51 protein-coding genes and 3 tRNA genes (1 of these 54 running past the window's edge) are annotated in these 57,671 nt (G+C 72.8%); 24 read left to right on the top strand and 30 right to left on the bottom strand.

What is annotated here, in order from left to right; translation table 11 throughout:
- The 4 genes in view from yidC to rpmH are tightly spaced (at most 22 nt apart) and all read right to left on the bottom strand, a layout consistent with a single transcriptional unit that may run on beyond the window.
- On the bottom strand, positions 1–529 hold the 5' end (the start) of the coding sequence (yidC, locus tag CBZ_RS01875; protein WP_246012956.1) for a membrane protein insertase YidC. Its footprint begins 551 nt before the window's first position; the window shows 529 of its 1,080 coding nt (coding positions 1–529); it begins with the start codon at positions 527–529; the stop codon falls past the left edge of the window.
- A gap of 22 nt (positions 530–551) precedes the next feature.
- Positions 552–863, bottom strand: coding sequence for a membrane protein insertion efficiency factor YidD (yidD, locus tag CBZ_RS01870; RefSeq protein WP_130779925.1), 312 nt, complete (start codon positions 861–863; stop codon positions 552–554).
- Between the two features lie 7 nt (positions 864–870).
- Positions 871–1,239, bottom strand: coding sequence for a ribonuclease P protein component (gene rnpA / locus CBZ_RS01865; protein WP_130779924.1), 369 nt, complete (start codon positions 1,237–1,239; stop codon positions 871–873).
- An 11-nt stretch (positions 1,240–1,250) separates the two neighbouring features.
- Positions 1,251–1,388: a 50S ribosomal protein L34 gene (gene rpmH / locus CBZ_RS01860; protein WP_010849920.1), complete on the bottom strand. Its 138-nt coding sequence runs from the start codon at positions 1,386–1,388 to the stop codon at positions 1,251–1,253.
- Positions 1,389–2,022: 634 nt separating this feature from the next.
- Between rpmH and dnaA the strand changes: the two genes are divergently transcribed.
- The 11 genes from dnaA to CBZ_RS01810 all read left to right on the top strand — a co-directional run bounded on the left by dnaA (position 2,023) and on the right by CBZ_RS01810 (position 14,902).
- Entirely contained in the window at positions 2,023–3,531 is a 1,509-nt protein-coding gene (gene dnaA / locus CBZ_RS01855; RefSeq protein ID WP_130779923.1) for a chromosomal replication initiator protein DnaA, read from the top strand.
- 809 nt (positions 3,532–4,340) lie between these two features.
- Entirely contained in the window at positions 4,341–5,471 is a 1,131-nt protein-coding gene (gene dnaN, locus CBZ_RS01850; protein ID WP_130779922.1) for a DNA polymerase III subunit beta, read from the top strand.
- Between the two features lie 181 nt (positions 5,472–5,652).
- Positions 5,653–6,600 (top strand): phosphogluconate dehydrogenase (NAD(+)-dependent, decarboxylating), encoded by a 948-nt coding sequence (gene gnd, locus CBZ_RS01845; RefSeq protein ID WP_130779921.1) that lies wholly within the window; start codon positions 5,653–5,655, stop codon positions 6,598–6,600.
- 84 nt (positions 6,601–6,684) lie between these two features.
- A complete protein-coding gene (gene recF / locus CBZ_RS01840) occupies positions 6,685–7,953 on the top strand; it encodes a DNA replication/repair protein RecF (protein ID WP_130779920.1) in 1,269 nt (422 codons plus the stop codon).
- Positions 7,943–8,581: a DciA family protein gene (locus CBZ_RS01835; protein WP_246012955.1), complete on the top strand. Its 639-nt coding sequence runs from the start codon at positions 7,943–7,945 to the stop codon at positions 8,579–8,581. Before recF ends, CBZ_RS01835 begins: the two co-directional genes overlap by 11 nt.
- 236 nt (positions 8,582–8,817) lie before the next feature.
- Entirely contained in the window at positions 8,818–10,866 is a 2,049-nt protein-coding gene (gene gyrB / locus CBZ_RS01830; protein WP_130779919.1) for a DNA topoisomerase (ATP-hydrolyzing) subunit B, read from the top strand.
- Between the two features lie 74 nt (positions 10,867–10,940).
- Positions 10,941–13,553, top strand: coding sequence for a DNA gyrase subunit A (gene gyrA, locus CBZ_RS01825; RefSeq protein ID WP_130779918.1), 2,613 nt, complete (start codon positions 10,941–10,943; stop codon positions 13,551–13,553).
- The gene (locus CBZ_RS01820) at positions 13,550–14,476 is read left to right on the top strand and encodes a DUF3566 domain-containing protein (protein WP_130779917.1); all 927 of its coding nucleotides are present in this window, start codon (positions 13,550–13,552) and stop codon (positions 14,474–14,476) included. The genes gyrA and CBZ_RS01820 overlap by 4 nt, the downstream gene beginning before the upstream one ends.
- Positions 14,477–14,570: 94 nt before the next feature.
- A tRNA-Ile gene (locus CBZ_RS01815) sits at positions 14,571–14,644 on the top strand.
- Between the two features lie 22 nt (positions 14,645–14,666).
- Positions 14,667–14,786: a DLW-39 family protein gene (locus tag CBZ_RS21455; protein ID WP_013769191.1), complete on the top strand. Its 120-nt coding sequence runs from the start codon at positions 14,667–14,669 to the stop codon at positions 14,784–14,786.
- 40 nt (positions 14,787–14,826) lie between these two features.
- A tRNA-Ala gene (locus tag CBZ_RS01810) sits at positions 14,827–14,902 on the top strand.
- Here the strand turns inward: CBZ_RS01810 and CBZ_RS01805 are convergent.
- The 7 genes from CBZ_RS01805 to CBZ_RS01775 form a co-directional block, all read right to left on the bottom strand.
- Positions 14,873–15,619 (bottom strand): hypothetical protein, encoded by a 747-nt coding sequence (locus CBZ_RS01805; protein ID WP_130779916.1) that lies wholly within the window; start codon positions 15,617–15,619, stop codon positions 14,873–14,875. The genes CBZ_RS01810 and CBZ_RS01805 overlap by 30 nt on opposite strands.
- 61 nt (positions 15,620–15,680) lie before the next feature.
- Positions 15,681–16,706: a hypothetical protein gene (locus CBZ_RS01800; RefSeq protein ID WP_130779915.1), complete on the bottom strand. Its 1,026-nt coding sequence runs from the start codon at positions 16,704–16,706 to the stop codon at positions 15,681–15,683.
- Between the two features lie 7 nt (positions 16,707–16,713).
- Entirely contained in the window at positions 16,714–17,586 is an 873-nt protein-coding gene (locus tag CBZ_RS01795; protein WP_130779914.1) for a hypothetical protein, read from the bottom strand.
- Between the two features lie 19 nt (positions 17,587–17,605).
- A complete protein-coding gene (locus CBZ_RS01790) occupies positions 17,606–18,784 on the bottom strand; it encodes a hypothetical protein (RefSeq protein WP_130779913.1) in 1,179 nt (392 codons plus the stop codon).
- Positions 18,781–19,941, bottom strand: coding sequence for a hypothetical protein (locus CBZ_RS01785; RefSeq protein ID WP_130779912.1), 1,161 nt, complete (start codon positions 19,939–19,941; stop codon positions 18,781–18,783). The genes CBZ_RS01790 and CBZ_RS01785 overlap by 4 nt, the downstream gene beginning before the upstream one ends.
- 201 nt (positions 19,942–20,142) lie before the next feature.
- Complete coding sequence (locus tag CBZ_RS01780; protein WP_130779911.1) at positions 20,143–20,889, bottom strand: GNAT family N-acetyltransferase; 747 nt, start codon at positions 20,887–20,889, stop codon at positions 20,143–20,145.
- An 82-nt stretch (positions 20,890–20,971) separates the two neighbouring features.
- Positions 20,972–21,535: a hypothetical protein gene (locus tag CBZ_RS01775; RefSeq protein WP_130779910.1), complete on the bottom strand. Its 564-nt coding sequence runs from the start codon at positions 21,533–21,535 to the stop codon at positions 20,972–20,974.
- A 191-nt stretch (positions 21,536–21,726) separates the two neighbouring features.
- Between CBZ_RS01775 and CBZ_RS01770 the strand changes: the two genes are divergently transcribed.
- Genes CBZ_RS01770 through CBZ_RS01760 form a run of 3 tightly spaced genes read left to right on the top strand, consistent with a single transcriptional unit; the run spans position 21,727 to position 24,328 of the window.
- Entirely contained in the window at positions 21,727–22,650 is a 924-nt protein-coding gene (locus CBZ_RS01770; RefSeq protein ID WP_130779909.1) for an ABC transporter ATP-binding protein, read from the top strand.
- Complete coding sequence (locus CBZ_RS01765) at positions 22,647–23,498, top strand: ABC transporter permease (protein WP_130779908.1); 852 nt, start codon at positions 22,647–22,649, stop codon at positions 23,496–23,498. Before CBZ_RS01770 ends, CBZ_RS01765 begins: the two co-directional genes overlap by 4 nt.
- On the top strand, positions 23,495–24,328 hold the full coding sequence (locus tag CBZ_RS01760) for an ABC transporter permease (RefSeq protein WP_130779907.1): 834 nt from the start codon (positions 23,495–23,497) through the stop codon (positions 24,326–24,328). The genes CBZ_RS01765 and CBZ_RS01760 overlap by 4 nt, the downstream gene beginning before the upstream one ends.
- Positions 24,329–24,422: 94 nt before the next feature.
- Here the strand turns inward: CBZ_RS01760 and CBZ_RS01755 are convergent, their stop codons facing one another.
- The gene (locus CBZ_RS01755) at positions 24,423–27,596 is read right to left on the bottom strand and encodes a glycoside hydrolase family 9 protein (RefSeq protein WP_130779906.1); all 3,174 of its coding nucleotides are present in this window, start codon (positions 27,594–27,596) and stop codon (positions 24,423–24,425) included.
- A 259-nt stretch (positions 27,597–27,855) separates the two neighbouring features.
- Entirely contained in the window at positions 27,856–28,845 is a 990-nt protein-coding gene (locus CBZ_RS01750) for a hypothetical protein (RefSeq protein WP_246012954.1), read from the bottom strand.
- 166 nt (positions 28,846–29,011) lie between these two features.
- Between CBZ_RS01750 and CBZ_RS01745 the strand changes: the two genes are divergently transcribed.
- The 3 genes from CBZ_RS01745 (at position 29,012) to CBZ_RS01735 (ending at position 31,914) form a co-directional block, all read left to right on the top strand.
- Entirely contained in the window at positions 29,012–29,551 is a 540-nt protein-coding gene (locus CBZ_RS01745; protein ID WP_130779905.1) for a peptidylprolyl isomerase, read from the top strand.
- A gap of 7 nt (positions 29,552–29,558) precedes the next feature.
- Positions 29,559–30,416, top strand: a complete 858-nt coding sequence (locus CBZ_RS01740) for a rhomboid family intramembrane serine protease (protein WP_130779904.1) — start codon at positions 29,559–29,561, stop codon at positions 30,414–30,416.
- Between the two features lie 793 nt (positions 30,417–31,209).
- Entirely contained in the window at positions 31,210–31,914 is a 705-nt protein-coding gene (locus CBZ_RS01735; protein ID WP_130779903.1) for a hypothetical protein, read from the top strand.
- Positions 31,915–32,063: 149 nt separating this feature from the next.
- On the opposite strand, the gene CBZ_RS01730 is transcribed toward CBZ_RS01735, so the two are convergent.
- Complete coding sequence (locus tag CBZ_RS01730; RefSeq protein WP_130779902.1) at positions 32,064–32,312, bottom strand: cell division protein CrgA; 249 nt, start codon at positions 32,310–32,312, stop codon at positions 32,064–32,066.
- A 177-nt stretch (positions 32,313–32,489) separates the two neighbouring features.
- On the opposite strand from CBZ_RS01730, the gene CBZ_RS01725 reads away from it, so the two are divergent.
- Genes CBZ_RS01725 through CBZ_RS01715 form a run of 4 tightly spaced genes read left to right on the top strand, consistent with a single transcriptional unit; the run spans position 32,490 to position 35,033 of the window.
- Positions 32,490–33,356: a DUF881 domain-containing protein gene (locus CBZ_RS01725; protein WP_130779901.1), complete on the top strand. Its 867-nt coding sequence runs from the start codon at positions 32,490–32,492 to the stop codon at positions 33,354–33,356.
- On the top strand, positions 33,349–34,194 hold the full coding sequence (locus tag CBZ_RS01720; protein WP_130779900.1) for a class E sortase: 846 nt from the start codon (positions 33,349–33,351) through the stop codon (positions 34,192–34,194). The genes CBZ_RS01725 and CBZ_RS01720 overlap by 8 nt, the downstream gene beginning before the upstream one ends.
- Positions 34,195–34,246: 52 nt before the next feature.
- Complete coding sequence (locus CBZ_RS20665) at positions 34,247–34,408, top strand: hypothetical protein (protein ID WP_165446605.1); 162 nt, start codon at positions 34,247–34,249, stop codon at positions 34,406–34,408.
- Position 34,409: 1 nt separating this feature from the next.
- Complete coding sequence (locus CBZ_RS01715) at positions 34,410–35,033, top strand: aminodeoxychorismate/anthranilate synthase component II (RefSeq protein WP_130779899.1); 624 nt, start codon at positions 34,410–34,412, stop codon at positions 35,031–35,033.
- Between the two features lie 94 nt (positions 35,034–35,127).
- On the opposite strand, the gene pknB is transcribed toward CBZ_RS01715, so the two are convergent.
- The 7 genes from pknB to CBZ_RS01680 are packed head-to-tail and all read right to left on the bottom strand — an operon-like array spanning position 35,128 to position 44,078.
- Positions 35,128–37,128: a Stk1 family PASTA domain-containing Ser/Thr kinase gene (pknB, locus tag CBZ_RS01710; RefSeq protein ID WP_130779898.1), complete on the bottom strand. Its 2,001-nt coding sequence runs from the start codon at positions 37,126–37,128 to the stop codon at positions 35,128–35,130.
- Entirely contained in the window at positions 37,128–38,438 is a 1,311-nt protein-coding gene (locus CBZ_RS01705) for a serine/threonine-protein kinase (RefSeq protein WP_130779897.1), read from the bottom strand. Before CBZ_RS01705 ends, pknB begins: the two co-directional genes overlap by 1 nt.
- A complete protein-coding gene (locus CBZ_RS01700) occupies positions 38,435–39,886 on the bottom strand; it encodes a peptidoglycan D,D-transpeptidase FtsI family protein (protein ID WP_130779896.1) in 1,452 nt (483 codons plus the stop codon). The genes CBZ_RS01705 and CBZ_RS01700 overlap by 4 nt, the downstream gene beginning before the upstream one ends.
- Positions 39,883–41,355, bottom strand: coding sequence for an FtsW/RodA/SpoVE family cell cycle protein (locus tag CBZ_RS01695; RefSeq protein ID WP_130779895.1), 1,473 nt, complete (start codon positions 41,353–41,355; stop codon positions 39,883–39,885). Before CBZ_RS01695 ends, CBZ_RS01700 begins: the two co-directional genes overlap by 4 nt.
- 10 nt (positions 41,356–41,365) lie before the next feature.
- Positions 41,366–42,790, bottom strand: coding sequence for a PP2C family protein-serine/threonine phosphatase (locus CBZ_RS01690; protein WP_130779894.1), 1,425 nt, complete (start codon positions 42,788–42,790; stop codon positions 41,366–41,368).
- 4 nt (positions 42,791–42,794) lie between these two features.
- A complete protein-coding gene (locus CBZ_RS01685; protein WP_130779893.1) occupies positions 42,795–43,361 on the bottom strand; it encodes an FHA domain-containing protein FhaB/FipA in 567 nt (188 codons plus the stop codon).
- A gap of 9 nt (positions 43,362–43,370) precedes the next feature.
- Positions 43,371–44,078, bottom strand: a complete 708-nt coding sequence (locus tag CBZ_RS01680; RefSeq protein WP_130779892.1) for an FHA domain-containing protein — start codon at positions 44,076–44,078, stop codon at positions 43,371–43,373.
- Positions 44,079–44,424: 346 nt separating this feature from the next.
- Here CBZ_RS01680 and CBZ_RS01675 point away from each other — a divergent pair.
- A tRNA-Leu gene (locus CBZ_RS01675) sits at positions 44,425–44,507 on the top strand.
- Between the two features lie 328 nt (positions 44,508–44,835).
- Here the strand turns inward: CBZ_RS01675 and CBZ_RS01670 are convergent.
- The 6 genes from CBZ_RS01670 to CBZ_RS01645 all read right to left on the bottom strand — a co-directional run bounded on the left by CBZ_RS01670 (position 44,836) and on the right by CBZ_RS01645 (position 50,172).
- A complete protein-coding gene (locus CBZ_RS01670; RefSeq protein WP_130779891.1) occupies positions 44,836–45,945 on the bottom strand; it encodes an ABC transporter permease in 1,110 nt (369 codons plus the stop codon).
- Between the two features lie 62 nt (positions 45,946–46,007).
- Positions 46,008–46,706 (bottom strand): ABC transporter ATP-binding protein, encoded by a 699-nt coding sequence (locus tag CBZ_RS01665; protein ID WP_130779890.1) that lies wholly within the window; start codon positions 46,704–46,706, stop codon positions 46,008–46,010.
- On the bottom strand, positions 46,703–48,166 hold the full coding sequence (locus CBZ_RS01660; RefSeq protein ID WP_130779889.1) for an efflux RND transporter periplasmic adaptor subunit: 1,464 nt from the start codon (positions 48,164–48,166) through the stop codon (positions 46,703–46,705). Before CBZ_RS01660 ends, CBZ_RS01665 begins: the two co-directional genes overlap by 4 nt.
- Positions 48,163–48,906: a hypothetical protein gene (locus CBZ_RS01655; protein ID WP_130779888.1), complete on the bottom strand. Its 744-nt coding sequence runs from the start codon at positions 48,904–48,906 to the stop codon at positions 48,163–48,165. The genes CBZ_RS01660 and CBZ_RS01655 overlap by 4 nt, the downstream gene beginning before the upstream one ends.
- Positions 48,903–49,787 carry a hypothetical protein gene (locus CBZ_RS01650; RefSeq protein WP_130779887.1) on the bottom strand — a complete coding sequence of 295 codons (885 nt, stop codon included), beginning with the start codon at positions 49,785–49,787 and terminating at the stop codon, positions 48,903–48,905. The genes CBZ_RS01655 and CBZ_RS01650 overlap by 4 nt, the downstream gene beginning before the upstream one ends.
- Before the next feature lie 16 nt (positions 49,788–49,803).
- The gene (locus tag CBZ_RS01645; protein WP_130779886.1) at positions 49,804–50,172 is read right to left on the bottom strand and encodes a peptidase inhibitor family I36 protein; all 369 of its coding nucleotides are present in this window, start codon (positions 50,170–50,172) and stop codon (positions 49,804–49,806) included.
- A gap of 557 nt (positions 50,173–50,729) precedes the next feature.
- Between CBZ_RS01645 and CBZ_RS01640 the strand changes: the two genes are divergently transcribed.
- A complete protein-coding gene (locus CBZ_RS01640) occupies positions 50,730–52,199 on the top strand; it encodes a non-reducing end alpha-L-arabinofuranosidase family hydrolase (RefSeq protein WP_130779885.1) in 1,470 nt (489 codons plus the stop codon).
- Between the two features lie 103 nt (positions 52,200–52,302).
- On the opposite strand, the gene CBZ_RS01635 is transcribed toward CBZ_RS01640, so the two are convergent.
- Positions 52,303–52,764, bottom strand: a complete 462-nt coding sequence (locus tag CBZ_RS01635; RefSeq protein WP_130779884.1) for an SRPBCC family protein — start codon at positions 52,762–52,764, stop codon at positions 52,303–52,305.
- 231 nt (positions 52,765–52,995) lie between these two features.
- On the opposite strand from CBZ_RS01635, the gene CBZ_RS01630 reads away from it, so the two are divergent.
- Entirely contained in the window at positions 52,996–54,687 is a 1,692-nt protein-coding gene (locus CBZ_RS01630; RefSeq protein ID WP_130779883.1) for a leucine-rich repeat domain-containing protein, read from the top strand.
- A gap of 79 nt (positions 54,688–54,766) precedes the next feature.
- Here CBZ_RS01630 and CBZ_RS01625 read toward each other — a convergent pair whose 3' ends face one another.
- Together CBZ_RS01625 and CBZ_RS01620 are read right to left on the bottom strand one after the other, a co-directional pair.
- Positions 54,767–57,178 carry a hypothetical protein gene (locus CBZ_RS01625; protein WP_130779882.1) on the bottom strand — a complete coding sequence of 804 codons (2,412 nt, stop codon included), beginning with the start codon at positions 57,176–57,178 and terminating at the stop codon, positions 54,767–54,769.
- Position 57,179: 1 nt separating this feature from the next.
- A partial coding sequence (locus CBZ_RS01620; RefSeq protein WP_130779881.1) for a hypothetical protein occupies positions 57,180–57,671 on the bottom strand: 492 nt, incomplete at its 5' end.

Below are 57,671 nucleotides of genomic sequence, written 5' to 3'. Positions count from 1 at the left end.
GCCAGTTGTCGCCGGACTGCGTGAACGTGCCGGACAGCGGGGCGCCGAAGATCGTGGCGGCCTCGGCCTGCGCGGCGAGCGCGGGGGTCATCGGACCGATGGGGTCGACCTCACCGCTCGCGATCTGCGGCAGCTGGATGAGGACGCGGAACAGCGCGAAGAAGATCGGGGACTGCAGCAGGATCGGCAGGCAGGACGCGAACGGGTTCGTGCCGTGCTTGCGGTACAGCTCCATGGTCTCGCGGCTCATGGCCTCGCGAGACGCGGGGTCGGTCTTCCCCTTGTACTTCTTCTGGATCGCCTGCATCTCGGGTGCGAGCATCTGCATCCCACGCGAGGCCTTGATCTGCTTGAAGAAGAGCGGGATCAGCAGGATTCGCATGACGATCACGAGCCCGACGATGGACAGCGCCCATGCCGCACCCCCGGCGGGGTCGAGTCCGAGTCCCTCGAACAGGCTGTGGAACTGGACCATGATCCAGGCCACGACCGTCATGATCGGCGCGAGCAGGCCGTCGAACCAGTTCATGCAGGGGCTCCTCGAGAGCGATTCAGTGCGTGGACGTAGCCACGTGGGGGTGGCGGTGAGGGCTGTGGTGGTGCGTCTCCCGCGCCGGTGGAACGTCGTCGACGCCGCCGGGGTTCCACGGGTGGCAGCGCAGGAGCCGGCGAGCGGCGAGCCACGTGCCGCGCAGGAGGCCGTGCCGGGTGACGGCGATGACCGCGTACTGCGAGCAGGACGGGTAGAACCGGCACGTCGGCGGCGTCATCGGCGAGATGAAGCGCTGGTACCCGCGGAGCAGCAGGAGGACGAGCCGTGCGGGCAGCCGCACGGCACCACGAGCCACCTTCGACCAGGTCATGGGACGACTACGCGTCGGCGGTCCGGCGGGTGGTCCGCCGCACCGCCGTCCCGAGGGCCGAGTCCAGGTCCGACGCGAGCTGCGCGTACGTGGCGGACGACGACGCGGGGAGCGCGCGGACGACGACCCGCGACCCTGCGGGCAGCCGGTCGAGCCGCGCACGCACGAGCTCGCGCAGACGCCGCTTGACGAGGTTGCGCCGCACGGCCGTCCCGACGGCCTTGGACACGACAAGACCGACCACGGGCCCGTCGGGGCCCGGGTCGGTCTTGGTCGTCAGGTGCACCACGAGGGTGTCCCGTCCGCTGCGCGCACCGCGGCGCACCGCCTGCTCGAAGTCGGCAGCGCGGCGCATCCGGTGCGCGGCGGGCAGCACCGGCGCTGGCGTCAGGCCGAGAGCTCCGCGCGACCCTTGCGGCGACGTGCCGCGAGGATCGCGCGGCCCGCGCGGGTACGCATCCGCAGACGGAAGCCGTGCGTCTTGGCGCGGCGCCGGTTGTTCGGCTGGAAGGTGCGCTTGCTCACGAGAGTCTCCAACTACTTCGGGTTGGGCCCCGCGCGAGACGCACGTGGCCGGGGTCTGTCTGCCGAGCTCGACTGCTCCAGGGACACGCACGCGTGCGTGTGGCGTCAGGGCGCGCCAGCAGGAGCCATCAGGAAGGCTGGATCACGGTACGCCGCCCCGTCGGGGCCGGTCAAATGCGTCGGGCCGGCACTGGGCCCGTCGGCACCCTACCCGGTCGTCCGCGCCGACGACGGGAGGCGCACCGGCACGCCGGCGCCACCGCGACCACCGCCACGACCACCCCGCGCGACGACGACCAGACCGCCGGTCGACCACCGTGCGACCAGGGTCGGACGCCGCGCGTCCGGGCGCCCGCGACCGTCCGAGAACGGGACGAGGTCACCCCCGGGACGCCTCCCCCGCCGACCCGTCCAGGGCTAGCATCGTTGGTCGTCACCGCCCGGCCTGTGGATCTGTGGAAGTGCTCGTGTGGACCGGGACCCCGCGGTGACCGGACGAGCGGGCGACGACGCCTGTCGTCGTCCTCACGGGACGGCTCGACGACCACCGCGCACAGGTGTGGACAACTATGTGGACAACGGGGGCCGTGCGAGACTCGACCACTCCACGCGATCGATCAGCTGAGGTAGGACGTTGTCACAGGACGAAGAACTCGCCCGGGTCTGGGGCCACGTCGTCGCGACCCTCGAGGCGAGCCCGGACATCACGCCCCGGCAGATCGCGTTCGTCCGGCTGGCCCGTCCGCTCGGTCTGCTCGACGGGACGCTGCTGCTGGCGGTGGGCAACGACCTGACCAAGGACTACCTTGAGACGCGGGTGCGCGCGGAGGTCACGGACGCGCTGAGCGACGCGCTCGACCGTGAGGCCCGCTTCGCGATCACGGTCGACCCGGACGTCGCGGCGGACGCCCCGCCGGCGCTGCGCGTGGTCCCGCAGTCGAGCCTGGACCGGCACGACCCTGCGGGGGTCGACGTCCTCACCGACCAGGAGCGTCCGGAGCTGTCGGTCGTCCACGACGACGACCACCTCGGTGGCGGCCGTGAGCGGCACGTCGCGGTCGAGGACCGCCGCCCGCTGACGTCGGGCGGGCGCAAGCCGGCGTCGGAGCCGGCCCGCCTGAACCCGAAGTACCAGTTCGAGACGTTCGTCATCGGCTCGTCGAACAGGTTCGCGCACGCGGCGGCGGTCGCGGTGGCCGAGGCGCCGGCGAAGGCGTACAACCCGCTGTTCATCTACGGCGACTCGGGGCTGGGCAAGACGCACCTGCTGCATGCGATCGGGCACTACGCGTACAACCTCTACCCGAGCGTGCGGGTGCGGTACGTGAACTCGGAGGAGTTCACGAACGACTTCATCAACTCGATCTCCGAGGGGAAGGCGGGCGCCTTCCAGCGCCGGTACCGCGAGGTCGACGTCCTCCTCATCGACGACATCCAGTTCCTGCAGGGCAAGGAACAGACGATGGAGGAGTTCTTCCACACGTTCAACACGCTGCACAACGCGAACAAGCAGGTCGTGATCACGTCCGACCTGCCGCCGAAGCAGCTGAACGGGTTCGAGGACCGGATGCGGTCGCGCTTCGAGTGGGGCCTCATCACGGACGTCCAGCCGCCGGACCTGGAGACGCGTATCGCGATCCTCCGCAAGAAGGCCGGCAGCGAGCGGCTGGAGGCGCCGCCGGACGTGCTGGAGTACATCGCGAGCAAGATCTCGACGAACATCCGTGAGCTCGAGGGTGCGCTGATCCGCGTGACGGCGTTCGCGAACCTCAACCGGCAGCAGGTCGACCTGTCGCTCGCGGAGATCGTGCTCAAGGACCTCATCACCGACGAGCAGACGGCGGAGATCACGGCGACGCAGGTGATCGGCCAGACGGCGGCGTACTTCGGGCTGTCGATCGACGACCTGTGCGGGTCGAGCCGTTCGCGCGTGCTGGTGACGGCCCGCCAGATCGCGATGTACCTGTGCCGTGAGCTCACGGACCTGTCGCTGCCGAAGATCGGCCAGGCGTTCGGGGGCCGGGACCACACGACGGTCATGCACGCGAACCGCAAGATCCGTGAGCTCATGGCGGAGCGCCGGTCGATCTACAACCAGGTGACCGAGCTGACGAACCGGATCAAGCAGCAGAGCCGCAGCTGAGCCGTCGCGTTCGTCCGTTTGATGGCGGATCCGTCCTCACGGTTATCCACAGTTTCCACAGGCGCCTGGGGATGTTTGTGACGCGGTTCACCCGTTCGGACCAAGAACGCGTCGCGGGCCCTCGCTCAGCGCGCTGACCTGCACTGACGTCCGCATGCGGCCCGGCGCGGCCGCCGTCCACACACGCCTGCCATGAGACGACTCTCATCGTCGAATCGATGCGATCGCCTTGACCGGAACCCTCACGTTCCGGATGAAACATGCATGGGACGAATGTTCACACCTGTGCACACACCTGTGGACGACGGTGGACGAGGACACCGTGTCGTGTGGAGAACCGGGTGCCGACCCGTGGACGCCGACGAGGGCCTCTCGGGGCGTCCACCGCCCTCCACCACCGGCACGGTGCTCCACGCACAGCGCGTCCACACGCCTCCTCGACGCTGACCAGCGCGGACGCCCGAAATCCACACCATGCACATGACCGATGACGACGACGAGACTTCTCTCTGCCGGGAATCCACACACCGTCGGAGTGCTGTGGCGGCGGCGGGCCGGGCCGCTCCGCGGGCCGCTGAGGCCCGGGCAGCCGTCCGACTCCCCGGACCACGCGACACCGTCCTCCACACCGCGCCTCCGACCCTGTACCGAGCGTCGGACCTGTCGCGTAGTGTTCGCGTGATGCCACGGGCTGGACGAGCCGACGCTCGTGCCGCCGCGCCACCCGCACCTGCTCCAGCGCAGGTCCCGCACGGCCGCGGACGGGCCGCTCGCCCGGGGGCAGCACTCGAACGACGAAGAGGTGACACATGAGGTTCCGGGTCGACCGTGACGTCCTCGCCGACGCGGTCACATGGACGGCTCGCAGCCTGCCCACCCGACCGCCGGTCCCGGTGCTCGCGGGTGTGCGGATCGAGGCGGACACCACCGGCACGATCCAGCTGTCGAGCTTCGACTACGAGGTCTCGGCCCGCTCGCAGATCCCGGCGGACGTCTCCGAGCCCGGCACCGTCCTCGTCTCCGGCCGGCTCCTCGCCGAGATCTCCCGGGCCCTGCCCGACAAGCCGGTCGACGTCGTGCTCGACGGCACGAAGGTCGTCGTCACGTGCGGCGCGAGCCGCTTCACGCTCCTGACGATGCCGGTCGAGGACTACCCGAGCCTGCCCGCGATGCCCGCCACGGCCGGCACGGTCGACGGTGACGAGCTCACCCACGCGGTCGCGCAGGTGTCGGTCGCCGCGAGCCGCGACGACACGCTCCCCCTGCTCACGGGTGTGCGCGTCGAGATCGAGGGCGAGAAGGTCACGCTGCTCGCGACGGACCGCTACCGCCTCGCGCTGCGCGAGCTCACGTGGAAGCCCTCGGCCCCCGACATCTCGACGGTCGCGCTCGTGCGCGCCCGCACGCTGTCCGACGCCGCGAAGTCGCTCGGCAGCGCCGGCTCGGTCACGGTCGCGCTCTCGACCGGCGCGGGCGTGGACCTCATCGGCTTCGAGGCCGGCGGCCGCCAGACGACGAGCCTGCTCGTCGACGGCGACTACCCGGCGGTCCGTCGCCTGTTCCCCGACGACACCCCGATCCACGCGATCGTCTCGACGCACGCGCTCGCCGAGGCCGCGAAGCGTGTGGCGCTCGTGGCGGAGCGCAATACCCCGATCCGTCTCGGCTTCTCGCAGGGCCAGGTCGTCCTCGACGCAGGCCAGGGCGACGACGCGCAGGCGTCCGAGGCGCTCGAGGCGACGCTCGTCGGCGACGACATCACGGTGGCGTTCAACCCGCAGTTCCTGCTCGACGGCCTCGGCGCGCTCGACACGACGTTCGTCCGGCTGTCGTTCACGCACCCGAACAAGCCGGTCGAGTTCACGGGGCAGGAGTCGCTCGACGGCGACGACAAGCAGGAGTACCGCTACCTGCTGGTGCCCATCCGCTTCGCGAGCTGACGCAGGGCGACGCGCGCCGCGTCGCCCGACGGACCAGGACGGCACCGGGCCACGACGGGCTCGCGGGGACCGGCCGGCCGCACCGCGCGACGAGCGGAGCGGTGCGGCAGAGTGACCGGGGACGCACCGGTCGGACGAGGTCCGGCACGCAGCCGGGCGGGACGCGGGAGAGGCGAGGGTCATGCACATCGGTCTGGTCGGGCTGGGCAAGATGGGCGCGAACATGCGTGAGCGCATCCGCGCCGCCGGGATCGAGGTCACGGGGTTCGACCGCAACCCGGACGTGACCGACGTGCCGACGCTCGAGGCCCTCGTCGAGGCGCTGCCCGCGGGTGAGCGGGTCGTCTGGGTGATGGTCCCGTCGGGGAAGATCACCGACGCGGTCATCCGTGACCTCGCCGGCCTGCTGACTGCGGGCGACGTCGTCATCGACGGCGGCAACTCGTACTACCAGGACGACCAGCCGCACGCCGAGCTCCTGGCGCAGACGGGGGTCGGCTTCCTCGACGTCGGCGTCTCGGGCGGCGTCTGGGGCCTGAAGAACGGCTACGGGCTCATGGTCGGCGGCGACCCGGCGCTCGTCGAGAGGGTGCTGCCGGTCTTCGACGCGCTCCGTCCCGAGGGGCCGCGTGACGAAGGATTCGTCCACGCGGGTGCCGTCGGCGCGGGCCACTACGCGAAGATGGTGCACAACGGCATCGAGTACGGCCTCATGCAGGCGTACGCCGAGGGCTACGAGCTCCTCGCCGCGAAGGACCTGGTCACGGACGTGCACGGCACGTTCAAGGCGTGGCAGCGCGGCACGGTCGTCCGGTCGTGGCTGCTGGACCTGCTGGTCGAGGCCCTCGCGCAGGACCCGGCGTTCGGGGAGATCGACGACTGGGTCGAGGACTCGGGCGAGGGCCGCTGGACTGTCGACGAGGCGATCGACCTGGCCGTGCCGGCGCCGGTGATCTCGGCGGCGCTGTTCGCCCGGTTCGCGTCGCGGCAGGAGGAGTCGCCCGCGATGAAGGCCGTCGCCGCGCTGCGCCAGCAGTTCGGCGGTCACGCCGTGAAGCCGGCCGGGACGACCGGGCCGGTGACCAACACGACGCCGGTGCCGGGAGCCGCGGTTCCCCCGTCGGCCTGACGCTCCCCCGCCCGACGGACGTCTCGCGGGCGTCCCGGAGGGGCGGGCTCGCCCCCGCCGCACGACCACCACGAAGAGACCCGGATGTACGTCGCCCACCTGTCGCTCACCGACTTCCGCTCGTACGCGCAGGTCGAGCTGCCCCTCGAGCCGGGCATCACCGCGCTCGTCGGGCCGAACGGCCAGGGCAAGACGAACCTGGTCGAGGCGATCGGGTACGTCGCGACGCTCGGCAGCCACCGGGTGCCGTCGGACGCGGCGCTCGTGCGCGCGGGCACGGGTCGGGCGGTCGTGCGGGCGCGCGTGGTCCGGGAGCTGGAGCCGGGGCGGCCGCGCACGACTCTCGTCGAGGTCGAGGTCACGCCGGGCAAGGCGAACCGGGCCCGCGTGAACGGTGGCTCGCCGGGGCGGGCGCGCGACATCCTCGGGATCCTGCGGACCGTGCTGTTCGCCCCCGAGGACCTGGCGCTCGTCAAGGGCGACCCGGACGGTCGCCGACGGTTCCTCGACGACCTGCTCGTGCAGCTCGTGCCGCGGTACGCGGGGACGGTGCAGGACTACGAGCGCGTGCTGCGACAGCGGTCGGCGCTGCTGAAGTCGGCGGGCGCGGCGATGCGCGGGGGCCGGGGCAGCGCGGACCTGCGCACGCTCGACGTCTGGGACGCGAAGCTCGCGCAGACGGGCGCGGAGCTGATCGTGGCGCGGCGCGCCCTGGTGGCGGCGCTCGCCCCGCACGTCGCGAGCGCGTACGCGCAGGTCAGCTCCGGTCAGGGCGAGGCGGTCATCACGTACCGCGCGTCGCTCGACGCGGCGATGCAGGACGAGGGGCGCGGCGGCCGAGACGCGGGCGACGCGCCCACGCCGGTGCCGCACGGCGACGTCCCCGCGACCGCGCACCTGGTCGAGGCACAGCTCCTCGAGGCGATGGGGCGGCTGCGGACCAAGGAGGTCGAGCGTGGGGTCTGCCTCGTCGGCCCGCACCGCGACGACCTGGTGCTGACGCTCGGCGGCCTGCCCGCGAAGGGGTACGCGAGCCACGGGGAGTCGTGGTCGTACGCGCTCGCGCTGCGGCTGGCGTCGTACGCGCTGCTCACGGACGACGGGTCGTCGACGCCCGACCCCGCCTCCGACCTGCTGAGCCAGGGCGCGGACTGGGGGCCGGACGGCGAGCCGGTGCTGGTCCTCGACGACGTCTTCGCCGAGCTCGACACCCGCCGGCGTGACCGGCTCGCGGAGCTCGTCGCCCCCGCACGCCAGGTCCTCATCACGGCGGCCGTCGCGGAGGACGTGCCGGAGCCGCTCGCGGGTGCCCGCGTCGACGTGATGGGGGGCGAGGTCGCCCGTGTCCTCTGACCGCCGTCCCCCTCGCGACTCCGACGGCCGCTCCCCTGGCGACCTGGACCGAGGGTTCGCCGCCGAGGACGACGCGCTGCTCCCGCCGCTGCGTCGCGCTCCCGCCGACGGCGCGCCGCTGCGCCAGGTCGTGGACCTGGTGCCGGAGCGTCAGGTCGCGGCGGCCGCGCTGAACCGCGCCCGTGAGGCGGCGCGGGCGAAGGGGATCCGCCCGGGCGACGCGCCGCGGCGCCGCCCGATGGTCGACACGACGGGCACGGCCGGGCCGGGTGCGCGGGACCCGCAGGCGGTCGCGGACACGCTCGGTGCGCTGGTCGGCCAGTTCAACTGGGGGTCGGGCCTGGTCTCGGGCACGGTGCAGCACCGCTGGGCGGACCTGGTGGGTCCGCAGGTCGCGGAGCACTGCGCGTACGTGTCGCTGGAGGCGGGGGTGCTGACGGTGCAGGCGGCGTCGACGAGCTGGGCGACGAACCTCACGTGGGCGGTGCCGACGATGCTGCGCCGCTTCGCGGAGGAGCTGGGCGAGGGCGTCGTGTCGGAGATCGCGGTGCTGGGGCCGTCGGGGCCCGGTTTCGGGCGGGGGAAGCGCCGCGTGGCGGGCCGCGGACCACGCGACACGTACGGCTGACGGCGGTCCGTGACGCAGCTGCGGGCCCGACTGCGCGACACGCGTCGACGAGTTCTCCACGGACCGCCCGTCCAACCCGGTGCAGGGCCGGGGGCCAGGTAGACTGGGAACGTCATTTCTGGCGCACCTGTGCCGGTTTCAGAGACGAGAACTCCGGTCGCCCGGGGTGATCTGCCCTCCGAGGTTCTTGGCGGGGCGCTCTGTCGCGTGTGAGAGCTTGAGGAGTACACCGGCCCGTGACCGACGAGAGCACGACCCCGCCCAGCACTCAGGACTCCGCCGGCGGGTACGACGCCAGCGCGATCACCGTCCTCGAGGGCCTGGAGGCCGTCCGCAAGCGGCCCGGCATGTACATCGGCTCGACCGGTGCGCGCGGCCTGCACCACCTCGTCTACGAGGTCGTCGACAACTCGGTCGACGAGGCCCTCGCGGGGTACTGCGACACGATCGAGGTGACGCTGCTCGCCGACGGCGGCGTGCGCGTCGTCGACAACGGCCGCGGCATCCCCGTCGCGATCCACCCCACCGAGGGCAAGCCGACGCTCGAGGTCGTCATGACGATCCTGCACGCGGGCGGCAAGTTCGGCGGCAGCGGGTACGCGGTGTCGGGCGGTCTGCACGGCGTCGGCATCTCGGTCGTCAACGCGCTGAGCAGCCGCGTGCAGTCGGTGGTCAAGCGTGACGGCTACACGTGGCGGATGGACTTCGAGGACGGCGGCAAGCCGGTCGGGGAGATCGAGCGGGGCGAGCCGACGACGGAGACGGGCACCAGCCAGACGTACTGGGCGGACGCGTCGATCTTCGAGACCGTCGACTACGACTTCGAGACGCTGCGCTCGCGCTTCCAGCAGACGGCGTTCCTCAACAAGGGCCTGCAGATCACGCTCACCGACGAGCGCCCGCAGCACACGGGCACCGAGGACGAGGTCACCGACGCCGCGACGAGCGAGCCCGGTGACGAGCCGGTCGACGCGCCGGCGCACCGCACCGTCACGTACAAGTACGACGGCGGGCTCGTCGACTACGTCAAGCACCTCAACGCGGCCAAGAAGGTCGAGCTCGTGCACCCCGACGTCATCGAGATCACCTCGGAGGACACCGAGCGGCGCATCTCGGTCGACATCGCGCTGCAGTGGACGAGCGCCTACAGCGAGTCGGTCCACACGTACGCGAACACCATCTCGACGACCGAGGGCGGCACGCACGAGGAGGGCTTCCGTGCGGCGATGACGTCGCTGGTCAACCGCTACGCGCGCGAGAAGAACATCATCAAGGAGAAGGACGAGAACCTCACGGGGGACGACATCCGCGAGGGCCTCACGGCCGTCATCTCCGTCAAGCTCGGCGAGCCGCAGTTCGAGGGCCAGACGAAGACGAAGCTCGGCAACACCGAGGCGAAGACGTTCGTGCAGAAGGTCGTCAACGAGCGGCTGGGCGACTGGCTGGACTCGCACCCGACCGAGGCGCGCGACGTCATCCGCAAGTCGATCCAGGCCGCCGCGGCGCGCATGGCGGCCCGCAAGGCCCGCGAGGCGACGCGACGCAAGGGCCTGCTCGAGTCGGGCGGCATGCCGGGCAAGCTCAAGGACTGCCAGAGCAACAACCCCGCCGAGTGCGAGGTCTTCATCGTCGAGGGCGACTCGGCCGGCGGCTCGGCGGTCCGGGGGCGCAACCCGCGGACCCAGGCGATCCTGCCGATCCGCGGCAAGATCCTCAACGTCGAGCGGGCCCGCCTGGACCGGGCGCTGGGCAACCAGGAGGTCCAGGCGCTCATCACGGCGTTCGGGACGGGCATCGGCGAGGACTTCGACATCGCCAAGCTGCGGTACCACAAGATCGTCCTGATGGCGGACGCCGACGTCGACGGCAAGCACATCTGCACGCTGCTGCTGACGCTGCTGTTCCGGTACATGCCGGAGCTCATCACGCAGGGCCACGTGTACCTCGCGCAGCCGCCGCTGTACCGGATCAAGTGGTCCAACGCCGACCACGACTACGTGTACTCGGACCGTGAGCGCGACGCGTACATCAAGGAGGGCCAGGCGAACGGCAAGCGGCTCCCGAAGGAGAACGCGATCCAGCGCTACAAGGGCCTCGGCGAGATGGACTACTCGGAGCTCTGGGAGACGACCATGTCGCCCGAGCACCGCACGCTGCTGCAGGTCTCGCTCGACGAGGCAGCCGCGGCGGACGAGATCTTCTCGGTGCTCATGGGCGAGGACGTCGAGTCCCGCCGCTCGTTCATCCAGCGGAACGCCAAGGACGTGCGCTTCCTCGACATCTGACCGCGGGCGCACGCGGACCGCCGCACGCGCCCCACCCACGTCCTCCCCCGAAGCACAGCCAGCGAAGGAACCTCGTGACCGAGACCCCGGACCAGATCGAGCACGGCCGCATCGAGCAGGTGGACCTGCAGCTCGAGATGCAGCGGTCGTACCTCGACTACGCGATGTCCGTCATCGTGGGTCGCGCCCTGCCCGACGTGCGCGACGGCCTCAAGCCGGTGCACCGCCGCGTGCTGTACGCGATGTACGACGGCGGCTACCGGCCGGACCGGCAGTTCTCCAAGTGCAGCCGCGTCGTCGGCGACGTCATGGGCAAGTACCACCCGCACGGCGACTCGGCGATCTACGACGCCCTGGTCCGCCTGGTGCAGGACTGGTCGCTGCGGTACCCGCTGGTCGCCGGCCAGGGCAACTTCGGCTCCCCCGGTGACGACCCGGCGGCCGCCCCGCGGTACACCGAGTGCAAGATGGCCCCCCTCTCGATGGAGATGGTGCGGGACATCGACGAGGACACCGTCGACTTCCAGGACAACTACGACGGCCGCACGCAGGAGCCCGCCGTCCTGCCCGCGCGCTTCCCGAACCTGCTGGTCAACGGCTCGGCGGGCATCGCGGTCGGCATGGCGACGAACATCCCGCCGCACAACCTGCGCGAGGTCGCCGACGGCGTCCAGTGGTACCTGGACCACCCGGAGGCGTCCAAGGAGGAGCTGCTCGCGGCGCTCCTGCTGCGCATCAAGGGCCCGGACTTCCCGACGGGCGCGACGATCCTCGGCCACCGTGGTATCGACGAGGCGTACCGCACGGGCCGCGGCTCGATCACGATGCGCGCGGTCGTCAACGTCGAGGAGATCCAGGGCCGGATCTGCCTCGTCGTCACCGAGCTGCCGTACCAGGTGAACCCCGACACGCTCGCGAAGAAGATCGCGGACCTCGTGAAGGAGAACCGGGTCTCCGGGATCGCGGACATCCGCGACGAGACGTCGGGCCGCACGGGCCAGCGCCTCGTCATCGTCCTCAAGCGGGACGCGGTCGCGAAGGTCGTGCTCAACAACCTCTACAAGCACACGCAGCTGCAGGACACGTTCGGCGCGAACATGCTCGCGCTCGTCGACGGCGTCCCCCGCACGCTGAGCATCGACGCATTCGTCCGGCACTGGACCGCGCACCAGCTCGAGGTCATCCAGCGCCGCACGCGCTTCCGGCTGCGCAAGGCCGAGGAGCAGATCCACATCTACCGCGGCTACCTCAAGGCGCTCGACGCGCTCGACGAGGTCATCGCGCTGATCCGTCGCTCCCCCGACGCCGACGAGGCCCGCACGGGCCTCATGGAGCTGCTGGGCGTCGACGAGGTCCAGGCGAACGCGATCCTCAACCTGCAGCTGCGCCGCCTCGCCGCGCTGCAGCGGCAGGAGATCACGCAGCGTCACGACGAGCTGCAGGAGCAGATCGTCGGGTTCAACGAGATCCTCGCGTCCGACGAGCGGCAGCGGACGATCGTGAGCGACGAGCTGCGCGAGGTCGTCGACAAGTACGGCGACGAGCGCCGCACGACGATCCTGCCGTTCGACGGCGAGGTGTCCGTCGAGGACCTCATCGCCGAGGAGGAGATGGTCGTCACCATCACCCGCGGCGGTTACGCGAAGCGCACGCGCAGCGACAACTACCGGGCGCAGCGTCGTGGCGGCAAGGGCGTGCGCGGCGCGCAGCTGCGCGAGGACGACATCGTCGACCACTTCTTCGTCACGACGACCCACCACTGGCTGCTGTTCTTCACGAACCTCGGCCGTGTGTACCGGGCGAAGGGCTACGAGCTGCCCGAGGGCGGCCGTGACGCGAAGGGCCAGCACGTCGCGAACCTGCTGGCGTTCCAGCCGGGCGAGACGATTGCGCAGGTCCTGGACGTGCGCAACTACGAGCAGGCCGAGCACCTGGTCCTCGCGACGCAGCGCGGCCTGGTGAAGAAGACCCGTCTGACGGAGTACGACTCGAACCGCTCGGGCGGCGTCATCGCGATCAACCTGCGCGAGGACGAGGAGGGCCGGCCCGACGAGCTCGTCGCCGCCCGCCTGGTCGACTCCGACCAGGACCTCATCCTCGTGTCCCGCAAGGGCCAGTCCGTGCGGTTCACGGCGTCCGACGAGTCGCTGCGGCCGATGGGCCGGGCGACGTCCGGCGTGACCGGCATGAAGTTCCGCGGCGATGACGAGCTGCTCGCGATGGACGTCGTGCGCGAGGACGCCTTCCTGTTCACGGTCACCGAGGGCGGCATCGCCAAGCGCACCGCCCTCACGGTCGAGAACTACCGGCAGCAGGGCCGCGGCGGCCTCGGGATCAAGGTGGCGAACCTCCCCGAGGCGAACGGCGACCTGGTCGGGGCCCTCGTGACCGACGCCGACGACGAGGTGCTCGTCATCATGGAGCGCGGCAAGATCGTGCGTTCGGCCACGTCGGAGGTCAACGCGACGGGTCGCACGACCCAGGGCGTGATCTTCGCGAAGCCCGACGCGGGCGACCGGATCATCGCCGTCGCGCGCAACACTGAGCGACACCTCGGTGAGGATGCCGGTACCGTGGGCGGCGAGAACGGCCAGGGTTCCGGCGAAGCGGACGCCTCGGGGAGCCCCGAGCCGGACGGCGTGAGCGGTGAGCAGGCCGTCGCCGACCAGTCCTCGGAGGACGCATGACCGATCCGACGCCCCCCACGATCCCGCCGCGGCTGAAGCCGACGACCCCGACGACCGCGCGTCCGGGGACCTCGTCGAGCGCGAACGGGTCGTCGGGTGCACGGAACGGCAGCGGCCGGTCCGACTCGTCCTCTCCGTACGGCCCGTTCCCGACGTCGGAGCCGCGGTCCGCGACCTCCGGCGGGAGCTCCTCCGGCAGCAAGCCCGCCGGCGGGAAGTCCTCCGGGGCGTCGTCGTCGGGCGGCAAGGACGCGTCGACCCGGACGGACGAGCCGCCGACCCGCGTGTCGACGGGCGTCCCGCCGCGCAGCGGCGACGATGAGCAGGAGCCCGCCTCCCCCCTCATGGTGGCGGTCGACACCGCGACCGTGTGGTTCAAGAAGGCGGCCGGCGCCACCAGCGCCGCGTTCGCCTCGGTCACCCGACCCCGTACCGAGGAACCGACCATGACGAGCCAGGCCACCGCACCCGCGGCACCCGCGGCATCCACGACCTCGGCGCGCCCGGCGACCGGGGCCCATCCGCTGGCCCGGCCCGCGACGGGACGCATCCCGGCCGTCGGCGGTCCCCGCCGCGTCCGCCTCGCGGTGTCGCGCGTCGACCCGTGGTCGGTCATGAAGCTGTCGTTCCTGCTGTCCGTCGCAATCGGCATCATGATCGTCGTCGCGGCCGCCGTCGGGTGGCTGACCCTCGACGGGCTGCACGTGTTCACGCGCGTCAACGAGCTGGTCACGCAGATCACCGGCTCGGAGAACACCGGCATCCTCGAGTACGTCGAGTTCCGCCGCATCGTCTCCGGCGCGACGCTCATCGCCGTGATCGACGTGTTCCTGCTGACGGCGCTCGCGACGATCGGCGCGTTCCTCTACAACATCGTGGCGGCGCTCGTCGGCGGCGTGCACGTCACGATGACCGACGAGTGACGGCCGCCGCGGAGCCGGTTTGGGCGCGACCCCCCCGCTGGGGTAGTCTCGTCCGGCGCGCAGCGCACGTGTTCGCACGTGCGTCAGCAGCAACGGGCCTATAGCTCAGACGGTTAGAGCGCTTCCCTGATAAGGAAGAGGTCACAGGTTCAAGTCCTGTTAGGCCCACTCCCGACCCGTGGGGGATCCGATGAAGAAGCTCCTGCTCCTGGTGGCGGTCGCGGCCGTCGGCTACGTCGTCTGGCAGAAGTACCAGCAGGACCAGGACGAGCGGGACCTCTGGTCCGAGGTCACCGACACCTTCGAGTGACCCGCTCCCCCACGACCGCCGCGGCCCCGCCCGGCACCCGGGGGCCATGGCGCAATTGGTAGCGCACCTGCTTTGCAAGCAGGGGGTTAGGGGTTCGAGTCCCCTTGGCTCCACCACTCCTGGTACGCGGCACCGGTGCCCACGGTCCCACCCTCGCGTCCGTCGCCGTCGCCACCGCCCGCAGCCGAGCGTTCCCCGGACTGGTGCGAGCTGGCCCCCAACGCTCGGGCGACGGCGTTCGTCAACGTGTGGGCCTGCCCCGGAGTGTGCGTGGTCGCCCAGGTCACGACGAGGTCGCAGAACCGGTCGAGGTCGGACTCGGCGCGGTCGAACGCAGCGCGCACCTCGTCGGCAGGAAAGCGGAGGAGGGTCGGGCGCCGGCCCTCGGAGGCCTGGGTGACCTCGACGACCCCCTCGCGGAGGGTCACGCCGCCGTCCGGGTCGTGCCCGAGCCAGCAGCCGGGCCTACGCCCGTCCACGACGTCGAGGATCTCGGACCGTTCGTCCACCATGTAGCAGCAGCCGGGCAGGATCGTCGCCCCGGTGACGGTGTCGGTGAACCGCACGCCGCCGGACGCCATCAGCTGGGCGTCGCCAGGGCCGTGGGGTGCCAGGGCGCGGCCGAGATAGTCCTCGATGGTCGGTGCCGGGCTGCCTTGATCGTCGTCGTAGAACCAGCGGAGGACCTGGTGGACCGCCGTCCCCACCTCACGTTCAGTCAGGTCGCCGTGCAGGACCTGGTACCACGAGCCGTCTCGTCCGACGACGGGCCAGAGGTCGAACTCGGCATCACCGAGCACCTCCACCACCGGCTCGATCCGCAGGGCTGCCACGCGCGCAACCGTGCCCGCCGCGCGATCGTGCGGTCAAGCCCGAATGGCGCGGGTCTCGGGCTCACAAGGGCGGGAGGCTCGTCACCGTGCCCGTCGCGTCGAAGCCGACGCCGCCGAGCCACGTGTCGAACTCGGCGAGCCCCAGGCGGTGGAAGTCGGGACGCGGGTCGGGGCCGAACCGGGACGTGTACCCGCACGTCCAGGCGTCGTAGTACGAGCAGCGCAGCGGGCGCTCCGGGAGGCCGAAGACCCCGCAGCGGTGGTCCGCGCCGAGGTGCCGGCACGTCGTCTCCAGGACCAGGGACCAGCCGTCGTCGCCGATGCCGACCTGCACCCCCGGGAAGCCGAGCGTGAAGCGCCAGTGGTCCAGGTGCACGTTCGTCGTCGGGACCGGCTTGGGGAAGACCAGGGTCGTGCAGCAGTAGGCGTCGCACCCCTCGCAGGGTGCGCGGAGCGCGTCGAAGGTGCGGACGTCGTCGGGCCGTGCGGCAGCCGGTGCGGGCGCGGGGTCGTCGCGACGGCGGGTCGGTCCGAGCGTGAGCGGCACGGCGGTCGTCACAGCGGTCGCGGCGACGGCTGTGGGCGCCGGTGCCGTGCGCGGGTCGGGCGGCGGCGGTGCCGCCTCGGCGACGAGCTGTTCCCACGACGGCACCTCGACGATGGTCCGCAGGTCGTCGAACGTGACCTCCGCTGCGAGGCGCTCGAGCCGCGCGCGGTCGAACCACACGAAGTCCTCGACGGGTGCGTCGAACACGCGCCGGTACCAGCACTGGTACGGGTTGTACGTGACGCAGATGTTCGGCTGCCGGTCCGTGCCGTGCACCGTGCACGTCGCGTCGCGCGGGTCGAGGTGCCGGCACGGCCGCGCGTAGTAGACGCTCCACTCCCCCGACGCGGCGAGGCCGAGCCGGATGGCGTCGAAGTTCAGCAGGTACAGCGCGTGGTCGAGGTCGGCGAGCGTCGTCATGCGGAACGAGTGCACGGGCAGGTGCGTGCAGCACGGCGACGTCGAGCACGACAGGCACGGCGAGCGGCGCGCGTCGGCGAGCGTGAGGCGGGCACCGTCGGACACGAGCGGGCCGGCCACGGTCGGGTCAGCCTTCGCGCAGCGGGTCGGCGTGGCGGGCGACCTCCTGCTGCCAGGCGTCGGCGTCGGGGCCGTCGAACGTCAGGCCGGTGACGCGGCGGACCCGGTCGTCGACGAGCGTGGGCAGGTCCGGGTCGGCGCGGTACCGGTCGCGGTGCGCGTCGAGCCAGCTTAGGGCGGCGACGACCCCCTCCGGGTCGGTCTCCTCGGCGAGGACGTCGACCAGGGTGCGGGCGACCGCGACGACCTGCTCGTCGGGGAGCGCCCCGGTGCGCAGGTGCAGGAGCGCGAGGACCCCGCGCGTCGCCGCCCCGGGGAGGCCGGGCAGCCGCAGGACGCGTTCCGTGAGGGCCGCGACGTCGGTCGTCGAGCGCAGCAAGAGCTCGTACCCGGCGACCACCGCGAGCGGGGGAACGCCCGCCGCGAGGTCGCCCAGGACGTCCGCGTCGCCCCGCGTCCAGCGGTGGATCACACGCACCGCGTCGGGCAGGTCGTCGTCCGGCGCGAGCAGCCCGCGCACGACCGGCGGGTCCGACGCGACGACCAGCACCGGTGCGCTCGTCCCCGGGACCACCTGATCGGCGAACGGGACCTCCCGGAGGGTGTCCGGCGGGAACCGGTACGACCCGGGGGGCTCGCGCCGCTCCGCAGGTCGCGCCGTCAGCAGACGCAGCGCCACCGGACCGGGCGGGACCTCCCCGACGACCGCGTCGTCGGGGGTCACCTCGACGGACAGGGCGAACCCCGGCCCGCGGAAGGACGTCTCCGTCGCCGGTACGGGCTCCTCGCCGACGAGCCGGGCCGACCCGGTCCACGCCGCCGTCGCGCTCTCGACGACGTCGAGCCACGACGCCGCCCCGGGAGATCGCCGAGATGCCATGCCACTCCTTCGTCCGGGCTCACCAGCTCGACTGCACGACCGTGGTGACGGTGTTCGCGATCGGGTCCACGAGGATGGGCCACTTGCCGCCCGAGCCGTCGCCCGTCGCCGTCACCTTCGCACCGCCGGTGGCTGTCGGCGTGACGACGCTCGCAGCCGGTGACGCCGAGTTGAACGCGACGGTCGTGCCGTAGTCGACGTGCCAGTCCGACCAGTGCAGCGGGATGACCTGCGCGGACGCCTTGTCCTTCACCACGAGCCAGTTGCGGAACGCGTCGCGGCCGTCGGTCTTCTTGAGCACCTGCGGGCCGGGCGTCGCCGCGACCGTCCACGGCTGCGGCGAGCTCGGGGTGTCGTCGGTCGCCGTCGTCTTGGTGCTGGTCGCGAGGGCGTCGAAGGACTTCACGTCGATGATGTCGTACCAGGGGACGACGCCCGCGGTGATGCCGTCGCGCACCGGCAGGGTCGTGAGGGTGTCGCTGACCCGCTTGCGCTGGCCGAAGATCGACGGCGCGAGGCCGGCCAGGAAGCCCGGGGTGTGCCCGACGGGCTCGTAGTAGAAGTTCCGCGACGACTCGTACACCGTCTGCGCCCAGCCGAGCTCGTAGCTCCCGACGCGCGCCGCCGGGCCCGACGCCTTGACGGTGCCGGTCGTCGCGAACGTCCCGCTGCCGACCGTGACGTCGGTCGCCGTCTTCGAGATGACGAGCGGTGCGGGGACGGCCGCCGAGTACGCGCTCGTGTCGAACGTGACGGCCCCCATCGACGTCGCCGCGCTGGCGCCCGCACCCGCGCCGAAGACGGACGCGATGTTGGCGATGGTGCTGTCGGTCGTCGAGTACCGCCCCGGCCGCGCACGGCCGCCCGCGCGGGACGTCGTCGCGTCCCGACCGAACAGCGTCGCGGGGCGCGCCGAGCGCTCCGTCGCACCCCAGTGCGCGCTGCGTTCGGTGACGGTCTGCGACGTCCGGTCGACGTCCTGCGTCACGGGCTCTCGCGCCTCGCCGACCCTCGGGGCTCGACTCGCGAGCAGCCGCGCGACGGCCCGGTTCCCCGCGGTCCGCTGGAGCACCGCGAGGTCCGCGGGCGGGCGTGCGGCGCCGGCACGGCCCTCGGGCGTCCGCGCGGGTCCGGCGGGACGCAGTGCGTGGTCCCGGTCCTCCCGGTCGGCGTGCGACTGCCCCGCGGTGGCGTTCACCAGTTCCCGTCCTGGATCGTCGCGACGTCGTTGGCGACCGGGTCGCCGTGCAGCGGCGTCTTGCCCCCGCTGCCGTCGCCCGTCGCGGTGACCTTGCCGCCCGACGTCGCGGTCGGCGTGACGACGCTCGCGCCGGGCGACGCGGCGTTGAACGTCACGGCCGTGCCGTAGTCGACCTCCCAGTCGGCGTAGTTGAGCAGGATCGCCGAGGTGGACGACGTGTCCTTGACCGCGAGCCAGCTGCGGAACTGGTCCTTGCCGTCGGTCCGCACGAGGTTCTGCTGGTTCGCGCCCGTGCCGAGCGACCACGGCTGGGTCGAGTCCGGGGTGTCGTCCATCGCGCTCGTCTTCGTGCTCGGGTCGGCCGCGGCGAACTGGTCCACGGTCTCCATGCCGTACCAGGGCCGCTTGCCGGCGTCCCCGTCGCGCACGGGCAGCGTGGTGCACGTGTCCGACACGACCTTGCGCGTCCCGAAGATCGAGGGAGCGAGCTGCGCGAGGAACCCCGGGGCGTGCCCGGTGGGCTCGTAGTAGAAGTTCCGCGACGACGCGTAGACGGTCTGCAGGAAGCCGATCTCGTAGCCGCCGACGCGGGCCTTGGGCCCGGATGCCTTGACGGTCCCGCTCGCCGAGTAGGTCTGCGACCCGACCGTCAGGTCCGTCCCCGTCCGGGTGATGGCCAGCGGCTTGGCGATGGCGGCGCTGAACGCGCTCGAGTCGAAGGTGACGGCGCCCATCATCGACGCGGCACCCGTGCCCGCGGCGGCACCGAACACGGAGGCGACGTTCGCGACGGTGCTGTCCGTGGTGCTGAACCGCTGCACCTCGGCCCCCGACCGCCGCGCGGGCTGCGGCGAGCGCCCGAACGGCGTCGACGACGGCGCGGCAGCGGTCGTCGCCCCGAACGCCGGGGACCGACCGGGCGTGACCGGTGTCGCGGGTGTCAGGTCCTGGCCCAGCAGGTCGGACACCGCGCGGTTGCCGGCCAGGCGCTGCAGGGCCGTGACGGAGTGCCGGCTCACCGCCCGTCGAGCGGCCTCGACCGGTCCTGCGACGACGTGGTCGGTGCGGCCGCGCGTCGCCCCGGCGTGGCCGGTGTCGGCCCGGTCGCCGTCGAGCGTCCCGCCCTGCGGGCGGTGGGTCCGGCTCTGCCCCATGGGCGGCCCCCGTCGTCGGACGTGTGCGCGTGCACGGATGTCCCCAGCGTCCCGACGCCGGGCTGCTCGCGCAACGCGCGCGGCCCCGGCCGAGAGGGCAGCCGATCCTGCCCCTTCGGGCACGGGGCACCGGGCACTGGGGAGCGGGCCGGGCGCGGGAGCGGGCGGAGAACCGACCGGCGTCAGGACGTCGTCAGGGCGTCAGGACGTCGTGCTCAGGCCGGGGTCGGGCGGCAGGAGCTGCTCACGGAGCGCGTCGACGCCGACGAGGGTCACGGGCGGCCGCAGGCCCTCGGGTCGTGCGTCCCACTGCTCCCGGGTCATCGTGAACCGGCGCGTCACGCCCCACGTGCCGTCCCGCAGCGTCCGCTCCTCGCCGTTCGCGGCGTAGCCGAGCCGACGCGTCACGCCGAGCGACCGCTCGTTGTCGGAGAACGCCCCCGTCGTCGCGATCTCGGTGCCCAGCCCGTCGAACAGCAGGTGCAGCATCATGAGGCGCATCCGGGTGCCGACGCCCGCGCCCTGGTGCGCGAGGCCGAGCCACGAGCCGGTCTCGACGGTCCGCAGGACCGGGAACTGCTTGGCGTACGCACCCTGGATGCCCAGGACCTCGCCGTCCCGGACGACGCCGAGCTCGATGCGCCAGTCCTCGGGCTTCTGACCGGCACGGTTGCCCCACTGGTACGCGAGGACGCTGCGGCCGACCTCGGTCGGCGTCCCGCGTGTCCACGGGACGGTGAACGGCATGAAGTCGGTGCCGTGCACGCCCTGGCCCGCGAGGCGGGCGAGGTCGAAGAGGAGGGTGTCGTCGAGGTACCGGAGCTCGAGGTCGCCGCTGGTGACGCGGACGCCGGCGAGCGGCCACAGGTCGACGAGGGACGGCGCGGTCGCCGCGTCGGTGGCGGGGGCGGTGGCAGGGGGCGTCGCGGGCTGCTCGGGCGTCGGCATGGCCGTCAGGGTGCCGGGACGGTCGGGGCCGGGCAAACGGTATTCGCCGTGGCCACCATCGCCGGGCGGGCGTCGAGGGTCGTCACCACGCGTCGCCGCCGCGTGCACGGGCGGTGATCTCCGCGAGGACGTCGTCGGTGTAGACCGGCCGCAGCCCGTCGGTCACGGGGCCCTCGTCGAGGGTGGTCCACTGCCAGTGCGGGACGACCCGCGCCGTGGTCCCCACCTCGGCGAGCCGCAGGTCGAGCATGACGCCGTACCGGTAGCCGAAGCGGCGCTGCACGCCGGTCGCGGTGGTGACGTCGAGCGAGCCGGGCGTGCCGGTCGCGTCGGTGCTGAGCTCGACGAGCAGCAGGTTGTGCTCGGGCCCGAGCCGCCCGCGGTGGTGGACGATCAGGTGCGGCGGGCGCGACGTGCCGTCGTCGAGCCGCACGGAGGACTCGAGGACCATGCCGGACCGGTCGTACTCGGCGTCCACGTCCCAGGTCCGCTCGATCGTGCCGCGCAGCGCCCACCCCAGGTGGAACGAGATGGAGCGGGCGGACGGCCGGCTGGTCCCCGACGACGGCGCGAACAGCGTCCACTGGTCGACGATCGTGTTCGTCAGCGCGATGCGGACGCGGGACTGCAGGTCGGGGAGCAGCATGGCCGGACGGTACCGCCCGGCCGGGCGGCTCCGGCAGGACCACGGGCCCGTGCGGCGGCCTCTGCCCGGGCGCGGCGACCGGCCGTCGTCGGGCCGCCGAACGGCGCTCGCACGCGCGAGGAGCACGCCGGTGACAGGTCGGTCAGTATCGCCATCGACGCTGTGGGCGCGGCGGTCTAGGTTGGTCCGCTGTGACACCAGTCATCACCGCCCACGGGCTCACCAAGCGCTTCGGCGACCTCACCGCCGTCGACGGCATCGACTTCGAGGTCGCCGCCGGCGAGTCGTTCGGCCTCCTCGGCCCGAACGGCGCGGGCAAGTCGACGACGATGCGGATGGTCGGCGCGGTCTCGACCCGCTCCGGCGGCGACCTGCGCGTCCTCGACCTCGACCCCGAGACGCACGGCCCGGAGATCCGGTCCCAGCTCGGCGTCGTGCCGCAGGAGGACAACCTCGACACCGAGCTCACGGTCCGCGACAACCTGCTCGTCTACGGCCGCTACTTCGGCCTCCCCCGCCGGGTGTGCGCCGAGCGCGCCGACGAGCTGCTCGAGTTCGCGCAGCTCACGGAGAAGACGAAGGTCAAGACCGACGACCTGTCGGGCGGCATGAAGCGCCGGCTCACGATCGCGCGCGCGCTCATCAACGACCCGCGCATCCTCATGCTCGACGAGCCGACGACGGGCCTCGACCCGCAGGCCCGGCACGTCCTGTGGGACCGGCTGTTCCGGCTCAAGGAGGCCGGCACGACGCTCGTCGTCACGACGCACTACATGGACGAGGCCGAGCAGCTGTGCGACCGGCTCGTCGTCGTCGACCACGGCCGGATCATGGCCGAGGGCAGCCCGGCGGAGCTGATCCGCCGGTACTCGACGCGCGAGGTCGTCGAGCTGCGGTTCGGGTCGACGCGCAACGCGGACGCGGCGGAGCGGATGGCGGGCGTCACGGAGCGCATCGAGGTGCTCCCTGACCGGGTGCTGCTCTACGCCGACGACGGCGAGTCGGTCGTCGAGAAGGTCCTGGCCCTCGGCCTGGAGCCCACGACGAGCCTGGTCCGCCGGTCCAGCCTGGAGGACGTGTTCCTCCGGCTCACGGGGCGGAGCCTCATCGAGTGACGACGACGACCAGCACCCCGACCGCGGCCGCGCAGCGCGCGCTCGACGCCGCGGTCCTCCCCCGCCGGTTCGGCTGGTGGTACGTCGCCGAGGCGCAGCTGCGCAGCATGAAGGCGTACGGCTGGACGATCGTCGCGAGCGGCGTGGGCCAGCCGCTGCTGTACCTGCTCGGCATCGGGCTGGGGCTCGCGGCGTTCCTCGACGTGTCCGTGGCCGAGGGGCCGGACGGGCCCGTCGACTACGTGACGTTCGTGGCGCCGGCGCTGCTCATGACGGCCGCGGTGGGCGTCGCGATGGACGAGTTCACGTACGCGGTGATGTCGGGCTTCAAGTGGCGGCGGCTGTACTACGCGCCGAACGCGTCGCCGGTGTCGCCGCCGCAGCTCGCGACGGGCGTCGTCGTGGCCTGCGTCGGGCGGATGCTGTTCACGGCCGTCGCGTACTACGCGCTCATGGTCGCGTTCGGTGCGGTCGGCGACCCCGTGACGGGTCTGCTGATCCCGCTGGTCGGCGTCCTCGCCGGGCTCGCGTTCGGGCTGCCCGTCATGGCGTACTCGGCGTCGATCAAGGACGACCGCGGCCAGTTCGCGCTCGTGCAGCGGTTCGTGTTCACCCCGATGTTCCTGTTCTCGGGCACGTTCTACCCGCTCGACACCGTCCCTGTCGCGCTGCAGTGGATCGGCTGGGTGTCGCCCGTGTGGCACGCGAGCGAGATCGGCCGCGCGCTCAGCTACGGCTCCGCACCGGGGGCGTGGCCCGTCGGCCTGCACCTCGCGGTGCTGCTGCTCATGGCCGGCGTCGGCGGCGTCCTCGCGGGCCGCGTGTTCACCCGGAGGCTGCGCGGATGACGACGGCGACCGACCGCGGGCTCACCCCGCGCTGGCTAACCACGGGTGGCGTCAAGGCGCTGTCGTCCGGCAACGCCGGGGCCGTCGTCGAGCGCGGGCTGCGCGCGACCCGCTCCGGCAACTGGGTCATCGTGCTGTCCGGGTTCTTCGAGCCGGTGTTCTACCTGCTCGCGATGGGGTACGGGCTCGGCACGTTCATCGGCGACGTCGAGGTCGAGCCGGGCGTCACGGTGTCGTACGCCGCGTTCGTCGCCCCCGCGCTCCTCGCGGTGTCCGCGATGAACGGCGCCGTGTACGACTCGACGTGGAACGTGTTCTTCAAGATGCACTTCGGCAAGCTGTACGACGCGATGCTGTCGACGTCGATCGGCCCGCTCGACGTCGCGCTCGGCGAGATCTCGTACGCGCTGCTCCGGGGTGGCGTCTACGCGCTCGGCTTCCTCACGGTCATGCAGGTCATGGGCCTGAACCTGGCGTGGACGGCGTTCCTGTCGATCCCAGCGGTGCTGCTCATCGCGTTCGGCTTCGCCGCCGTCGGGATGGCCGTCACGAGCTTCATGAAGACGTTCCAGCAGATGGACTGGATCAACTTCGTCCTGCTCCCGATGTTCCTGTTCTCCGCCACGTTCTACCCGCTGTCGGTGTACCCCGAGGCGGTCCAGTGGTTCATCAAGGCGATGCCGCTGTGGCACGGCGTCGAGCTGGTCCGCGGCCTGACGACGGGCGTCCTGTCGGCCGCGATGTGGGGGCACGTCGCCTACTACGTCGGCATGATCGCGCTCGGCGTCACGTTCACGACGACCCGGCTGCGGGCGCTCTTCCTGCGCTGACCCGCGACGGGTCCGGACGGCCGACGGGCCCCGGCGCACGAGGTGTGCACCGGGGCCCGTCAGCACCGTGGGCGGTCGCCCTGAGGTCAGCGGCTCAGCCGCACACCTCACCGTTCACGGTGAACGACGTCGGGCTCGTGTTGGTCCCCGGGTGGGAGCCGTTGAACCCGATGTCGGTGCTCTGGCCAGGCTGGAGCGTGGCGTTCCACGACAGCCCCGTGGCCGCGACCGTCGTCCCGGTCTGCGACCACGTGGCGCTCCAGCCCTGCGTGACCTGCTGGCCAGAGGGGAAGGCGAACCCGAGGGTCCAGGTCAGCGGCGTCGTGCCGGTGTTGGTGATCTTCACCGAGCCCGTGAAGCCGACGTTCCAGCTGTTCGCCGTGTAGGCGACCTTGCACTTCGCGGTGCTGGTCACGGGCAGCGTCGTGAACGTCACCGGGTTGCTCACGGCCGAGCGGTTGCCCGCGACGTCCTTCGCGAGGACGACGTACGTGTACGCCGTGTCGGCCGTGAGGCCGGCCAGGACGGTCGACGCGGTGGTGGGCGACGCGACGAGCGTCTGCGTGGTCCCGTTGACGCGCAGCACCTCGTAGCCCGCGAGCCCGCTGCCGCCGGTGTCGGTCGACGCGGTCCACGTGAGGGTCGCCCCCGAGGGGCCGATGTTCGACGCGAGCGGGGTGCCCGGGACGGTCGGCGCGACGGTGTCGGCGGGCGCGGCGGTCGTCGTGAACGTGACGGCCGTCGACACGGACGACAGGTCACCCGCGAGGTTCCGGGCCCGCACGGCGTACGAGTACGCGGTGCTCGGCGTCAGGCCGGTGAGCGTGTACGTCGTGCCCGTGGTCTGCGCGACGAGGGTCGTGGTCGAGCCCTGGACCCGCAGCACGTCGTACCCGGCGATGGCGGGGTTGCCCGTCGACGCCGTCCACGTGAGCGTGGCGCCGCTCGACGTGACCGCCGACGTGACCGGGGTGCCCGGGGTCGTCGGCGGCACGGCCTCCTGCGCGGTGAGCGTGGTGAACGTGACCGCCGCCGACGCGGCCGACACGTTGCCGGCGACGTCCTTGGCCTTGACGACGTACGAGTACGCCGTCGCGGGCGTGAGGCCGGTCAGGGTGGTCGTCGTGCCCGCGGGCGCGGCGACGAGCGTCTGGGTCGTGCCGCTGACCCGGTACACCTCGTACCCCGCGACCCCGGAGCCGGCGTCGGTCGACGCGGCCCACGTGAGCGCGGCACCGGTCGTCGTGATCCCGGATGCGACCGGCGTGCCCGGGACGGTCGGCGCGGTCGTGTCCTGCGTGCTGCCGGTCGGCTCCTTGCCCCAGACGAGCGTGCCGCCGTCGTACATCGTGATCGCGGCGGACTTGGCGAGCGCGGTCTGGTTGAGGTTGGCGTACGACGGGTCGTTCGCGGCGTTCCAGCCGGTCGGGCCGGTGACCCGGAACTGGATCTCGCGGCGGTGCTGCGACTGGCCGCCCGGGTAGATGTTCTGGCCGACGCACGACAGCTCGACGTAGCCGAGCGTGCCGCCGGCGCTGACGCCCTTGCCGGACTGCGCGCCGCACTCGCTGTAGTTCGACGACAGCGTGACGTCGGACGCCGCGAAGCCGTCGGTGGTGAACCAGTAGCGGACCTTGGTGTTCTTCAGCGACCGCGCCGGGAACGCCGACTGGTTGCGGATCATGGCCTTGACCTCGGTGAACGTCGTCCCCGGGGGCTGGTTGAGCATGGCCTCGACGAACAGCTCGTCGCCGTCGGGCTGCTCGGCCGTCGGGAAGCCCGCGAGGGCCGTGCCGCCGTACTCGTCGACGAGCCGCGCGAGGGCGCTGGTGAACCCGGCGTTGTAGTCGGTCGCGACCTCGTTGGCGACGTAGTCCTGCCGCGAGTCGGTGTAGGCGTCGTTGGGCGACCCGGGGCCGCCGACGAGCGCGCCGTACAGGACGTGCCGGGACGCGGCGGGCGTGGTGATCGAGTCGAGCCACGAGCCGTGCGCGGTGCGGTGGTGCGGCATGGTCGGCGGGTTGGCGCCGAAGCCGACGACGTACGACGAGCTGCGCGGGTTGTCGCCGAGGGCGTAGTTGATCTGCCGGACGCCGAAGTCGTGGTAGCGCGCCTTGCGGGTCGCGTCGGTGAGCCAGTCGGAGTAGACGAGCGCCACGAACGACGTGTTCGCGGCGTACCGCAGCGCACCCCACGAGTCGAGGACGGCCTGGCCTCCGGGCGAGTACGGCACCTTCTGCCCGTTGACGCCGACGGTCCAGTAGTCGAGCCACCGGTTCGCGTCGTCGACGTACTTCTGCTTGCCGGTCTCCATGGCGAGCAGCGCGTACATGCCGAACTGCTTGTTGTCCCACGCGACGGTCCACTTGTACGAGCGCGTGGTGCTCTGGTTCTCGGTGCCGAGCTTGTCGTACTCGGTCTCGGCCTTCGTCAGGTAGGTGGCGTCGCCGGTGGCCTTGTAGAGCCAGTAGGCGCCCCAGACGAGCTCGTCCTGGTACCCGGACCAGGACTTGTAGTACGCCGAGGCGGCCGTGACGCAGTCGGAGTACGCGCCACGGTAGGTGTCGGCGAACGAGTAGAGCTGCTTGGCGTGCGAGACGAGCGTCGCCGCGTAGGTCGGGTCGTCGGCCTTGAACAGGACGCTCGCGGAGGCCAGCGACGCGGCCGTCTCGGCGGCCACGTCGGAGCCGGGGCAGGACGCGGTGATCTTGTGCGACGGGCGGGCCATGGTCATGACCTCGGCGGGTCCCCACCACTTGTGGTCCGCCTCGCCGTCGCCGACCTGCACGTACAGCTCGTTCGGCGCGGTGTGCGCCTTGACGAAGTAGTCGTTGACGAAGCGCAGGTTGTCCTTGAGCTCGTCGAGCTGCCCGGCCTTGGTGTACCCGCCGGGGCTCTCGATCGCGCCCCACGCGAGCATCGTGGCGCTGAACGCCATCGGCAGGCCGAACTTCACGTGGTCGCCCGCGTCGTACCAGCCGCCCGTGAGGTCCTTGCCGACGTCCGCGCCGTCGGTGAGGCCGGAGTCGCCACGCCAGGACACGGGGAAGTCCGCCGGCAGGTCGCCCGAGCGCTGTGCCTGGTAGAAGAACATCGACTTCTGCAGCGCCTCGGCGTAGTTGAAGGCCGGGGCGGCGCTCGCGCCGGACGCGAGGGGTGCGGCGAGCAGCCCGGCCGCGAGGGCGAGCGTGGCGCCGTAGGCGGTCGCGGTGCGGCCGCGGGACCGGGGCGGTCGGGGCGCGCGTGGCGCCGTGGCAAGGCGGGGCATGGGGTCCTCTTCCGGGCACGGAGATGGTGGACGGCGGCCCTGCCTGATCGCTGTCGCTCCGGCACGACGCGCCTGGCGCATCGTGCAAACGGGGCGTCGTGAGCGTCAACGCCCTAAACGATTCACCAGCCCCGACCAGCCCGGACGTGCCCTCCCCCGCCGGCCCGGACGTCCCCGGGCAGCACCACGCCCCCCGGGCATCGAGGCCTGCGGAGGGCGTGGGGACGAGGTCCCGGCGGTGTGCCGGGAAGGGCGGACGTCAGACCGAGGGCGAGCCCTTCGTGTCGTCCGTCGCGTCCGTGACGGCGTCGGTCGTCGCGGCCTTCGCCTCGTCGACCGCGTCCTTCGTGTCGTCGAGCGACTTCTGCGACGTGCGGCGCACCCGCTTGGCGGCCTCCGTCGCGGTGTCCTTCGCGTCGGCGACCTTCTCGGTGAGGTCCTCGCGCGCCTCCGCGACCTTCTCGGCCGCCTTGCGCGTCGCGTCCCGTCCCTTGGCGACCGCGGCACCCGCCGCCTCGCCGACGGCGTCCGCCGCGTCGCCCACCGCGTCCGTCAGGTCGTGCTTCGCGTCGGTGGCACGCGTCCGGAACGAGTCGGCGTGGGTCGACGAACCCAGCGAGTCCGTCGGCTCCCACGGCTCGGCCCACGGGTCGACCTGCGACCGCGACCGGCTCCACGCGACCGCCGCGGCGCCGACCGCGGCCACGCCCGCGAGCACCCAGAACACCTTGGCGCCCGTGTGCTTCTTCTCGCGCTCGGCCGCTGCCGCCGCAGCCGCAGCGGCGGCGGCCGCCTTCGCGGCACGCTTCGCGGCCTTCTTGCTCGAGTCGCTCGTCACGTCGGCGGCCTTCTCGACGGCAGCGCCGGCCTTGACGGCTGCCTCGTTCATCGCCGCCACCAGGCGCGGCAGCAGGTCGTCCACGAGCTTGTCGTGGGCCGTGTCGATCGCCGGCGAGGCCTTCGCTGCGGCCTGCTCGACCTTCGGGGCCGCCGCGATGACGCTCTCCTTGTACGCGTGCTCCACGCGGGGCAGCAGCCAGTCGATGAACGCCTCGACCCGCGGGGTCGTCCAGTCCTTCGCGGACGACGCCGCGTCCGACGCCTTCGCTGCGGCGTCCTTCGCACCCGCCGCGGCCGCGATCTTGGCGGTGCTCGCCTTGTCGGCGAGCGTCGCACCGAGCTCGGCGGCCTGCTCCTTCAGGTGCTCCTTGTCGACGTCGATCGTCGTGCGGCTCTTGCTGAAGCCCATCGTCCACTCCCGGCTTGGTGTGCGGCGGGTGGGGCTGACCCATCCGCGCTGGTCGGCGGCACTGGGGTCCCACTCTGCCACCGGACCTGCTGGGACGCAGTGTGGACGCCCTCGCGTCGTGCACGTGTCCAGGACCTGCGTCGGAGCCCCGTGCGACACTGTCGCCATGTTCGCGACTCTCCACACGTCAGCCGGTGACATCCGGATCGAGCTGTTCCCGAACCACGCGCCGCGCACCGTCGAGAACTTCGTCGGGCTCGCCACGGGCACCAAGGCGTGGACCGACCCGGCCACCGGCCAGGAGCGCACCGACCCGCTGTACTCGGACATCGTGTTCCACCGGGTCATCGCCGACTTCATGGTCCAGGGCGGCGACCCGCTCGGCACCGGCCGCGGCGGCCCGGGCTACACGTTCGACGACGAGATCCACCCCGAGCTCGCCTTCACCGAGCCCTACCTGCTCGCCATGGCGAACGCCGGCAAGCGGCTCGACCCGACGACCGGCAAGGTCGGCGGCACCAACGGCTCGCAGTTCTTCATCTCGGTCGCACCGACGACGTGGCTCAACGGCAAGCACACGATCTTCGGGAAGGTCGCCGACGACGCGAGCCGTGCCGTGGTCGACGCGATCGCCACCACCCCGACGCGCCCCGGCGACCGTCCGGTGCAGGACATCGTCCTGCAGTCGGTGACCGTCGAGGACTGAGCGACTCATCAGCGAGAACCCCACGCCGGGCGCGCCGGCCGCACCGCCTGTCTGCCCGCGGCACCCCGACCGGGTGTCGTACGTGCGCTGCCAGCGGTGCGGCCGTCCGACGTGCCCGGACTGCCAGCGGCAGGCCGCGGTCGGCGTGCAGTGCGTCGACTGCGTCGCCGAGGCGTCGCGCGGCACCCGCGAGGCCAGGACGGCACTCGGCGGTCGCCTGCGCGGCGGTCCCCCGGTCGTCACGATCACGATCATCGGCCTGTGCGTCGCGAGCTACGTGGCGCAGCTCGTCGTGCCCGGCTGGACGCGGCAGTGGATCTTCAGCCCGCTCGCGGGCTTCGTCGAGCCGTGGCGGTTCCTGACGGCGGCGTTCCTGCACTCGACCGGCAGCTTCCTCCACATCATCGTCAACATGCTGGCCCTGTGGATGATCGGGCCGTACCTGGAGCAGGCGCTCGGTCGGGCGCGGTTCGTCGCCCTGTACCTGCTGAGCGCCGTCGGCGGCTCCGTCGCCGTCGTCCTGCTCGCGCAGCCGCTGGGCGCCTGGAACGTCGGCGTCGTCGGCGCGTCCGGCGCGATCTTCGGCCTGTTCGGCGCCGTGCTCGTCGTCATGCGGCGGCTGGGCGGTGACGTCCGCGGGATCCTCGCGGTGATCGCCCTCAACGTCGTCATCGGGTTCGTCGTCGCGGGGATCTCCTGGCCCGCGCACCTGGGCGGTCTCGTGACTGGGCTCGCGCTCGGTGCCGCCTACGCGTACGCCCCGGCGGCCCGCCGGCAGCTCGTCGGGTGGCTGGCGCCCGTGGTCGTCGGCGCGGCGCTCGCCGTCGCCACCCTCGCCTCGTACGCCGCGGTGGGACTTCTCTAGCCTGTGGGCGCGGGGCAGCTCGGACCGGGTCATCCCCAGGCGGTGCACGACGGTCCGTGCATGAGTGAGTGTCGTCCACAGGCTGTTGACCAGCGACAACATCTCTTCTGTCCCCAGCGGTGCACAACTCTGTGGATAACTACACGGCTGTAGTTCCACAGGTGTGAGCACAGCTGGGGACTGCGGTAGCCTCCGCCCAGGGCGGCCAGGACAAGGCCCTCCGGGAGCCTCGTCCGTCATCTCGACCTGACGGTCGACCGCGGCACGTGTACTGGCCGTCACCGGGGCCGACCGAGTCAATGCAGGTATGACAGACGGATGGCGAATCGCCTACGCCAGGCACCCGTGCCGTGGTAGAAATCGGGCGTATGCCCCGAAAGCGACGTCACGACGCGCGCCCGGACGACGGTCGACCCCGCGGCTGGAGAGCCGCCGTCGCCGGTGGCGCCCTCGTCGCCGCACTCGTGGCCGGCTGCACCGGCACCAGCACCGGCACCGCCGGAGCGGACGACGCCACCTCACCCCCGAGCACCGTGCCGGGCTCCGACGTCCCGAGCGACGCACCGCGCTCGAGCCTCACGACGCCGATCGAGGGCGGGACCCCGTTCAGCCCGTACCTCGCCGCCGTCGACGCCGTCGCGGGCGTCTCGGAGGAGGCGGCGCAGGCGTCGGCGGCCCGTCAGCAGAAGGTGCAGCAGCTCGTCGCCACCTGCATGAAGGACGCCGGCTTCGAGTACGTGCCCGCGGCGACCGACGAGGCCGAGCCGACGAGCTACCCCGGACCGAGGACGTCGTGGGCCTGCCGCAGCTCCCCGACGACCGCGCCGAGGTCGACGTCGACGCCGCGGAGGCGGCTCGGCTGGACTCACAGGAGCTCGACCCGAACGACGCCTACGCGGAGACCCTCGGCGCGGCGGGACAGGCCGAGTACTACGCGACGCTGACCGGCAGCGACGGTCCCGACGGCCCTCAGCCCGACCCGACGGGCGGCTGCTACGGGCGGTCCGACGCCGCCGTCCCCGCCTCCGACGACGAAGGACGCGGCGCCCTCGCCGAGCAGTACGGCCAGCTGTTCGCCGGGATGGGCAGCCTGCGCATGCGCGGGCTGCAGGCCGACACGCGCGTGGCCGACCTGAACGCCCGGTGGTACGGCTGCGTGCTCGACGCCGGTTACGACCTGAGTCCGCCCGAGGGCGTCGACGTCGACACGTTCAGCCCGGTCGACACCTACTTCCTCGCCGTCCGGACCCCGCCCGGCGGGGTGGCGGGGTACCCCGGCGAGCTCGAGACCGCCGACGACATCCCGGTCGAGGAGCGCTACCTGGTCGGGTCGGCGGAGGAGCGCGCGATCGCGGTCGTCGACTTCGACTGCCGCGTCGCGACCGACTACGAGCAGACGCTCGTCAGTGCCCTCGTCGACCTCGAGGCCCAGTTCGTGGCGGCCCACCGGCAGGAGCTCGACGAGCTGCTGGCTGCGGTCGAGCTCGGCCAGGCCTGACCGGTCCCGCACAGGCGGCCGCGAGGCCGTGCACCCGACTCCCGACGTGTCCGGACGCGTCCCGACGCGAGCGGGCGCGACGACGCGAGCGTCCGCTCAGCGGGCAGGACACCGAGCCGGGACGACCCGGCGAGTCGCTGGGCCGACGCTCAGCGCCAGCGCGTCGTCATCCCGAAGCCGGCGATGATGAGCGTGAAGCCCACCGCCAGGTTCCACTGGCCGATCGACGGGATCGGGTACTGCGACCCCGTCAGGTACGTCACGACGATCCAGACCAGCCCGGCCAGCATCAGCCCGAGCATCACCGGGACGAACCACGGCGCGTTCGGCTTGGGGCCGGCCGACTTCTCGGGCGGCGGGATGTACGTGGCCTTCTTGCGCGACCTCGACTCAGGCACGTCCGGGCTCCTGTCCAGCGGCGGTGCGTGACGCACGGGCGGCACGCGGAACGACGGTGACGCGAGGTCACCGAACGACAACGGTGCGACGTGGACGGCCCGCATCGTCACGGCGTCCACGCAACGTGACCTAGCGTAGTGGGCGGCAGCCCCGGCGGAGCCCGAGAGAGGACGACAGTGACCGAGCACCCGCACCGTGCGCGGCGTGTCGTCGCGCGCGGGACGCTGTCGGTCGCCCTCGTCCTCGCCCTGTCGGGCGCCCTGTTCGCCGCCAACGCCAAGTTCGCCGACGCCCAGGAGACCGAGCGGCACCCGCAGGACATCGCGGACCTCGCGGGGTCCCAGGCGGAGCGCGTCGAACGGCTCGCCGCGCAGGTCGACGACCTGCGGTCCGAGGTCGACGCGCTCACCGAGGACGGCAACGCGGACACGGCCGCCGTCGGGACGCCCGGTCCCGGGTACGTCGTCGAGAGCGGTGCCGTGCCCGTCGCCGGACCCGGCCTGACCGTCGAGCTCGACGACGCGCCCGTCGACTCGCCGCTGCGCGAGCAGCTCGACCCCGACATCCTCGTCGTCCACCAGCAGGACCTGCAGTCCGTCATGAACGCCCTGTGGGCCGGCGGCGCCGAGGCGATGATGCTCATGGACCAGCGGGTGATCTCGACGAGCGCGTTCCGGTGCGTCGGGAACGTCCTGCGGCTGCACGGCCGCGTCTACTCGCCGCCGTACGTCGTGCGGGCGATCGGCGACCCCGCCGACCTGCGCAGGGGACTGAGCGAGTCGCCCGCCGTCGCGGGGTACGTGCGCGACGCCAAGGACGTCGGCCTGGGCTGGCACGTCGAGTCGTCGGACCGGCTCGAGCTGCCCGCGTACTCCGGTGCGACCGACCTGGACGCCGCGACCGTCCCCGAGGGCGTCGAGATCCTCCCCGGGCTCGAGGAGGCCGACGAGGCCGCGAAGGACGCCGCGTCGCAGTCCTCGCAGTCCCGCAAGTCCGCGCCGCCCGCGACCGGCCCCGAGGGCCCGCAGGGCGACGATGACTGAGCAGGGCACCGCGGGTACCGGTCAGACGGACCGGACCGGCCAGGCAGGGCACGACGTCGGGCCGGCGGGACGACCGCCCCGGTCCACCCGGCCGCGGCGCGGCCCGTCGCGCACCCGCCACCGCGTCTACACGACGATCGGCGTCGTCGGCGAGCTGCTCATCACGTTCGGCGTGCTGCTCTTCGCGTTCCTCGCGTGGCAGCTCTGGTGGACCGACGTCGAGGGCAACCGCGCGCAGGCGGAGATCGTCCGCGAGCTCGACCGCCAGGAGGTCCCGGACCCGACGCCCAGCGCGACGTCGTCCGGCCCGGTCGTCGCCGAGCCGCGACGCGACGAGCCGCCCGTGCTCGACGAGCCGCCGCACGCCACGACGTTCGCGACCATCCAGGTCCCGCGGTGGGTCGGCGAGCCCGAGCGCCCCGTCAGCCAGGGCGTCGACCGCGCGACCGTCCTCGACGTCCTCGGAGTCGGGCACTACCCGGGGACGGCCATGCCCGGCGGCGTCGGCAACTTCGCCCTCGCGGGGCACCGCACCACGTACGCGAAGCCGTTCAACCGCGTCGAGGAGCTGCAGGTCGGCGACCCGGTCGTGGTCCGCACGGCCGACACCTGGTACGTCTACCGCGTGACGTCGACGCAGGTCGTGCTGCCGTCGCAGGTCGACGTCATCGCCCCGGTGCCCGGCGACCCCGGCGCGACACCCACCGAGCGGCTCATCACGCTGACGACGTGCCACCCGATGTTCTCCGCCCGGGAGCGGTTCATCGTGCACGGCACGCTCGACTACTGGGCGCCCGTCGCGGACGGGACGCCCGCCGAGCTGCTCGGAGGCGCATGATGGGCGGCCTGCGCCCGACGGCACGCCGTCGAAACCGCGTGACAGGAGGCCGATGATGTACGGGTGGCTGTGGCGACACCTGCCGGGTCCCGCCCTGGTCCGGGCGGCGCTCCTGGTCGTCGCCGCGTTCGCCGTGCTGGCCGTCTGCTTCCTGTGGGTGTTCCCGGCGGTGGCGCCGTTCATGCCGTTCAACGAGACCACGGTGGGGGAGTGACGTGACGCGGATCCTGGTGATCGACAACTACGACTCGTTCGTCTACACGATCGTGGGGTACCTCAACCAGCTCGGCGCGGAGACGGTCGTCGTGCGCAACGACGCCGTGCCGCCGCTCGAGGAGCGCACCGGGTTCGACGGGGTCCTCGTGTCGCCCGGCCCGGGCACCCCCGCCGAGGCCGGGGCGAGCATGCAGGTCATCCGCGACTGCGCCGAGACCGGCACGCCCATGCTGGGCGTCTGCCTGGGCCACCAGGCCCTCGGCGAGGTGTTCGGCGGGACCGTGACGCACGCGCCCGAGCTCATGCACGGCAAGACCAGCCAGGTCGAGCACCACGGCGAGGGCGTCCTCGACGGCCTCCCGACGCCGTTCACCGCGACGCGCTACCACTCGCTCGCGGTCGTCGACGGCACGGTGTCCGACGACCTCGAGGTCACCGCGACCGCGCACGGCATCATCATGGGCCTGCAGCACCGCACGCTCCCGCTGCACGGCGTGCAGTTCCACCCGGAGTCCGTCCTCACGGAGGGCGGCCACCGGCTGCTGGCCAACTGGCTGGCCGTGTGCGGCGACGACGAGGCCGTGCAGCGGTCGGAGGGCCTGCACCCGCTCGTGCGCCTCTGACGGTCCGCCCGGGGCCGTCTGGCACCACGCGAGAAGGCCCCGCCGTCCGGAGACGTGCGGGGCCTTCTCGCGTACCGGACGCCCAGGTGCCGGGCTACGGCTTGGGTGTCGCGGGTGCCGTCGGCTGGCCGTTGTTGCTGTTCGGGCCGCGGGACACGTGCACGTCGATCTGCTGCGTCTTCTCGACCTCGGACCCGCCGTCCGGCTCGACGCGGATCACCTCGTTGGCGGGCCGGTCGGACTGCTCGTCGATGCGCCGGATGTTCGTCAGGCCGGCCTGCTGGAGCGCGGCGGCCGCCTGGTCGTAGGTCATCCCGACGAGGTTCTCGGGCACCGTCGGGTTCTGCGGCGCGATCGCGATCTCGAGGTTGATCGTCGTGTTCTGCGGCACGAGCGACCCGGTCGGCTTGTCCTGCGACAGCACCGAGTCGGGAGCGGCCTCGTTCGACTCGACCTCGCGCGTGTTGGCGCGCAGCGTCAGCCCGTTGAGGATCTGCTCGGCCTCGGCGCGGGACTTGCCGACCAGCTCGGGCACGACGACGTTGCCGGACGCCACGTACAGCGTCACGGTGCTGCCCGAGGACACGGACTCGCCCTCGGCGGGGTCGGTCTTCGTGACCCGGCCCTTCTGCTGCGACGCGTCGTCCTCGCTGACCCGGTTCGGGTCGACGACCAGTCCGACCCGCTCGAGCTCGGCGACCGCCTGCTCCTCCGTCATGCCCTTGACCACGGGGACCGCGGTCGTCGCCGGGCCGGTCGAGAACGTGACCTCGACGTTCGACTCCTTGTCGACCTCCTCGCCCGCGGCGGGCGACGACGAGATCGCCTCGCCCTCGGGCACGGTGTCGCTCGCCGCCTCGGTGCGGGTCATCAGCAGGTCCTCGGCCTTGAGGGCGGCCTCGGCTTCCTCCTGCGTCATCCCCACGACGTTCGGGACTGTGACCGTCAGAGGCTCCTCGCCCTTGCTCGCGTTGGCGATGAGCAGCGCGACGATCCCGGCGACGGCGAGCACCGCGATGCCGATGAGGGTCCACATGAGCCAGGGACGCTTGCCGTCCTCGTCCTCCGGGATGCCGCCGGAGGTGGCTGCCGGCTGCAGGCCGGTCGAGCCCCACGGGGAGGCGGGCTGCATGGCCTGCGTGGTCGTGACGGCAGCCGGCGGGGCCATCACCTGCGTGGCGTCCGCAGCGGCGACCGCGGCACCCGCGACGGCGACCGCCGGTGCGGACACGGTGCCGCCGCGCAGCACGGCCTCCAGGTCGGCGCGGAACTCCGCGGCCGACGAGTAGCGGGCGTCGCGCTCCTTGGCGAGCGCCTTCGCGGTGATCCGGTCGAGCGCCTCCGGGACGTCCGACGCGAACTGCGACGGCGACGGGGCGATCTCGCGGACGTGCTGGTAGGCGACGGCGACGGGGGAGTCGCCGGTGAACGGCGGGCGGCCCGTGAGCAGCTCGAACAGGAGGCAGCCCGTCGAGTAGAGGTCCGAGCGCGTGTCGACCTGCTCGCCGCGCGCCTGCTCGGGCGACAGGTACTGCGCGGTCCCGATGACGGCCTGCGTCTGCGTCATGGTCGCGGCCGAGTCGGCGACCGCGCGCGCGATGCCGAAGTCCATGACCTTGACCGCGCCCGTGGGCGTGAGCATGACGTTCGCCGGCTTGATGTCGCGGTGCACGATGCCGGCGTGGTGCGAGTACTCGAGCGCCGACAGCACGCCCGCGGTGATCTCGATGCCCTCCTCGATGGGCACGGCGTGCCCGTCGCGCAGGATGCCCCGCACGGTGTGGCCCTCGACGTACTCCATGACGATGAACGGCACGTGCGCCACGACGCCCGTCGGCTCGGTGAACACGTCCTCGCCGGTGTCGTAGACCGCGACGATCGCCGGGTGGTTGAGGGCCGCGGCGGCCTGCGCCTCGCGCCGGAACCGGTTCTGGAAGGAGGGGTCGCGTGCGAGGTCGGAGCGCAGGATCTTGATCGCGACCGTGCGGCCGAGCCGGGTGTCGTGACCGATGTGCACCTCGGCCATGCCACCGCGCCCGATGAGCTCGCCGACCTCGTACCGTCCGGCGAGGATCCGGGATCCGTCGTCCACCACTAGGCGTCCTTCACTTCCGTCGTCAGCGGGCGTGCGAGGGTGTCGCCGCGCCCGTCCCCCGAGATCATCCCATCGGGACTGCCGCGATGAGGGTACTGACTGCCGTCCCCGTTCGGGGACGGGCTGTGGGCCAGGACCACCCCGGGTGAGGTGGTCGTGCCGCCCGCACCGGTGATGCGGTCGGCCAGTGCCGCGCCCAGGAGCGCGACGAGCAGGAGCAGCAGGCCGAGGAGCGGCCAGCGGAACCGGGCGAACCGGCCCAGCCGCGGCCCGGTCGTGCGCAGGGCCGTGACGTTGACGTTGACGTGCCGCGGGGTGCCGGCGGCACGCCCGGTGCGCCCCTGCTCGTCCCGACGCGTGCGCCGCGGCGGGTACGTCGGCGGCGCGGGGTCGTCGGACGCGTCCAGCGGACGGACCGTCGCCGCGGCCGTCGCGAACGTGTCGGGCGGGCGGGAGACCTTGGACCGGACCACCGCGATGCCGCTGGGCGGCGTGCGCGGGACCAGCCGGTCCAGGAGCTCGGCCAGCTCCTCACCGGACTGCGGCCGCTGCGCAGGGTCCTTCGACAGCAGGCGCATGACGAGCGCGGCGAGCGGCTTGTCGACGCTCGACGGCAGCGGCGGGACCGCGTTGTTGACGTGCGCGACCGCGATGTCGACCGCGGTCGGCCCGGTGAACGGGCGGTGCCCGACGAGGGCCTCGTACGCGACGACCCCGAGCGAGTACAGGTCCGACAGCGGCGTCGCGGCCTTGCCGACGGCCTGCTCGGGCGACAGGTACTGCGCGGTGCCCATGACCATGCCGGTGGCCGTCATGGTGATCTGGTTGCGCGCCAGCGAGACGCCGAAGTCGGTGATCTTCACGCGTCCGCCGCGACCCAGCAGGATGTTGCCGGGCTTGACGTCGCGGTGCACGACGCCGGCCGTGTGGGCCGCGTGCAGCGCGCGGGACGTCTGCGCGAGGATCGGCAGGAGCCGCCGCGGGTGCAGGACGGGCTCGCGCTCCAGCAGGTCCGACAGCGGCTCGCCGACGACGAGCTCCATGACGAGGTAGCCGGAGCCCTCCTGCTCCCCGTAGTCGAAGAGCTGCGCGATGCTCTGGTGGTGCAGCGACGCGGAGTTGCGCGCCTCGGTGCGGAACCGCTCGAGGAAGCCCGGGTCGCCCGCGAACTCCTCCTTGAGCACCTTGACGGCGACGGGCCGCGCGAGGGCGTCGTCGTGCGCCTCCCACACCTCGCCCATGCCACCCGTCGCGATGGGCTTGATGAGGCGGTACCGCCCGTCGAGGGCCACGCCCGCTGCCGTCCTCATGAGCCCAGCACCGCCTGGATGACGGCCTTCGCGATCGGCGCGGCCACCCGGCCACCGGTCGCCTCGTTGCCCGCGCTGCCGCCGTGCTCGACGATGACGGCGACGGCGACGCGCGGGGCCTCGGCCGGCGCGAACGCGGTGAACCAGGCGTGCGGTGCCTGGTCGTCGCCGGTCTGCGCCGTGCCCGTCTTGCCGGCCACCTGGACGCCGGGGATCTGCGCCGCGGTACCCGAGCCGCTGGCCACCACGCCGACCATCATGTCGCGCAGCGCCGCCGCGGTGCCGGGGGACACGGCGGTCGACATCAGCTCGGGCTCCGTCTCGTCGATGGTGTGCAGGTCGGCCGAGCGGACGGTCTGCACGACGTACGGCTTCATGAGCTGGCCGCCGTTGGCGATCGCGGCCGACACCATGGCCATCTGCAGCGGGGTCGCGCGCACGTCGCGCTGGCCGATCGCCGACTGGGCGGTCGTCGGGGCGTCGAGGTCGGCCGGGAACACCGACTCGTCGACGAGCATGGGGATCGTCAGGTCCGGGTCGTTGAAGCCGAACCGCTCCGCCTGCGTGCGCAGGGCGTCGTCCCCGAGGTCCATGCCGAGCTGCGCGAACGTCGTGTTGCAGGAGACGCGCAGCGCGTCGGCCAGGGTGATCGGGTCGCTGCCGCAGCCGCCCCCGCCGAAGTTGCCGATCGTCGCCGTGGTCTGCGGCAGGTCGAGGGTCACCGGGGCCGGCAGCGTCGTGGCGGGCGTGTACGCGCCGCTCTCGAGCGCCGCGGCCGCCGTGACGAGCTTGAACGTCGACCCCGGCGGGTACGTCTCGCGCGTCGCGTTGCTGCGCAGCGGGTTGCCCGGCGCCTGGTCGAGCTGCTGGTACGCGGCACCGGCGGCGACCGTGTCGTGCGTCGCGAGCAGGTTCGGGTCGAAGCCGGGCGTCGAGACGAGCGCGAGGATCTTGCCCGTCGACGGCTCCAGCGCGACGACCGCGCCCTCCTGGTCGCCGAGACCGTCGCGCGCCGCCTGCTGGGCGGCCGGCAGGAGCGTCGTCTCGACCGCGGCCCCCTCCGGGCGGCGGCCCGTGAGCATGTCGCGGATCCGCGTGAAGAAGAGCTGGTCGCCGCGGCCCGTGAGCTCGCCGTTGGCCGCGAGCTCGAGCTCGGAGCGGCCGTTCACGACCGAGTAGAAGCCCGTCATGGTCGACCACAGGTCGCCGCCGGTGTACGAGCGCTGGTACCCGAACGCGTCGTCGACCGGCGCGGACGACGCGACGGCCTCGCCCGCGACGACGATCGGCCCGCGCGCGTTGCCGAACTCGCGGTACAGCGTGCGGACGTTGCGGGGGTCGTTGTTCAGGCGGTCCGCCTGGACGTACTGGACCCACGTCGTGCCGGCCATGAGCACGACGAACATCGCGAGCACGACGGTCGCGAGGCGGCGCAGGGGTGTGTTCACGACAGCCCGCCGATCCGCTCGGTCGGGTGGTCGTCGCCCGGGTCCGGGGTGCCCTCGGCGCGCGCGCCCACCGGGCGGGCGCCCGCCGTGACGGGCGTGCCGACCTCCGGGGTGGGGATCGCGCGGACCACCGGCGCGGGCCTGCGGGCCTCGTCCGAGATGCGCAGCAGCAGCGCGACGATCACCCAGTTGGCCACGAGCGACGAGCCGCCGTACGCCAGGAACGGCGTCGTCAGGCCCGTCAGGGGGATCAGCCGCGTCACGCCGCCGACGACGACGAACGTCTGGAACGCGACGACGAACGCGAGGCCGCCCGCGAGGAGCTTGCCGAACCCGTCGCGTACGCCGATCGCGGTCCGCATGCCCCGCTCGGTGAGGATCGTGTAGCAGAGCAGCAGCGCGAGCAGCCCGGTGAGCCCGAGCTCCTCGCCCATCGACGCGACGATGAAGTCGGACTCCGCGAACGGCACCAGGTCGGGGCGGCCCGCGCCCCAGCCCGTGCCGAACAGCCCGCCGTTCGCGAGCCCGAACAGGCCGCGCACGAGCTGACCGGACCCGCCCGGGGACCGGTCGAAGATCTCCTGGTCGAAGGGGTGCAGCCACACGTCGAAACGGGCTCCGACGTGCGGGAACGCGGTCGCGGCGACCGCTGCGCCGCCGACGAACAGCAGCATGCCGAGGACGACCCAGCTGAGCCGCTCGGTCGCGATGTAGAGCATCGCGACGAACAGGCCGAAGAGCAGCAGGGACGTCCCGAGGTCGCGCTCCAGCACGAGGACCGCGAGCGACGCGCCCCAGACGATGAGGATCGGGCCGAGGTCGCGCGCGCGGGGCAGGTGCAGGCCGAGGACCTTCGGGCCCGCCAGCGCGAGGGTGTCGCGGTGCGTCACGAGGTACCCGGCGAAGAACACCGCCAGCACGATCTTCGCGAACTCCGCGGGCTGCATGCCGACCCCGCCGACCCGCACCCAGATGCGCGCGCCGTTGATCGTCTGGCCGATCACGGGCACGAGCGGCAGCGCGACGAGGCCCAGCGCCAGGATCATCGCCGTGTACGTGTACCGGCGCAGCGTCCGGTGGTCGCGCAGCAGGATCAGCACGAGCGCCGCGAGCACGACCGACACCGCGGTCCAGCCGAGCTGGCGCTCCGCGAACCCGGCCGCCTTCTCCCGCGCCTCGTACGCGATGTCGATCCGGTAGATCATCGCCAGGCCCACACCGTTGAGCGCGACCGCGACCGGCAGGATCACCGGGTCCGCGTACGGCGCGCGCCAGCGCAGCACCAGGTGCAGCCCCACGGCGAGGCCCGTGAGCCCCGCGCCGTAGCCGATGACGTCGGGCGGGACCCGCCCCTCGATGCCCAGACCGACCAGGGCGTACCCCGCGACGGCGATCGCCAGGGCGAGCACGAGCAGGCCGAGCTCGACGCCGCGGCCCGCACGCACCCGGTGCGGCTGCACGGTCGCCATCACGAGGACCTCACGGGCTGGTCACCCCGGCGGCAGGGTCGGTCGTGAGCGCAGGGTCGGGCAGGAGGGCGGGGTCGGGCGTGGGCGTCGGCGCCAGGGCGGGCGTCGGCGTGGCCGTGGGGGTCGGCAGCGCCTCGCGGATCGCCGCGTCGTCCTCGAGCATCCGCACCAGGTCGCGGGCGTCGTCGAGCGACGTCGCGTGGATCGTCTGCTCGACCCGCTCGCGCAGGTACGCGGACGCGAGCTCCTCGACGTCCGTGCCGGACCGCTCGACGACCGTCGAGAGCGCCACCGGGCCGAGCGTCTGGGGCAGGCCGCGCAGGATGACGACCTCGCCGTCGTCGTCCGCGACGAAGTACTGCGTCTGCGTCCACAGGTAGCCGAGCACGAGCACCGCGACCGCGCCGACGGCCGCCAGCGACCACACGACGGCCGGCCGGAGCCGGCGCGCGGGCCGGGGCTCGTCGTCCTCGTCGCCGTCCGGGTCGTCGTCGCCGACGCGCGCGACCGCGGTGGACGTCGCCACCACCGCCTCCGACGCGTCGTCCTCGTCCACCGCGTCGCGCGGGGCCTCCGCCGCCGCCCGCGCGAGGGACGCCGCACGTGCCGCAGGGCCGTCCGCGGCGGACGTCGGCTCGTTGCGCGACGTCGCCGCCGCACCCACCACCGTCGCCGCGGTCGTCGGGCCCGCGCCGTCCGCGACGTCGTCGAGCTCGATGACGTCCGCGAGGACGACCGTCACGTTGTCGCCGCCACCCGCGCGCAGCGCGAGCTGCACCAGGCGGTCCGCGCACACGTCGACGTCCGCGACCGTCCGCAGCGTCTCCTCGATGGTGTCCGCGCTGACGAAGCCCGACAGGCCGTCCGAGCACAGCAGCCAGCGGTCGCCCGGGCGGGCCTCCCGGACCGACAGGTCGGGCGTCGCCTCCGCGTCGAAGTCGCCGAGCACCCGCATGACGACCGAGCGCTGCGGGTGGTGCTCGGCCTCCTCGGGCGTGATCCGCCCGATGTCGACCAGGTGCTGCACGAACGTGTGGTCCGTCGTGACCTGCGTGAGGAGGCCGTCGCGGAACAGGTACCCGCGCGAGTCGCCGAGGTGCACCATCGCGAGCTTGTTGCCCGCCCGCAGGATCGCGATGACGGTCGTGCCCATGCCCGACAGCTCCGGGTCGGCGTCGACACGGGCCAGCAGGTTGTCCCGGGCCGACTCGAGGGCCGCCTCGAGCTGGTCGAGCGCGTCGTCCGGACCGTGCGACTCCCCGTCGAGCGGCGCGAACGCGGCGACCGCGACCGACGACGCGACGTCGCCACCCGCGTGCCCGCCCATGCCGTCCGCGACCATGAGCAGGTGCGGGCCGGCGTAGGCCGAGTCCTGGTTGTTGGTGCGCACGAGTCCGACGTCGGACCGTGCCGCGTACCTGAGTGCGACGGTCACCGGGTTACCTCTGCAGCTCGAGCACGCTCTGTCCCACGCGGACCGGTGTACCGGTCGGCAGGGGGATCGGTCCGTCGACGCGCTGGTCCGCCAGGAACGTCCCGTTCGTGGACCCGAGGTCCTCGACGAACCACTGGCCGTCCTGCGGGAAGACGCGGGCGTGCCGCGACGACGAGTAGTCGTCGTCCAGCACCAGCGTGCAGCTCGGGGCCCGGCCGATGAGCACCGGCGCCGTCCCGAGGGGCACGATCGTGCCGCGCAGCGGACCCTCCGTCACGACGAGCTTGCGCGGACCCGAGCCGCTGCGGGCGGACCGCGGCACGCGGGTCGGACCGGTCGGCGGGCCCGTCACAGGCGCGGGGGCGGCCGGTGCCGCCGCTGCCGCCGGTGCGACGGCCGCCGCCTCCGCGGGCTGCGGGCGCACCGGGGTCGACGCCTTGTTCGCCCGACGACGGTCCGTGATCCGGGTGCCGTACAGGTCGCGGCGCAGCACGCTGATCGCCGACAGCACCAGCACCCACAGCAACGCGAGGTACCCCAGCCGCAGCAGGGTGATCGTGACTTCACTCATGCGCGGGCGTCACTCGTCCAGGTCCGGTTCGCCGCCGGTCCAGAACAGGATCCGGGTGCGGCCGATCATCAGGGTGTTGCCGTCGACCAGCGTCGCGGCCGGCACGTGGTGCCCCTCGACGTACAGGCCGTTCGTCGACCCCATGTCCGACGCGACGACACCGTCGGGCGTCACGCGGATCTCCAGGTGACGACGCGAGACGCCCGGGTCGTCGACGATGATGTCCGCCTCCGAGCCGCGGCCGATCACCGTCACCGGGCCCGTGAGGATGTAGCGCTGGTCGTCGACGATCAGCAGCGGGTGCCGCGACGTCGGGGCCGTCGCCGCCGCCGGGGCCACCGCACCGCGCACCGTCGCGCTGTGCACCCGGAACCGGCCCGTCTCCAGGTCGGCGTCCTCGCCGAACGACACGGTCACCGGACCGACGAACGCGTACCGCTGGCTCGCCGCGTGCTCCGTGACCGCGGCGGCGAACTCGTCCGCCATCGCCTCCGCGCCCCACGTCTCCACGTGGTCGTAGTCGGCCGTCGAGAGCTCGATCGTGAACTCGTTCGGGACGACCGTGCGGTCCCGGCCCACGACCGCCGCGCGGTCGTCCAGCTCGCGGCGCAGCGCGCTCGTGAGCTCCACCGGCTTCAGCTCGCTGCGGAAGGCCTTGGCGAAGGCGTTGTTCACGACGCGCTCGACGCCGTTCTCGAACTTGTCGAGGAAGCCCACGCCCACCTCCTTGTCCTCGTGCCGTTGCGGTCTGCTGCCGGATGCTGCTGCTCGTGCGCGTGCTCGTGAGGGCCGGTCTCGACCCGTCCCGGAGGTCGATGGTATCCGTGCGAGGGCCGCCACGGCCGGGTGAGTGGGGTGTCGTGGTGCGTGGACATCGGGGAGGGGTGGTGCTGGGGACGGCTGGACGCCTGTGGAGTGCGTCGACGGCGTCGTCCGTGCAGGCGGGCCGGGCGTCGCGCCGGGCGCCGATCACTCTCCGGACCTGCCCTGTCGCAGGCGCTCGGCTCGGGCGCCGAGCCTGGTGCGGATGCGACCCCTCGCCCGTGCTAATGTTCTCCGGCGCGCGCGAGTGGCGGAACGGCAGACGCGCTGGCTTCAGGTGCCAGTGTCCGAAAGGGCGTGGGGGTTCAAATCCCCCCTCGCGCACAGATGTGATGTCGCAGGACATCGGCAACAGGCCGGACCCTCAGGGTCCGGCCTGTTTGCGTGTCTGGGGTTGGTAGTCGCGGGTGGTGTCGATGGTGTCTCGTGACGGGTCTGACGGAGGCTCCCATTCCGGAACTGGGTCACGCAGGCAGAGGCCGACGCGGGCGAGCGGCCCGGGACGAGCACGAGCGACGCGCAGCGGATCGCCGACCTCGAGCGGGAGAGCCGTGATCTGCGCCGGTCGAACACGATCCTTGCGTAGCGCGTCGGCTTTCTTCGCGGCGGAGCTCGACCGCCCACAGTGCTGAGTCGACCAGCGGGTTGACCGTCAGGCACCGCGGAGCGCCTGCGTCGGGGAGAGCCTCGCCGCACGGGACGCCGGGTAGGCGCCCGCGACCGCCCCGACCAGGACAGCCAGCACGACGCCCGCCGCGCAGGCCGCGGGGTCAACCATCGGCGTCATCGCGTTGGCCGCGCCGTAGCCGAGCGTCACGAGGACGCCGACGACGACGCCGGCCACCCCGCCGCACAGCCCGATCAGCGCCGCCTCGACGACGAACTGCAGCCGCACCTGCCCGGCGCGTGCGCCGACCGCCCGGCGCAGACCGATCTCGCCGCGACGTTCCAGCACGGCGATGACCATCGTGTTGACGATGCCGATCGCGCCGACGAGGAGCGCGATGGTCGCGAGCCCGAGCGCGAGGGCGCGGTACGACCCGTCGACCGCCGTCTGGGCCTGCTCGAGGCGAGACCGTGCGGCGACCTCCACCGCGTGGGGGACGGCGGGGTTGGCCGTCAGCGGGATGACTTGCCTGACCTGCGAAGCCGTGCCGCTGCGCGTGCGGACGTAGATCGTCGTGACCTGCGGGTCGACGAGGTGTCCCACGGCCCAGTCGTCGCCGATGAGGGCCTTCATGTCGAACTGCGGGGCGAGCTGCGCCGGCGCCAGGATCCCGAGCACCCCGTACCACTGGTCGCCGATCCAGACGCGCTGACCGACGGCCGCGACACCGAGGAGCTGTGCCGCCCTCGCGCCGAGGACGACGCCGGGGAGGGAGCTCGTGGCGTCGTCGAACCACCGTCCGTCGGCGACCGAGAGGTCCATCGTGCCCGCAAGCTCGGGCTCGACGGCGTCGACGGTGATCCCGCTCCCCATCGTCTCCGGGACGAGGTCGGTGCGGAACACCTTCTGGTGGGGCAGGGCACGGATCGCGGCGGCGCCCTCGACGGGCGCGATCCGACGGATCATCGCCGATGCGGTCTCGGGGAGGGGGACGGGACCGTCCGGGCTGTCGCCGGGCGTCACCTCCAGCACGTTCGAGCCGAGCGCCTCGAGCTGGGCCCGCGTGTGGGCCTGGTTGGTGCCCGCGATCCCGATCACCGTGACGAGCGTCGCGATGCCGATCGCGACGCCGAGCATCGACAGCACGGATCGCATCGGGCGCGACCGGGGGCCGAGGGTCGCCGTGGCCAGCGTGTCGGTGACGGACAGTCGCACCGTCACGCCCGCACCACCTGGTCGACGTCCTGCTCGATCCGGCCGTCGCGCACGCGCACCAGACGGGGCAGGGAGGCGGCGACGGCCTCGTCGTGGGTGATGACGACGAGCGCCGTCGACGTCAGCCCTCGCAGCAGCTCCATGACGGAGGCGCCGGTGGCCTGGTCGAGGGCTCCGGTGGGCTCGTCGGCGAAGACGACGCGAGGGTCGTGCGCGATGGCGCGGGCGACGGCGACGCGCTGCTGCTCACCGCCGGAGAGCTGCCCCGGCCGGTGGCTCGTGCGTCGCCCGAGCCCCACGCGGTCGAGCGCGGCCAGCGCACGCTCACGGCGTTCCTTCGACGTGAACCCCGCGTACAGGAGGCCGAGCTCGACGTTGCGGGTCGCGTCGACGTGCTCCAGCAGGTGGAACTGCTGGAAGACGAACCCGAAGGCGCGCGACCGCAGCGCCGCCTTGTCGCCGTCCGACATCGTCGCGGTCGAGACGCCGCCGACGACGACGTCGCCCGTCGTCGGGTCCTCCAGCGTGCCCATGATCGACAGCAGGGTGGACTTCCCGGAGCCCGACGGCCCGACGATCGCGACCTGTGCCGACGGGCCGACGTCGAGGTCGATGCCGTGCAGGACGCGGAGCGTCCCGCCCCCGCTCGGGAAGTCCTTGGTGACGTCGCGGACGGTGAGCGCCGGCGCCCCGACCGTCACGGGATCCGCACCCGGACACCGGGCTCCAGGCCGTCGCCGGTGACCTGGACGCGCGCCTCGGCGATCAGTCCCACCTTGACCGCGACGAGCTGGACGTCGCCCTCGTCCGTGACACGCTCGACGGCGTACCCGCCCTCGGCGAGTGCGAGCAGGGCCGTGACGGGCACGATGAGCGCGTCCTGAGCGACGTCGGTCGACACCTCGACGGTGACCGCGGACCCAGCGAGCGGTGCGACGGCCGCCTGGTCGACGACGTCCACGCGCAGCACGGGCTTCGCCGCCCCCGTGGCGCTGCCGCCACCGTCGCCCGCTCCTCCTCCGCCCGCACCGGAGCCGTCGTCGCCGTCGGTGCCGGACCGACCGTCGGTCCCTGCGGTGGTGCCGACGGAGGTGACGGTCCCGTCGACGACGCCGCCGGACGGGAGCCGGACCTGGACGGTGGTGCCGATGGCGAGCGCCGCCTGCTGCGACGCCGTCACGGGCGCCTCGACGAACGTGGTCATGCCCGTCCACCGCAGGACCTCGCCGCTCACGGGGCCGCCGAGCCGACCGACGACGGACTCGACGCGGACAGCCGCCGCGTCCAGCATCGTCACCTGCCCGGGTCCGACCGACTGGGCGCGCGCGACGCCGAGCGCAGCCTTCGTCGCTGCGACCTGCTGCACCGCGTCCTCGACGGCCTGGCGCTGCGCCGTCACGTCGGGCTCCGCGTCGAGGGCCGTGCGGGCGGTCGTGGCCGCGTCGAGCCGTGCCTGGGCCAGTGCGACGCCCGTCCCGGCGGCGGAGGCCTCCTCCAGTGCGGCTGCTGCGTCGACGACGGCAGCGTCCGCCTCGGCGACGGCGAGCGGTGACGGGGGGCCACCGGCGTCGGCGAGGGTCTTCCGGGCGGCGGTCACCGTCTTCTGGGCGGCGTCGACCGCTGCGCGCGCGTCCGCGACCGCCTTGGTGCCCTCGGCCGTCTCGGCGGGAGGTGTCTGCCCGACCGACGTGTAGAGGGCGGCGACCGCATCGGAGGTCGCCGAGTCGAACACGTCGGTCGACGGGTCGCCGACGTCGTGCCCGAGGGCCGCGAGGGCCGTCTTGAGCGTGAGGACGTCCTTGCCCGTGTCGCCGAGCCGGAGCGAGCGCCACAGCGGGGCGGGGCCGGTCAGCAGGAACACGGGCCGGCCGTCGACCTCGTACAGCACCTGGCCGGCTGCGACCTGGGTGCCCGGGGCCGGGAGCGCGGTGAGCACCCCGGTGCCTGTCCCGGACAGCGCGTTCACCTGCCCGAGCGTCAGGGTCCCCGTCAGCCGCATCCCGGCGGCGAGCGCGCCCTGCTCGACCACCGCCGTGCGCACGTCGGCGGTGTCGACCGGCTCACTGACCTGCGACGCGCCGAGGCGGACCGCGCCGACCGTCGCCGCGGCGAGCACGGCGAGCGTGCCCACCGCGGCGACCACCTTCACTGCCCGGTTCACGGCGTGCCGGTGCTGCCGCCCGAGGGAGCGGCGCTGGCCGACGGCCCGCCGACCGCGGTGGTGTAGATCGGACCTTCGATCGCCTGCGCGTACGGGGTGATGTCCATGCCGCCGGTGACGCTGTCCTTGACCGCCGCCTGGTACTCGAAACGCGGTGCGGCGGCGTCCGGGGCCGGCAGCGGCCTGGAGCACGCCTTCCCGAGCGTCACCGCCTGGTCGAGCGAGAGCTCCTGGGGGATCACGATCATGTCGACGATCGGGTCCGCGATCATCGCGAAGCCGGCGTCGCGCGCGCACTGTGCCCAGGTCCGTCCCGCCTCGACGACCGCGTCGTCGGTGGTCTCCGGCGGTACGTCGATGGCGATGGACGTGTCGAGCGTGTCCTTGGCGCCGGGGAACTTCGCACGGCACCCCTTGATGTCCGCGTCCCGGTCCACGCCGTCGACGCCGATGGGCGCCGTGTCGGTGTCTCCCAGGAGCCGGACGTTCTCGATCTCCGCGAAGCCCTTGACCGGCCCGGCCTCGGTGACGGCGTGCACGCCCAGCCCGAGGTCTTCCAGGCAGGCGGCGTAGCTCGCGGTGTTCTGGTCGGCGTAGCCGCCCGCGACCTCGCCGCCGTCGTTCTCACCCGTCAACGTGGCGACGCCGTCGTCCGACGCGCAGCCGACCAGCAGGAGCACCAGCCCGACGGCCCCGACGGCGGCGGCCGCCCGGGATGCTCCGCCCCGTCTCGCCGTCATCGGCCCTGCCTCTCGATCACGTAGTGCTCGATCGCCTGCTGGATGTCGCTCATGGACTGGTCCACTCCTTGAAGGGCGTCGCTGTACTCGGAGGCCAGGCGTTCCTGGGCCTCGCCGACGGCGGAGAAGTACGCGTCGTCGTAACCGGACTCACGCCGGCACCGGACGTCGATCGTGGCGGCCTCGACCTCGTCGGCGGGTGCCTGGGCCGTCATCGTGTCGACCTCGCCGGGGTGGTCTCGTGCGTCGACGGCCGTCAGCACGGAGACCCGGAAGTGGTCCGGGTCTCCGCTCGGGTCGCCGAGCGGAGGGTCGGAGCGCGTGACGCAGGCCCGCCAACGGTCGATGCTCGACGCGACCTCGGCGTCGTCCAGGGCGGCCTCGCGACTCCTGGAGTCGAGCCTCCGCAGGATGTTCGCCGACTCGGCGATGTCGGGCACGACCTCGCGCGAGGCGTCCGTGCACTCCTGCTGAGCGAGGGTGTACGCGTCTTCCTCGCCGGCGGGGACGACTGACTCGAGCGGGGCGGGCGGGGTGACTTCCCGAGGGTCCTGCGATGCCCGGTACCCATGGGTCCGGACGATTTCCGGGTCGAGGTTCGGATAACCGAGCGAGGTGAATGCCGGAAGTGCGGGGCGACTGAGGTCCCACGTCCCGACCGTGTATTCGTGGCCTTTTTCTGCCATGCACTCCGCCATGAATGTGTCGACGGCCGCGCCGTAGAGGAAAAGGTCGACGGACCTGCTTTCCAGCGGGAGGTCGAGCGGGTCGTCGTAGCGGCCGGCGGCCCCCTCGCCGCCATCGTCGGGCTGGCCGGTGCACGCGGACAGCAGCAACGTGGCGGCGAGGACACCGCTGCCCGCGAGCCGCGTGAGACTCACGGGATCCTCACGTCCCTCAGATGAACTTCGCCGACGAGAGCTGGTCGTTCAGCGCGACGGCTCCGAGGTTGGAGATCTGGTAGCCACGAGCCAGGACCTGGCTGGTCCCGCCGAAGTAGGCGTTCACGTAGAACGCCGCGTTCGAGGTGCGCCCGTTGTTGCGGAGCGAGGTGGCCTGGTTGTCGAAGCCGAGGGTGGCGAAGTTGTTGATGTAGTTCTGGAAGGTCACCCGGGAGCCGTCGTAGTTCGAGTGCTGCCAGGCGCAGGAGTAGCCGAGGCTGCACGCCGCGTCGCCGGCCGTGGCGGGGGTGGCGACGGCGACCGCGCCGGCCGTCATCACCGCGGCAGCGCCGACGGCGACAGCGAACCTGCTGAGCTTTCGCATGTATGAGCACCTCTCGTTGAATGGGATTCACATGAGATCGACGCCGAGATCGTCGTGGTACCCCGTCGACCACGGCGTCGTGGAGCTGTCGATTCGGCACCGTCCGGGGAGTAAAAAGTCCCGTTTGACCCTTTCGACACCGCCGAACCGTAGGGATGTCGCGGTGCCATGTCAAATCTGCGAACTGGACTTATGACCAGTCCAGACAATGCACGAAGTTCTCACGCGAAAGGGCCCCGCGCGGCTGGCTCGCTGCGGTAAGGTGCTGCACTTTTCGATCGCGCCGGCCACCGAGCGCCGGACCGCGTCCGGCCGCCGTCCTCGACTTAAACGTTGTGGGTCCTCCGATGTCTTGTTCATCGGTGAAGAAGGTGGCTACGTTTCCCGGCGAACCACCCCTTCTCGATGCTCGGCCGCCGTTGTGAGCGCTCACATCGTCCGGCCCCTGCGACGCGGGCCACCTCAGGCCGGCACCCGGGGGAGCGGACGTGACGGCCCTGCCCACCGATTGCCCACGGGATGCCCACGGGACCCGACACGACTCGAAGGAGCGAAGGATGAGGAAGTCCGTCGCCGCGCACGTGCTGGCGGTCGCCGGCCTGGTGCTGGCCCTGGTGGCTGCGGCCCCCGGCCAGGTCGCACCAGCCGCGGCCGCCAGCGGCAACCTGCTCACGAACGCCGACCTGGAGAACGGGACGACCGGCTGGACCGCCTTCGGCGCGGGCTCGGTGACGTCGAGCACCAGCCCTGTCCACGGCGGGTCCCGCGCGCTGGCCCGCACCGGGCGCACCGCGTCCTGGAACGGCGCCGCTCAGACCGTCACCTCCGTGCTGACGAACAACAGCAGCTACACGGCGAGCGTCTGGGTGCGGTCGCACAGCGGGAACCCCACCGGCCGGGTCACGCTCGCGCTGACCGCGGGCGGCACGACGAGCTACGTCGGGCTCGCGCAGGGCGCGGTGAGCTCGTCCGGGTGGACCCAGCTCACCGGCACGACGAACGTGTCGTGGAGCGGGACGCTGACGTCCGCCACTTTCTACGTCGAGACGGCCGCCGGGACCGACGGGCTCTCCATCGACGACGCCTCGCTCGTGAACAACTCCACGACGCCCGGGGGGTCCTGCACGCTGCCGTCGAGCTACCGGTGGTCCTCCACGGGGGTGCTGGCCACTCCGCGGTCCGGCTGGGCGTCGCTCAAGGACTTCACGACCGCCGAGTACAACGGCAAGCACCTCGTCTACGCGACGACGCACGACAACGGCTCGTCGTGGGGCTCGATGAACTTCGGCCTGTTCTCGAGCTGGTCCGACATGGGATCGGCGACGCAGAACGCCATGTCGTCGTCGACCGTGGCGCCGTCGCTGTTCTACTTCGCGCCGAAGAACATCTGGGTGCTCACCTACCAGTGGGGCCCGTCCGCGTTCATGTACCGGACGTCGAACGACCCGACCAACGCCAACGGGTGGTCGGCGGCGAGCACCCTGTTCTCCGGGTCGATCACCGGCTCCGGCACCGGGCCCATCGACCAGACGGTCATCGGCGACGGCACGACCATGTACCTGTTCTTCGCCGGGGACAACGGCAAGATCTACCGCGCGAGCATGCCGATCGGGAACTTCCCGGGCAGCTTCGGCTCGTCGTCGACGGTCGTCATGAGCGACACCACGAACAACCTGTTCGAGGCGCCGCAGGTCTACAAGGTCCAGGGCCAGAACCAGTACCTGATGATCGTCGAGGCGATCGGCGCCAACGGCCGGTACTTCCGCTCGTTCACCGCCACGAGCCTCGCGGGCTCGTGGACGCCGCAGGCCGCGACCGAGAGCAACCCGTTCGCGGGCAAGGCGAACAGCGGCGCCACGTGGACGAACGACATCAGCCACGGCGAGCTCATCCGCGCCAGCAACGACCAGACCATGACGGTCGACCCGTGCAAGCTCCAGCTGCTCTACCAGGGCCGGTCGCCGAGCAGCGGGGGCGACTACGGCCTGCTGCCGTACCGGCCGGGCCTGCTGACCCTCCAGCGGTAGCCACCGACCGGCTGCCCCTGCGACGCCGCGCACCCGTCGTCCCGGGTGCGCGGCGTCGCGCTGCCGCACCGCACGCCGGTCGCCCGCTGGAGCGGGGACGGCCTCAGTGCCAGTTGCTGATGGTCACGTCGTCGGGCGACGGCTCGCCTGCCCCGTCCTCGTGCAGGTGCTTGAGGCTCATGAGGAAGACGGCCCACTTGGTCGAGCAGTGGTGCATGAAGGGGACCGGGTCGCTCCACCCGAGGTGCCGGAACATGACGACGGTCCAGCCGTCCTCGTCGGTCAGGTCGAAGTCGATGTGGGTGCCGATCCACTCGGCGGGCCCGTCCTCGACGAGCCAGCGCACGCGGCGTGCGGGGTCGAGCTCCTCGACGCGGAGCCGGAACCCGCCGAGCAGCTCGCCGGTCTGCCCGTGCCAGAACGTCGTGTCGAACGACGAGCCGACCTCGCTCGTGCCCGTCGTGTCCGTGGTCCACCAGGCCGCGACGCCCTTGGTCGTGGCCAGGCTCTCGTAGACGTCGGCCCGTGCGGCCCGGATGCCCACGCGGTGCAGGATGTCGACCATCTCGATCCCCTCGTCATTAGCAATCAAACGGTTGCAGATGACGATAGGGCGGCTGGGCGAGCGATGCAACCACCCGGTTGCATCGGGCTTCTCGCAGGAACCGCCCCGCGGGATGCTCACACCCCTTCACGACTCCCTGACACCAACGGCCGACGCCGCCCGACGGCGGATGGGTACGGTCACCCCGGCGCCCGCCCGTCGGGCGTCCCGCGCGACCGGACAGGGGAGGACATGCACGGCAGGACGCCGACCGGCACGGCCCGTGGGGCAGTCGCGGCGACCGTCGCGCTGACCGCCGTCTGGGCCTCGGCCACGCTCGCCCGCTGGACCTGGGCGCCGCTCGGCGACGGCCTGCGCGCCGCCCTGGGCGAGGGGGACACGGCGGCGATCGGCGACGCGCTCGCGGCGGTGGTCCTCGACGGCCTGCCCGTCCTCACGCTGGCGCTCGGGCTGGTCCCCACGCTCGCGCTCGTGCTCGGCAGGGCGGCGGTCGGGCCCCTCTCGGCACCGTCCGGCACCGACGCTGCTGCGACGGGTGGGGCGACGGACGCGGCTGCGCCGGGCGGGGCGACTGACGCAGCTGCGCCGGGCGGGGCGACGACGCGCCAAGGACGGGCCGTCGTCGCCGTCGTCGCGGCCGCCGGCGCGCTCCTGGTCGTCGCCGTGGCGGCCGTCGCGGCCGACCCCACGACCCTGGGCCTCGCCCTTCGGTCGCCGTCCGCCGCGGTCCAGTCTCCGCAGGCGCTGGCCTGGGGGTGGACGACGCTCGTCGCCGTCGGGGCGGGGCTCGCCGCGGTCGGTGTGCTCGTGCGGCGACGCGGTGCGGTCGTCGCCGGGGCCGTCTCCGTCGCGCTCGCGGCGGCCGCGACGCTCGCGACGGTCGCGGGCTGGGTGCTGTGGACGGTCGTCGTGCGGGGGCGCTACCGCGGCGGCCTGACGACGCTCGTGCAGGCCTTCGGCCTGGGCGTCCCCGCGGCGTGCCTCGTCGCGGCGACCGCCGCGCTCGTCGCGGGCGGGTCCGCGGTCGCGGCATGGCGACACCTCGCGGCCTGGGCACCCGAGATCGCCACGGCGCCTGGGGTGCACGACCCGCGCGCCCGGCACCGGTGGGTGCTCACCGGGATGGCGGTCGCGGCCGTGGTCGTCGTGGTCGGCGTCGCCGTCCCGGTCCGCGTCGCCGAGCGCCGGGCGGTCACCGGCGTCGTGGCCGACCCCGCGCTCGCGGCCTGCGTGGAGGAGGCGATGCGCGCGGTCGGGGGCGGCGTGGCTGCGAACGCCCGGCTGGACCACGTGTACGAGCTCGACTGCGCGTGGGACGGCGGTGGCGACAGGGTCAGGTCGCTCGACGGGCTCGAGCGGCTCAGCGCCGTGCACACGGTCGACCTGACCGACCAGGACGTGTCCGACCTGGGCCCCCTCGCCGCCCTGACCGGCCTGGTGTCCCTGCGGCTGACCGGCAACGCGGCCGTCGCGGACCTGTCCGCGCTCGACGGGCTCCCGCTGGAGAACCTCGGGCTGTCCGGCACGGGCGTGTCGGACCTGCAGCCGCTGACCGCGACGACGACGCTGCGGTTCGTCGGGCTGGCAGGGACGCGCGTGACGGACCTCGGACCGCTCGCGCGGTCGACCGGCCTGATCGAGCTGGACGTGGCGCACGCCGCCGTCGCCGACCTGTCGCCGCTCGCGGGTGCGCCGTCGCTCGAGATGCTCGACGTGCGGGAGAACGCCGTCGCCGACCTGTCGCCGCTGGCCGGGATGCCCGCGCTCGACGAGCTCTGGGTCGGCGGGAACCCGGTCGTCGACCTGCGGCCGCTGCTCGACGCACCCGCGCTGCTCGGCGTCGACGTCGAGGGCCTGGACCTGGCGACGCCCGGGATCGACGAGCTGCGCGCGCAGGGCGTGTACGTCGGCGGGACGGCCTGACCGCGGGTCGACCCCGACGACGACGGAGGCGTGCGACCCCGGTGCGGGCCGCACGCCTCCGTTCTGCCGGGTGCGGGTGTCAGGCGAAGCGACGCCGCGCGAGGGTCGCCAGCCCGATGCCGCCCGAGAACAGGACGACCGCCGCGATCAGGCGCCCGAGCGAGCTGACCCCGGAGCCGTCCGCCCCGGCGATCTCGATCGAGTAGGCGGTCGCACCGGCGGCACCCTCGGGTGCGCCGTACGCCATGCCCTCGGCCTGCGCCCGCTCGGCGCCCGCGCTGAGCACCGCGTACTTCACGCCGAAGTCCTCCGCGGTCCCCTGCCCGCTGACGACGACCTGCGAGGTCCCCTCGTCGGAGAGCCGCTGGGTGCCGTCGACGAGCTGCGGTGCGCCCTCGGCGGCGTCGGCGAGGCCGTCGGACAGGCGGGTGGACCCGTCGGCGGCGGTCGCCAGGCCGTCGGAGAGGTCCTGCGACCCGTCCGCCGCCGTGTCGATGCCGCGGGCCAGCGTGGACGAGCCGGTCGCGGCGTCCTGCAGCCCCGCGGCAAGGGCCGCCGAGCCCGAGGCGGCCGTGGCCAGGCCGTTCGACAGCGTCCCGGCACCCGCGTTCAGGCGTGCCGCCCCGGCGCCGAGGTCCCCGAGGCCGGCGGCCAGGGTGTTGCCCCCCGACGACAGGAGGCCGGCCCCGGCCTGGAGCTGCCCGACGCCTGCGCGCAGGCTCGGCTTGGTCGGGTCGGCGTTCGCGATGGACGACTGCACCGTCCCGACGAGCGTCTGGACGCCCGCGTCGACCGCGGCGAGGCCCTGGACCAGGCCCTGGATCTTCTTGCCCTCCGCGTCCACGCAGTACGACGGCTCGGCGTTGAGGCCGCACTGGAGCTGGACGGCGAGGGTCGCCGACCCCGCGAGAGTCGTGGCGAGGGCCGCCGCGTCACCGGCGATCGCCCCCGGGTTCGCGGTGTCGATCTGATCTGCGATCGCGTCCAGCTCGGCCGCCTGGACCGGGTCGACGAGCGCGTCGGCTGCCGCACGGAGCTTCACCACCTCGGCGTCGAGGGTGGCGTCGGCGGCGGTGGCGGTGCCCGCGATCGTGGCCGCACGCGCCGCGGACGTGGTGGTCTGGCTCTGGAGGAGCTGGAGCCCGCCCAGCAGGCGGCCGGGCGCAGCGGGCGTCCCGATGCTCGCCTGCAGCGCGGCGATCCCGGCGCGCAGCGGCGCCTTGTCGCTGCCCGCGGCCCCGACCGTGTCGGACATCCGGACCAGGCCGGCGTCGAGGTCAGCCAGACCGGCCGAGATCTTGGCGATCCCTCCGAGGAGCTCGGGTGCCTTCGCTCGTGCCTGTGCGAGGCCGGAGTCCAGCTGGCTCGCGCCCTGCGCGAGGGCGGCCGCACCGGGCGCCGCGTCCTTCGTGAGCCCGGCGGCGAGCTGCTGTGCCCCGGGCGCGAGCTGGTTGTTCAGCCCGGCCGCGAGCCGTGCGGCACCGGGCGACGCCTGGCCGTTGAGGCCCGCGGCGAGGCGTGCGGCGCCCGGAGCGGCGGAGTCGTTGAGACCCGCCGAGAGCGTCGCGGCGCCGTCGCGGAGCTGCAGGAGGCCGGCGAGGAGCTGGGCGGAGCCGTCGTGGAGCTGCAGGACGCTGTCGTCGAGCAGCATCCCGGCGCCGGTCAGCGTGACGCCCTTCTCCGCGCCGGACCGGTAGGACTCGGCGCCGCCCTTGAACGAGGGGTAGTCGAGCGGGGACACCGGCATGGACGTGAGCGTCGCCTTGGGGATGACGGCGTGCCGCACCTGGGCGGTGTACCCGAACTCGGCGGTCGCGGAGCCGATGGGCGGGAACAGCGTCATCTGGAACTGCATGCGGGTGCCGCCGCGGCCGTCGCCGGCCATGCCGGCCTCGTCGGACCGCACGTCGGTGAACGTCGACGGCAGGACGGTGACGAGCTGCCCGATCATCGGGACGACGGTCTCGGCCGACGCGGTCGCCTCCTTGCCGGTGCCGTCGTCGTAGGTGACGTCCTGCGTCTTCCCGGTGGTGTTGGTGACGGTGTAGTGAACGCCGAGCGTCCCCGACCTCCCGACGACCGCGCCGGGCTGCACGGGCTGGCCGTCGAGGGTGTACGCGATCTCGACGGTGAGGGGCAGGTCCTTGTCGTAGGTGCTGACGGTGCGCTCGCGGCGCTCGCCGTCGACGCTGAGCGTGGTGACGAGCCTGCCGTCGACGACGGAGTACCCCCCGAAGCCGTCGAGGTTGCGCAGTCCCTTGGTCGAGACGGGGTTCTCGACGGTCGCCGTGCCGTGCCCGGTGAGGGCGAGCTGGTCGTAGACGCGCGCGCCCTGGAAGGCGCCGGTCGCGGACAGGCGGGCCTGCACGGTCTCGGTGTTGGTGACGGTGACGTCGCCGCCGTCGGCGGCCAGCGCGGGGGACCCGACGGTGCCGAGGAGCAGGGGGACGAGGACGACGGCCGCGGCCGCCGTGGTGGTGGTGCGACGCACGTCAGGCCTCCGGCTGGGGGTCGAAAGGACGGGTGGCGGGCAGGCGGCGCAGCGTGGCCGGGTCGGCCTGGGCGGCGTAGGGGCGGGCGGGGGCGTGGGTGCCGGCGCCCTCGTACTCGCCGGGCGCCGTGGCGGGTTCGGCGAGCAGGGCGTCGGTGGAGTCCTGCTCGGTGCGCTCCTGCGCGCGGTCCTGCTCGACGACGGCGCCGAGCAGCGACGTCGCGAGGAACCCGGCGCCGGCGGCGAGGAGGATGGACGTCGCGGTGGTCGCGGACGACGTGACGAACGCGGAGGGGTCGGCGGTGTAGGTCGCCTCGTACGCGCCGGCCATGGCGGCGGTGCCGAGGAGCGCGGCCCACAGGGGGAGCTTCCCGCGGGTCGCGCCGGCGACGGCGAGGCAGACCGCGAGGACGACGAGGACGGCGACGGCGCGGCCGGCGGCGGCGTCGGGCAGGGCGGCGGCGCGCAGGGCGTAGCCGAGCCACGCGGCGGC

This window comes from Cellulomonas biazotea, from assembly GCF_004306155.1.
GTDB classification, from domain to species: Bacteria; Actinomycetota; Actinomycetes; order Actinomycetales; family Cellulomonadaceae; genus Cellulomonas; species Cellulomonas biazotea.
This window is presented reverse-complemented; position numbering and strand designations above follow the sequence as displayed.

Bases quoted from the DNA above. Each gene is read 5' to 3' on its own strand.
- dnaN (WP_130779922.1), top strand. From the start codon at position 4,341: ATGAGGTTCCGGGTCGACCGTGACGTCCTCGCCGACGCGGTCACATGG.
- CBZ_RS01705 (WP_130779897.1), bottom strand. From the start codon at position 38,438: ATGAGGACGGCAGCGGGCGTGGCCCTCGACGGGCGGTACCGCCTCATC.
- gnd (WP_130779921.1), top strand. From the start codon at position 5,653: ATGCACATCGGTCTGGTCGGGCTGGGCAAGATGGGCGCGAACATGCGT.
- CBZ_RS20665 (WP_165446605.1), top strand. From the start codon at position 34,247: ATGATGTACGGGTGGCTGTGGCGACACCTGCCGGGTCCCGCCCTGGTC.
- CBZ_RS21455 (WP_013769191.1), top strand. From the start codon at position 14,667: ATGAAGAAGCTCCTGCTCCTGGTGGCGGTCGCGGCCGTCGGCTACGTC.
- CBZ_RS01640 (WP_130779885.1), top strand. From the start codon at position 50,730: ATGAGGAAGTCCGTCGCCGCGCACGTGCTGGCGGTCGCCGGCCTGGTG.
- CBZ_RS01670 (WP_130779891.1), bottom strand. From the start codon at position 45,945: ATGCGATCCGTGCTGTCGATGCTCGGCGTCGCGATCGGCATCGCGACG.
- CBZ_RS01720 (WP_130779900.1), top strand. From the start codon at position 33,349: ATGACTGAGCAGGGCACCGCGGGTACCGGTCAGACGGACCGGACCGGC.
- recF (WP_130779920.1), top strand. From the start codon at position 6,685: ATGTACGTCGCCCACCTGTCGCTCACCGACTTCCGCTCGTACGCGCAG.
- CBZ_RS01775 (WP_130779910.1), bottom strand. From the start codon at position 21,535: ATGCTGCTCCCCGACCTGCAGTCCCGCGTCCGCATCGCGCTGACGAAC.
- CBZ_RS01750 (WP_246012954.1), bottom strand. From the start codon at position 28,845: ATGGGCTTCAGCAAGAGCCGCACGACGATCGACGTCGACAAGGAGCAC.
- CBZ_RS01785 (WP_130779912.1), bottom strand. From the start codon at position 19,941: ATGGGGCAGAGCCGGACCCACCGCCCGCAGGGCGGGACGCTCGACGGC.
- CBZ_RS01820 (WP_130779917.1), top strand. From the start codon at position 13,550: ATGACCGATCCGACGCCCCCCACGATCCCGCCGCGGCTGAAGCCGACG.
- CBZ_RS01695 (WP_130779895.1), bottom strand. From the start codon at position 41,355: ATGGCGACCGTGCAGCCGCACCGGGTGCGTGCGGGCCGCGGCGTCGAG.
- CBZ_RS01630 (WP_130779883.1), top strand. From the start codon at position 52,996: ATGCACGGCAGGACGCCGACCGGCACGGCCCGTGGGGCAGTCGCGGCG.
- CBZ_RS01755 (WP_130779906.1), bottom strand. From the start codon at position 27,596: ATGCCCCGCCTTGCCACGGCGCCACGCGCGCCCCGACCGCCCCGGTCC.
- CBZ_RS01745 (WP_130779905.1), top strand. From the start codon at position 29,012: ATGTTCGCGACTCTCCACACGTCAGCCGGTGACATCCGGATCGAGCTG.
- CBZ_RS01760 (WP_130779907.1), top strand. From the start codon at position 23,495: ATGACGACGGCGACCGACCGCGGGCTCACCCCGCGCTGGCTAACCACG.
- CBZ_RS01795 (WP_130779914.1), bottom strand. From the start codon at position 17,586: ATGGCATCTCGGCGATCTCCCGGGGCGGCGTCGTGGCTCGACGTCGTC.
- CBZ_RS01655 (WP_130779888.1), bottom strand. From the start codon at position 48,906: ATGACGGCGAGACGGGGCGGAGCATCCCGGGCGGCCGCCGCCGTCGGG.
- CBZ_RS01645 (WP_130779886.1), bottom strand. From the start codon at position 50,172: ATGCGAAAGCTCAGCAGGTTCGCTGTCGCCGTCGGCGCTGCCGCGGTG.
- CBZ_RS01635 (WP_130779884.1), bottom strand. From the start codon at position 52,764: ATGGTCGACATCCTGCACCGCGTGGGCATCCGGGCCGCACGGGCCGAC.
- CBZ_RS01685 (WP_130779893.1), bottom strand. From the start codon at position 43,361: ATGAGTGAAGTCACGATCACCCTGCTGCGGCTGGGGTACCTCGCGTTG.
- yidD (WP_130779925.1), bottom strand. From the start codon at position 863: ATGACCTGGTCGAAGGTGGCTCGTGGTGCCGTGCGGCTGCCCGCACGG.
- CBZ_RS01780 (WP_130779911.1), bottom strand. From the start codon at position 20,889: ATGCCGACGCCCGAGCAGCCCGCGACGCCCCCTGCCACCGCCCCCGCC.